Origin of the sequence: Aquabacterium sp. NJ1 (assembly GCF_000768065.1) — a bacterium.
GTDB lineage: Bacteria > Pseudomonadota > Gammaproteobacteria > Burkholderiales > Burkholderiaceae_C > Aquabacterium.
Map to the genome: position 1 here is coordinate 743210 of NZ_JRKM01000001.1, position 57671 is coordinate 800880.

Annotated in this window: 50 protein-coding genes (2 of these 50 running past the window's edge); 25 read left to right on the forward strand and 25 right to left on the reverse strand. The window is 61.2% G+C overall.

From position 1 onward, the window contains the following. The 9 genes from pheT to aceA all read right to left on the reverse strand — a co-directional run. Positions 1-768: the start of a phenylalanine--tRNA ligase subunit beta gene (gene pheT, locus JY96_RS03180; RefSeq protein WP_035034883.1), read on the reverse strand. The gene continues 1665 nt to the left of window position 1, outside the view; the window shows 768 of its 2433 coding nt (coding positions 1-768); the start codon lies at positions 766-768; the stop codon falls past the left edge of the window. Positions 769-819: 51 nt separating this feature from the next. After that, positions 820-1875 carry an NAD(P)-dependent alcohol dehydrogenase gene (locus tag JY96_RS03185; RefSeq protein WP_035034885.1) on the reverse strand — a complete coding sequence of 352 codons (1056 nt, stop codon included), beginning with the start codon at positions 1873-1875 and terminating at the stop codon, positions 820-822. A gap of 79 nt (positions 1876-1954) precedes the next feature. Then, on the reverse strand, positions 1955-3004 hold the full coding sequence (gene pheS, locus JY96_RS03190; RefSeq protein WP_035034887.1) for a phenylalanine--tRNA ligase subunit alpha: 1050 nt from the start codon (positions 3002-3004) through the stop codon (positions 1955-1957). 90 nt (positions 3005-3094) lie between these two features. Continuing rightward, entirely contained in the window at positions 3095-3454 is a 360-nt protein-coding gene (gene rplT, locus JY96_RS03195; protein WP_035034889.1) for a 50S ribosomal protein L20, read from the reverse strand. Positions 3455-3518: 64 nt separating this feature from the next. After that, entirely contained in the window at positions 3519-3722 is a 204-nt protein-coding gene (gene rpmI / locus JY96_RS03200; RefSeq protein WP_009517525.1) for a 50S ribosomal protein L35, read from the reverse strand. A 214-nt stretch (positions 3723-3936) separates the two neighbouring features. Then, entirely contained in the window at positions 3937-4485 is a 549-nt protein-coding gene (gene infC, locus JY96_RS03205) for a translation initiation factor IF-3 (protein ID WP_035041004.1), read from the reverse strand. 124 nt (positions 4486-4609) lie between these two features. Continuing rightward, positions 4610-6529, reverse strand: a complete 1920-nt coding sequence (gene thrS, locus JY96_RS03210; protein WP_035034893.1) for a threonine--tRNA ligase — start codon at positions 6527-6529, stop codon at positions 4610-4612. 291 nt (positions 6530-6820) lie between these two features. Then, the gene (locus JY96_RS03215) at positions 6821-7540 is read right to left on the reverse strand and encodes a hypothetical protein (protein WP_152606343.1); all 720 of its coding nucleotides are present in this window, start codon (positions 7538-7540) and stop codon (positions 6821-6823) included. A 113-nt stretch (positions 7541-7653) separates the two neighbouring features. Then, entirely contained in the window at positions 7654-8970 is a 1317-nt protein-coding gene (gene aceA / locus JY96_RS03220) for an isocitrate lyase (protein ID WP_035034899.1), read from the reverse strand. Positions 8971-9277: 307 nt separating this feature from the next. Here aceA and JY96_RS03225 point away from each other — a divergent pair, with 307 nt between their 5' ends. Next, positions 9278-10585 (forward strand): aspartate aminotransferase family protein, encoded by a 1308-nt coding sequence (locus tag JY96_RS03225; protein ID WP_035034902.1) that lies wholly within the window; start codon positions 9278-9280, stop codon positions 10583-10585. Positions 10586-10681: 96 nt separating this feature from the next. Here JY96_RS03225 and ppa read toward each other — a convergent pair whose 3' ends face one another. Further along, entirely contained in the window at positions 10682-11215 is a 534-nt protein-coding gene (ppa, locus tag JY96_RS03230) for an inorganic diphosphatase (RefSeq protein WP_035034904.1), read from the reverse strand. A 257-nt stretch (positions 11216-11472) separates the two neighbouring features. Here ppa and phaP point away from each other — a divergent pair, with 257 nt between their 5' ends. The 3 genes from phaP (at position 11473) to JY96_RS03245 (ending at position 13782) form a co-directional block, all read left to right on the forward strand. After that, positions 11473-12030 (forward strand): TIGR01841 family phasin, encoded by a 558-nt coding sequence (phaP, locus tag JY96_RS03235; protein WP_035034906.1) that lies wholly within the window; start codon positions 11473-11475, stop codon positions 12028-12030. 249 nt (positions 12031-12279) lie between these two features. Beyond that, positions 12280-13017, forward strand: coding sequence for a leucyl/phenylalanyl-tRNA--protein transferase (aat, locus tag JY96_RS03240; RefSeq protein WP_035034907.1), 738 nt, complete (start codon positions 12280-12282; stop codon positions 13015-13017). Between the two features lie 6 nt (positions 13018-13023). Further along, entirely contained in the window at positions 13024-13782 is a 759-nt protein-coding gene (locus JY96_RS03245) for an arginyltransferase (RefSeq protein ID WP_035034909.1), read from the forward strand. Here the strand turns inward: JY96_RS03245 and JY96_RS03250 are convergent, their stop codons facing one another. Beyond that, on the reverse strand, positions 13783-14481 hold the full coding sequence (locus tag JY96_RS03250; RefSeq protein ID WP_152606344.1) for an SIMPL domain-containing protein: 699 nt from the start codon (positions 14479-14481) through the stop codon (positions 13783-13785). A gap of 233 nt (positions 14482-14714) precedes the next feature. Here JY96_RS03250 and ompR point away from each other — a divergent pair, with 233 nt between their 5' ends. Together ompR and JY96_RS03260 are read left to right on the forward strand one after the other, a co-directional pair. Then, positions 14715-15452 carry a two-component system response regulator OmpR gene (gene ompR / locus JY96_RS03255; RefSeq protein WP_035034913.1) on the forward strand — a complete coding sequence of 246 codons (738 nt, stop codon included), beginning with the start codon at positions 14715-14717 and terminating at the stop codon, positions 15450-15452. 3 nt (positions 15453-15455) lie between these two features. Continuing rightward, the gene (locus JY96_RS03260; protein ID WP_035034915.1) at positions 15456-16784 is read left to right on the forward strand and encodes a sensor histidine kinase; all 1329 of its coding nucleotides are present in this window, start codon (positions 15456-15458) and stop codon (positions 16782-16784) included. Positions 16785-16807: 23 nt separating this feature from the next. On the opposite strand, the gene ispF is transcribed toward JY96_RS03260, so the two are convergent. Beyond that, positions 16808-17299 carry a 2-C-methyl-D-erythritol 2,4-cyclodiphosphate synthase gene (ispF, locus tag JY96_RS03265; protein ID WP_035034916.1) on the reverse strand — a complete coding sequence of 164 codons (492 nt, stop codon included), beginning with the start codon at positions 17297-17299 and terminating at the stop codon, positions 16808-16810. A 315-nt stretch (positions 17300-17614) separates the two neighbouring features. On the opposite strand from ispF, the gene JY96_RS03270 reads away from it, so the two are divergent. The 3 genes from JY96_RS03270 to JY96_RS03280 all read left to right on the forward strand — a co-directional run bounded on the left by JY96_RS03270 (position 17615) and on the right by JY96_RS03280 (position 20248). Then, entirely contained in the window at positions 17615-18817 is a 1203-nt protein-coding gene (locus JY96_RS03270; protein ID WP_035034918.1) for an ammonium transporter, read from the forward strand. A 157-nt stretch (positions 18818-18974) separates the two neighbouring features. Further along, positions 18975-19340 carry a type II toxin-antitoxin system Phd/YefM family antitoxin gene (locus JY96_RS03275; RefSeq protein WP_035034919.1) on the forward strand — a complete coding sequence of 122 codons (366 nt, stop codon included), beginning with the start codon at positions 18975-18977 and terminating at the stop codon, positions 19338-19340. Positions 19341-19480: 140 nt separating this feature from the next. Further along, the gene (locus JY96_RS03280; protein WP_081960999.1) at positions 19481-20248 is read left to right on the forward strand and encodes a zeta toxin family protein; all 768 of its coding nucleotides are present in this window, start codon (positions 19481-19483) and stop codon (positions 20246-20248) included. Here JY96_RS03280 and ispD read toward each other — a convergent pair. After that, a complete protein-coding gene (ispD, locus tag JY96_RS03285) occupies positions 20193-20945 on the reverse strand; it encodes a 2-C-methyl-D-erythritol 4-phosphate cytidylyltransferase (RefSeq protein WP_035034922.1) in 753 nt (250 codons plus the stop codon). The genes JY96_RS03280 and ispD overlap by 56 nt on opposite strands. A 102-nt stretch (positions 20946-21047) precedes the next feature. Here ispD and mfd point away from each other — a divergent pair, with 102 nt between their 5' ends. Then, a complete protein-coding gene (mfd, locus tag JY96_RS03290; RefSeq protein WP_235334018.1) occupies positions 21048-24563 on the forward strand; it encodes a transcription-repair coupling factor in 3516 nt (1171 codons plus the stop codon). On the opposite strand, the gene JY96_RS03295 is transcribed toward mfd, so the two are convergent. Beyond that, positions 24545-26248, reverse strand: a complete 1704-nt coding sequence (locus JY96_RS03295; RefSeq protein WP_035034926.1) for an NAD(P)/FAD-dependent oxidoreductase — start codon at positions 26246-26248, stop codon at positions 24545-24547. The genes mfd and JY96_RS03295 overlap by 19 nt on opposite strands. Before the next feature lie 42 nt (positions 26249-26290). Further along, positions 26291-27025 carry a TfoX/Sxy family DNA transformation protein gene (locus tag JY96_RS21900; RefSeq protein WP_052162083.1) on the reverse strand — a complete coding sequence of 245 codons (735 nt, stop codon included), beginning with the start codon at positions 27023-27025 and terminating at the stop codon, positions 26291-26293. 71 nt (positions 27026-27096) lie between these two features. On the opposite strand from JY96_RS21900, the gene serB reads away from it, so the two are divergent. Then, a complete protein-coding gene (gene serB, locus JY96_RS03305; RefSeq protein ID WP_035034931.1) occupies positions 27097-27795 on the forward strand; it encodes a phosphoserine phosphatase SerB in 699 nt (232 codons plus the stop codon). On the opposite strand, the gene JY96_RS03310 is transcribed toward serB, so the two are convergent. Beyond that, a complete protein-coding gene (locus JY96_RS03310) occupies positions 27796-29157 on the reverse strand; it encodes an aminotransferase class I/II-fold pyridoxal phosphate-dependent enzyme (protein WP_052162084.1) in 1362 nt (453 codons plus the stop codon). Positions 29158-29201: 44 nt separating this feature from the next. Next, a complete protein-coding gene (gene rraA / locus JY96_RS03315; protein ID WP_035041014.1) occupies positions 29202-29699 on the reverse strand; it encodes a ribonuclease E activity regulator RraA in 498 nt (165 codons plus the stop codon). Positions 29700-29842: 143 nt separating this feature from the next. Between rraA and JY96_RS03320 the strand changes: the two genes are divergently transcribed. Both JY96_RS03320 and JY96_RS03325 read left to right on the forward strand, forming a co-directional pair. After that, the gene (locus JY96_RS03320; protein ID WP_035034932.1) at positions 29843-30967 is read left to right on the forward strand and encodes an acyltransferase; all 1125 of its coding nucleotides are present in this window, start codon (positions 29843-29845) and stop codon (positions 30965-30967) included. A gap of 98 nt (positions 30968-31065) precedes the next feature. Then, positions 31066-32199, forward strand: coding sequence for a glycosyltransferase (locus JY96_RS03325; protein WP_161784231.1), 1134 nt, complete (start codon positions 31066-31068; stop codon positions 32197-32199). A gap of 27 nt (positions 32200-32226) precedes the next feature. Here JY96_RS03325 and JY96_RS03330 read toward each other — a convergent pair whose 3' ends face one another. The 3 genes from JY96_RS03330 to JY96_RS23055 all read right to left on the reverse strand — a co-directional run bounded on the left by JY96_RS03330 (position 32227) and on the right by JY96_RS23055 (position 35313). Further along, entirely contained in the window at positions 32227-33237 is a 1011-nt protein-coding gene (locus JY96_RS03330) for an NAD(P)-dependent oxidoreductase (protein WP_035034935.1), read from the reverse strand. Then, entirely contained in the window at positions 33234-34304 is a 1071-nt protein-coding gene (locus JY96_RS03335) for a Gfo/Idh/MocA family protein (protein ID WP_035034936.1), read from the reverse strand. Before JY96_RS03335 ends, JY96_RS03330 begins: the two co-directional genes overlap by 4 nt. 790 nt (positions 34305-35094) lie before the next feature. Beyond that, positions 35095-35313 carry a hypothetical protein gene (locus tag JY96_RS23055; protein ID WP_035034938.1) on the reverse strand — a complete coding sequence of 73 codons (219 nt, stop codon included), beginning with the start codon at positions 35311-35313 and terminating at the stop codon, positions 35095-35097. A gap of 11 nt (positions 35314-35324) precedes the next feature. On the opposite strand from JY96_RS23055, the gene JY96_RS03345 reads away from it, so the two are divergent. Next, complete coding sequence (locus JY96_RS03345; RefSeq protein ID WP_035034941.1) at positions 35325-36806, forward strand: right-handed parallel beta-helix repeat-containing protein; 1482 nt, start codon at positions 35325-35327, stop codon at positions 36804-36806. Positions 36807-37018: 212 nt separating this feature from the next. Further along, on the forward strand, positions 37019-38362 hold the full coding sequence (locus JY96_RS03350; protein WP_152606346.1) for a hypothetical protein: 1344 nt from the start codon (positions 37019-37021) through the stop codon (positions 38360-38362). A gap of 59 nt (positions 38363-38421) precedes the next feature. Here JY96_RS03350 and JY96_RS03355 read toward each other — a convergent pair whose 3' ends face one another. The 5 genes from JY96_RS03355 to JY96_RS03375 all read right to left on the reverse strand — a co-directional run bounded on the left by JY96_RS03355 (position 38422) and on the right by JY96_RS03375 (position 44552). After that, on the reverse strand, positions 38422-39621 hold the full coding sequence (locus tag JY96_RS03355; protein ID WP_035034944.1) for a glycosyltransferase family 4 protein: 1200 nt from the start codon (positions 39619-39621) through the stop codon (positions 38422-38424). Positions 39622-39667: 46 nt separating this feature from the next. Continuing rightward, positions 39668-40852 carry a glycosyltransferase family 2 protein gene (locus tag JY96_RS03360; protein ID WP_081961002.1) on the reverse strand — a complete coding sequence of 395 codons (1185 nt, stop codon included), beginning with the start codon at positions 40850-40852 and terminating at the stop codon, positions 39668-39670. After that, positions 40852-42087 carry a hypothetical protein gene (locus tag JY96_RS03365; protein WP_200883425.1) on the reverse strand — a complete coding sequence of 412 codons (1236 nt, stop codon included), beginning with the start codon at positions 42085-42087 and terminating at the stop codon, positions 40852-40854. The genes JY96_RS03360 and JY96_RS03365 overlap by 1 nt, the downstream gene beginning before the upstream one ends. Positions 42088-42163: 76 nt before the next feature. After that, on the reverse strand, positions 42164-43408 hold the full coding sequence (locus JY96_RS03370) for an O-antigen ligase (protein WP_152606347.1): 1245 nt from the start codon (positions 43406-43408) through the stop codon (positions 42164-42166). 118 nt (positions 43409-43526) lie between these two features. Continuing rightward, positions 43527-44552 carry an acyltransferase gene (locus tag JY96_RS03375; RefSeq protein WP_035034950.1) on the reverse strand — a complete coding sequence of 342 codons (1026 nt, stop codon included), beginning with the start codon at positions 44550-44552 and terminating at the stop codon, positions 43527-43529. Positions 44553-44692: 140 nt separating this feature from the next. On the opposite strand from JY96_RS03375, the gene JY96_RS03380 reads away from it, so the two are divergent. From JY96_RS03380 to JY96_RS03425, 10 genes are all read left to right on the forward strand, one after another. Then, a complete protein-coding gene (locus JY96_RS03380; protein WP_035034953.1) occupies positions 44693-46207 on the forward strand; it encodes an oligosaccharide flippase family protein in 1515 nt (504 codons plus the stop codon). Between the two features lie 213 nt (positions 46208-46420). Then, the gene (locus JY96_RS03385) at positions 46421-47053 is read left to right on the forward strand and encodes an XrtA/PEP-CTERM system exopolysaccharide export protein (RefSeq protein ID WP_035034956.1); all 633 of its coding nucleotides are present in this window, start codon (positions 46421-46423) and stop codon (positions 47051-47053) included. A 17-nt stretch (positions 47054-47070) separates the two neighbouring features. Then, positions 47071-48621: an XrtA system polysaccharide chain length determinant gene (locus JY96_RS03390; RefSeq protein WP_035034958.1), complete on the forward strand. Its 1551-nt coding sequence runs from the start codon at positions 47071-47073 to the stop codon at positions 48619-48621. Positions 48622-48629: 8 nt separating this feature from the next. After that, complete coding sequence (locus tag JY96_RS03395) at positions 48630-49562, forward strand: XrtA-associated tyrosine autokinase (RefSeq protein WP_035034960.1); 933 nt, start codon at positions 48630-48632, stop codon at positions 49560-49562. After that, complete coding sequence (locus JY96_RS03400; RefSeq protein ID WP_152606348.1) at positions 49543-51030, forward strand: TIGR03016 family PEP-CTERM system-associated outer membrane protein; 1488 nt, start codon at positions 49543-49545, stop codon at positions 51028-51030. The genes JY96_RS03395 and JY96_RS03400 overlap by 20 nt, the downstream gene beginning before the upstream one ends. Positions 51031-51043: 13 nt before the next feature. Beyond that, positions 51044-53182 (forward strand): XrtA/PEP-CTERM system-associated ATPase, encoded by a 2139-nt coding sequence (locus JY96_RS23505; protein WP_035034965.1) that lies wholly within the window; start codon positions 51044-51046, stop codon positions 53180-53182. A gap of 56 nt (positions 53183-53238) precedes the next feature. Next, positions 53239-54324, forward strand: a complete 1086-nt coding sequence (locus tag JY96_RS03410) for a glycosyltransferase family 4 protein (protein WP_035034968.1) — start codon at positions 53239-53241, stop codon at positions 54322-54324. A gap of 281 nt (positions 54325-54605) precedes the next feature. Continuing rightward, on the forward strand, positions 54606-56015 hold the full coding sequence (locus JY96_RS03415) for a TIGR03013 family XrtA/PEP-CTERM system glycosyltransferase (protein ID WP_035034970.1): 1410 nt from the start codon (positions 54606-54608) through the stop codon (positions 56013-56015). 127 nt (positions 56016-56142) lie between these two features. Continuing rightward, a complete protein-coding gene (locus JY96_RS03420) occupies positions 56143-57198 on the forward strand; it encodes a lysylphosphatidylglycerol synthase transmembrane domain-containing protein (protein WP_081961004.1) in 1056 nt (351 codons plus the stop codon). 34 nt (positions 57199-57232) lie between these two features. Then, positions 57233-57671 carry the beginning of a glycosyltransferase family 2 protein gene (locus JY96_RS03425; protein ID WP_052162089.1) on the forward strand. Its footprint extends 593 nt past the window's final position, so only the first 439 of its 1032 coding nucleotides appear in the window; it begins with the start codon at positions 57233-57235; the stop codon falls past the right edge of the window.

Sequence of the window (57671 nt, forward strand, 5' to 3'; positions counted from 1 at the left end):
GTCCACCAGCGCCGACACCGAACGCTGGCCACAACGCGCCAGCCGCTCGACCATCCAGTCCGGCGTCTTGGCCTGCGGGTTCACGCCCTGAATGACACGGCCACCAAAACGGCCGCACAGGTCTGCAGCCTCCACAGTGACCTTCAAGCGCGCATCGATTTCGGGCTTGACGGGAGCGATCTCCGGGTCAATCAGGGGCGAGCCGGTCAAGGCAGCCACTTCACGGGCGATGCCATACACGCTCAGGCAATGCGCCAGGTTGGGCGTGAGCTTGAGCGTGAACAGCGTGTCATCCAGCTTGAGGTGTTCACGGATGTTCTGCCCCAGCGGTGCGTCTTCAGCCAGGATGTGCAGGCCGTTCGACTCCTCGGACACACCCAGCTCGCGCGCCGAGCACAACATGCCCTGGCTTTCCACGCCACGCAGCTTGCCCAGCTTGATCTTGAAGGGCTTGCCATCGGCACCCGGAGGCAGCTCGGCACCCACCGTGGCGCACGGTACCTTGATGCCCGGGCGCACATTGGGCGCGCCACACACGATCTGCAGCACGCTGCCGGTACCGGCATCCACCTTGCACACGTTCAGGCGATCAGCATCGGGGTGCTTGGCCACTTCCAGCACCTGGGCCACGACCACGCCAGTGAACGGCGGCGCCACGGGTTGCAGCTCTTCCACTTCCAGGCCAGCCATGGTGAGCAAGTCGGCCAGTTGCTGCGTGGTCAGGTCGGGGTTGCAGAAGCTGCGCAGCCAGGACTCGGGAAATTGCATGTCAGTGATCCTCGGGAATCGGTATCTATTCGGTTTGACCGTGAGCAGGCATCAGGCAGCGCGTGGCGCAGACGGGAAGTCCGCATCCAGCACCACGCGATAGCGGGCCTTGCCGGCACGCAGGTGCTCCAGCGCATCGTTGATGCGGCTCATCGGGAAATGTTCGGTTTGCGGCTCGATGCCATGGCGTGCGGCGAATTCGAGCATGGTGTCAATGTCCTGGCGCGAGCCGGTGGGCGACCCCGACACGCTGCGCTGGCCACCAATCAAAGGGAAGGCTTCCACTTCCATCGGCTGAGGCAGGATGCCGACCAGATGCAGGCGGCCATTGGGCGCCAGCGTGCTCATCAGCGCCCTCCAGTTCAACATGACGTTGACGGTGACCAGCACCATGTCCAGGCGGCCAGCGATCTGCTTCATGGACTTGGCATCCACACTGGACACCACGTTGTGCGCCCCCAGCTGCAAGGCCTCTTCGCGCTTGGACTCGCTGGACGTGAAGGCCGTGACCTCACAGCCCCAGGCGCGCGCAAACTTCAAGGCCAGGTGCCCCAGCCCACCAATACCGACCACGCCCACACGGTGCGTCGGCTTGATGCCAAAGTTCAGGAAAGGCGAAAACACGGTGATGCCACCGCACAGCAGCGGGCCCGCCTTGGATGGATCCAGCTTTTCAGGGATGGGGCAAGTCCACAACCAATGAGCGCGCACGCGTTCGGCAAAACCACCGTGATGCCCCACGATGGTCGGCACACCGGCACGGCACAACTGCGGCTCGCCGCCCAGGCAGCTCTTGCAGGACATGCAGCTGCCCGCCATCCAGCCGATGCCCACGCGCTGCCCCAGCTTGAGCCCCTTGGTGTTCGAGCCCAAGGCCACCACGGTCCCGACCACCTCGTGCCCCCCAACGATCGGATACGCCGAAAAGCCCCATTCGTTGTCGATCAGGGACAGGTCGGAATGGCACAGGCCGCAGTGCTCGACGCGGACCTCAACCTCTTCAGAACCAAGCGGGCCGGCGTCGTACTCGAAACGCTGCAGAGGCTTGGAGGCCTCCTGCGCAGCCCAGGCATGAACAGTGGTAGGCGAGTTGGTCGATGTGGTCATGACGGGCAATCCTTCTCAATGGCTGATACGGGCGCAAGGCATCACACAGGGCTCACTGGCGTGGGGGCCAGCCAGCACCTTACTGGAACTGCTGCAAAAAGCGCAGATCGCCTTCGTAGAACAGGCGCAAATCATTCACGCCATAACGCAGCATGGTCAGGCGATCCGGCCCCAGGCCAAAGGCAAAACCGATGTACTGCTCGGGGTCCAGGCCGAAATTGCGCACCACGTTAGGGTGCACCTGCCCCGCCCCGCCGACTTCCAGCCAACGCCCCTTGAGCGGGCCCGACGAGAAGGCGATGTCGACCTCGGCCGAGGGCTCGGTAAACGGGAAGAAGGACGGGCGGAAGCGGATGTCCAGCTCGTCCGTTTCGAAGAAGGTGCTGAAGAAATCGCCCAGCACGGCCTTCAGGTCGGTGAAGCTGACCGACTCGCCGATCCACAGGCCTTCGCACTGGTGGAACATGGGCGAGTGCGTGGCATCGCTGTCCACGCGGTAGGTGCGGCCCGGCGCAATGACGCGGATCTCGGGCATGCGCTCACCCTTCGCAATCAGCTCAGCATGGCGCTTGACGTGCTGCACGGCATAACGCACCTGCATCGGGCTGGTGTGCGTGCGCAGCAGGTGACCGCCTTCCACGTAGAAGGTGTCGTGCATGGAGCGCGCAGGATGGTCTTCCGGCGTGTTCAAGGCCGTGAAATTGAACCAGTCGGCTTCGATTTCCGGGCCATCGGCCACGGCAAAACCCATCGAACCGAAAATGCCTTCGATGCGCTCGATGCTGAGCGACACGGGGTGCAGACCACCCTCACCACGACGGCGCCCCGGCAGGGTCACATCCAGGCTTTCTGCCTGCAATTGCGCGGCCAGCTCGGCATCGGCCAAGGCCTGACGGCGTGCATTCAAGGCGGCCTCGACCTGTTGCTTGGCCTGGTTGATGGCCGCGCCACGGGTCTTCTTCTCTTCGGGGCTGAGCGCCCCCATGCCCTTGAGCAACTCGGTCACGCTGCCGGACTTGCCCAGGAAACGCGCCTTGGCGTTTTCAAGGTCGGCGGGGGTGGACGTAGCTGCAAACGCCTCTTGGGCGGAAAGCACCAGGGCCTGAAGATCGCTGTTGGGGTCGGTCATGATCTTTTGTCGAAAAAAAAGGCCAACACGATGTTGGCCTTTAGTTCACCGGCCGTGAAGCCGGCGCAGCATCTTGCTGTCTGCTCTTTATCAAGCAGCCAGTTGAGCCTTGGCCTTTTCAACGATGCTGGCAAAAGCAGCGGGGTCGTTGACAGCCATGTCAGCCAGCACCTTGCGATCGATTTCGATCGAAGCCTTCTTGATACCAGCAATGAACTTGCTGTAGGTCAGGCCCAGTGCGCGGCTACCGGCGTTGATACGTGCGATCCACAGACGGCGGAACTCACGCTTCTTGGCACGGCGGTCACGGTAGGCATATTGACCTGCCTTCATGACGGCTTGCTTGGCGATGCGGAACACGTTCTTGCGGCGACCACGGAAACCCTTGGCCAGGGCGAGAACTTTCTTATGACGAGCGCGGGCTGTTACACCACGTTTGACGCGAGGCATGGATTACTCCTTCGGCGTGAAAACTAAAACCAGATCGAGACTTGCTTGCTTTGTCGACAGCCGATTACAGGCCAGCGAAAGGCAGCATCTGAGCCATGTGGCCCATGTTGGTCTCGTGCACGTTCACAGCACCACGCAGGTGACGCTTGTTCTTCGTGGTCTTCTTGGTCAGGATGTGACGCTTGAAGGCTTGACCGCGCTTGACGGTACCACCCGGGCGAACGCGAAAACGCTTCTTCGCACTGCTCTTGGTCTTCATTTTGGGCATGTTCTGCTCCTTTTAAGTTGTTCCCGCCAGGCGCCGCGAATACCACTTTCGCGTCTTGATGGCCTGCAGGCACTTTGAATCGGGAAACGGCGACCAAACCGCAACCCGTTGCTGACACAGCGGGCTCACACCCACGCATCAGTCTTTTTGACGCCCCACGCCTCACAGCGAAGGGCGAAACTCAGCATTGTAGAAGAAATTTCAGCCCTTTGGCTTATTTCTTCTTTTTCGGGCCCAGCACCATGATCATCTGGCGGCCTTCCAGCTTGGGCATGTTCTCGACCACCGAACAATCGGTCAGGTCATCACGAACACGCTCCAGCAGCCGCATCCCCAGCTCCTGGTGGGTGATTTCACGACCACGGAAACGCAGGGTCACCTTGCCCTTGTCGCCGTCTTCCAGGAAGCGTCGCAGGTTGCGCAGCTTGATCTGGTAGTCGCCTTCATCCGTACCTGGGCGGAATTTGACTTCCTTGACTTCGATGACCTTCTGCTTGAGCTTGGCATCGTGAGCCTTCTTCTGCTCCTGGTACTTGAACTTGCCGTAGTCCATCAGGCGGCAGACAGGCGGATCCGCCGTGGCAGCCACTTCCACCAGATCCACGTCCGCTTCGCCGGCAAGGCGCAGCGCTTCCTGGATGCTGACGATACCAAGGGGTTCGTTCTCCACGCCGTTCAGACGGACTTCGGGAGCCATGATTTCACGATTCAGCCGGTGCTTGCGCTCGTCATTGCGCGTACGGCGGTCAAAGAAGTTAGCGATGTCGAATTCCTTTTGGCAACGGGCTGTTTCGCTCAACCCGCACCGGTTAACCTTGATTCACGCCCTGACAAACCTGCTGGCGCGTGCTTGACCCTTAACGACTGGGGAAAAGCACGCTCCCGCCTCAGGCCTTGCTGGCGATGTCTTGAGAGATCTTCTGGGAGAAGTCATCGAGTGACATCACACCGAGGTTCTGGTTGCCCCGGGCGCGCACGGCGACGGTGCCATCAGCCTTCTCCTTGTCACCGACAACGATGAAGTACGGCACCTTCTGCAACGAATGCTCGCGGATTTTATACGTGATTTTTTCGTTTCGCAAATCCAACTGGACCCTAAGTCCTTGTTTCTGCAGCGATTTGGCGATCTCTTGAGCGTAATCAGCCTGCGCGTCGGTGATATTGAGGACCACCGCCTGCACCGGCGACAGCCAGACCGGCAGAGAACCCGCGTGCTGCTCGATCAGGATGCCGATGAAACGCTCCAGCGAACCCAGGATCGCACGGTGCAGCATCACGGGGTGCTTGCGCTCGCTGGTGTCGGCCACGTACTCCGCATTCAGACGCTGGGGCATGGAGAAATCGACCTGGATGGTGCCGCACTGCCAATGGCGGCCGAGCGCATCCTTCAGCGTGTACTCGATCTTCGGGCCATAGAAGGCGCCATCACCGGCTGCAATGGTGAACTCGCTGCCCGTGGCGCGCAGGCTCTCCATCAAGGCGCTCTCAGCCTTGTCCCACACCTCGTCAGAGCCAATGCGCGCCGCGGGGCGTGTGGCCACCTTGTAAATGATGTCGGTGAAGCCAAAGTCCTTGTAGACGTTTTGCAGCAAGGCCGTGAAAGCCACGCACTCCGGCAGGATCTGGTCTTCGGTACAGAAGACGTGGCCGTCGTCCTGCGTGAAGCCTCGCACACGCATGATGCCGTGCAGACCACCCGAGGGCTCATTGCGATGGCACTGGCCGAACTCACCGTAACGCACCGGCAGATCGCGGTAGCTCTTTATGCCTTGATTGAAGATCAGGATGTGACCAGGGCAGTTCATCGGCTTGAGCGCGTAGTCGCGCTTTTCCGACTCGGTGGTGAACATGTGGTCGCGGTACTTGTCCCAGTGGCCGGTCTTCTCCCACAGCGTCTTGTCGATGATCTGCGGGCCCTTGACCTCCTGGTAGCCGTTGTCGCGGTAGATCTGGCGCATGTACTGCTCCACCGCCTGCCACACCGTCCAGCCCTTGGGGTGCCAGAAGACCACGCCCGGCGCGTGATCGTCGATGTGGAACAGGTCCAACTCACGACCCAGCTTGCGGTGGTCGCGCTTCTCGGCCTCTTCCAGGCGAGTCAGGTAGAGCTGCAGGTCGTCCTTGGTGGTCCAGGCCGTGCCATAAACGCGCTGCAATTGCTCGTTGCGGTGGTCACCGCGCCAATAGGCGCCCGCCACCTTCATCAGCTTGAAGTGCTTGAGCTTGCCGGTGCTGGGCACGTGCGGGCCGCGACACAGGTCGGTGAAGGCGCCTTCGGCATACAACGACACATCCTGGTCAGCCGGAATGCTCTCGATGATCTCGGCCTTGTAGTGCTCACCGAGGCTCTTGAAGTAGGCCACGGCCTCATCGCGCGGCAACACGCGGCGCTCGACCTTCTCGTCCTTCTTGGCTAGCTCACCCATCTTCTTTTCGATGGCCTCAAGATCCTCCGGCGTGAAGGGACGCTTGTAGGCGAAGTCGTAGTAGAAGCCGTCCTCGATGGTCGGGCCGATGGTCACCTGCGCATCAGGGAACAGCTCTTTGACGGCATAGGCCAACAAGTGGGCCGTGGAGTGGCGAATGATGTCCAGGCCATCCGCGTCCTTCTCGGTGATGATGGCCAGCTGGGTATCCGCCTCAATGCGGTAGCTGGTATCCACCAGGCGGGCAGCATCGCCCTGCCCCACACGGCCCGCCAGCGCGGCCTTGGCCAGGCCAGCACCGATGGACCCGGCCACCTCGGCAACCGTCACCGGCCCGGGGAATTCACGCCTGGAACCATCGGGCAATTGAATCGAAATCATGATGCTCTCTCAGCTTGTCTATGTGGATGCCCGCCACCAACTGGCAAAAGCAGGCAACAAAAAAGCGCGGTGGTTGCCGCGCTTTCTGGTGTCAGTGCAAAAACAATTACATGGGCGAAAGCAGCGGCCAGCCGACTAGACCTCGGTCGAGGTGAAAGTGGTGGTCGTCGTTCGCGGTGTCATAACCGTTGATGCCTTTCCCGATTCTTACCAATTGTCTGCACGGAAGTCGCCTGCCTCAACAGGCGTGTTCTTCGCATTGTAGCCAGCAATCGTGACAACACCAGCCACTCAACAACCCGCCGCCCTCTTGCGGGACTGGGTATCACGAACGCGCGCGGCCAGCACATCCATGTGCGCCGCATCGCCTCCTGTGCGCTGGGCCTGATTCAACTCACTCAGTTCAGTTGCCAGGGTAGAGCACGTGGTAGCCTTGGTAGCCGCCTTTCTGGCCGCGACATCCTCCACTTGAGGCTGCGCGCCCGCAGATGCCACACCAACACCACCCGACGGCACCTGATTGCCAATGCCCCCGGCAGCGCTGGGCTGCTGCACCTTGCTGGCAGCCTTCAGCAGCGCCGCAGCCTCATTGGCCTGATCCATCTCCTTGACGCAATCTGCCTCGATCGCACGGCGTACATCCAGCGAAGAGCCCCTGCGTCCGTACACATTGCGGGCCAGACCGACGTCTGCCCCCGGCTTGGTCAATTGCTCATCCAGCGTGCGACCCGACTCTTTTTCCCACATCAGCTTCTGCGCCGCCGTGCCACGAGCCGCACACACAGGATCAATCGACGCCGCGCCCACGCTTTGCCCTGCGGCCTGCCGGACATGACTCCCGACAGGCTTGCTCTCCACCCCAGCGCAAGGCCGATCCTGGTAGGTTGCTCCGCAGCGATACATGGTTTGCGCCTGAGCCGAGGCCGAAACCAGCAGGCCCGCCAGAGTCACCACCGCAAAACGCGACACCGAAAATGAATCAAACATGAGCACTCCCATCATGAATATCAAGCCATTCTAGGAATGCCCCAAGGCGCCAATCGCAAAAAAAACGGCGCCCGAAGGCGCCGTCTTGATGTGCTGACTCAGCAAACAGGCTCGTTCGAAAACGAGGCCTGCCGCGATCAGTGGAACTGTTCTTCTTCGGTCGAGCCGGTCAGGGCCTTCACGGAAGACGAACCACCTTGGATCACGGTGGTCACGTCGTCGAAGTAGCCAGCGCCCACTTCTTGCTGGTGCGACACGAAGGTGTAACCCTTTTCGCGAGCAGCGAATTCGGGCTCTTGCACCATGTTGGTGTAGTGCTTCATGCCTTCGCCGCGAGCGTAAGCGTGGGCGAACTGGAACGTGTTGAACCAGTTGATGTGGATACCAGCCAGCGTGATGAACTGGTACTTGTAGCCCAGGGCCGACAGGTCTTCCTGGAAGGAAGCGATCTGCTTGTCGTCCAGGTTCTTCTTCCAGTTGAAGGAAGGCGAGCAGTTGTACGACAGCAGCTTGCCAGGGCAAGCGGCGTGCACGGCTTGGGCGAATTCGCGGGCGAAGCCGATGTCAGGCACGCCAGTTTCACACCAGACCAGGTCAGCGTAAGGAGCGTAAGCAACGCCACGGCTGATGGATTGCTCCAGGCCGTTCTTCACGCGGTAGAAGCCTTCTTGAGTGCGTTCGCCAGTCAGGAAAGGCTTGTCGTTTTCGTCGTAGTCGCTGGTCAGCAGGTTGGCGGCTTCAGCGTCGGTACGAGCCAGAACGATGGTGGGCACGCCCATCACGTCAGCAGCGAAACGAGCAGCGATCAGCTTTTCGATGGCTTCGCGGGTAGGAACCAGCACCTTGCCACCCATGTGACCGCACTTCTTCACAGCGGCCAGCTGGTCTTCGAAGTGAACGCCAGCAGCACCTGCGGCGATCATGTTCTTCATCAGTTCGAAAGCGTTCAGAACACCACCGAAACCGGCTTCAGCGTCAGCAACGATCGGCAGGAAGTAGTCAACGAAACCTTCGTCGCCGGGGTTGATGCCACGCGACCATTGGATTTCGTCAGCACGCTTGAACGTGTTATTGATACGACGAACCATCGTGGGGACGGAGTCGTAGGCGTACAGCGACTGGTCGGGGTACATGGTTTCGGAGGTGTTGCCGTCAGCGGCAACTTGCCAACCCGACAGGTACACAGCTTCCAGGCCAGCCTTGGCCTGTTGCATGGCTTGACCAGCGGTGATCGCGCCGAAAGCGTTCACGTAGCCCTTCTTGGCTTCGCCGTTCACCTTCGCCCACAGCTTTTCAGCGCCGTTCTTGGCCAGGGTGTACTCGGGCTGCAGGCTGCCGCGCAGGCGCACGACGTCAGCAGCGGAGTAGCCGCGCTTGACAAGCTTCCAACGGGGGTTTTCGGCCCAGTCTTTTTCCAGGGCGGCGATTTGCTGTTCGCGGGTGAGTTTCGTCATGACGAGATCTCCGGGGGTTGGTAGGGAAGTACTTGAAAACCCGCGATTCTACGTTGCTTTGGCCGACTTGGCAAAGACTTATGTCTTATATAAGACCCAACCCTTCATACGCGGGGTGAGTTCATGCCAAAAAGTTTGACGCAAAAAGGCAACAAGCCCGTAGGACCGCATCAAAAGACCGGTTTGCACCCTGTTGCGCAAGGGCTAGCCCCGAGTCGATTTGTCATTTTTTACGCGCAAAGTGAGCAGCGCAACGCCCCAAAAGCGTACAAACATAAAGCCAACGAACCGCGACAAGGAGAAGAACATGGATCTGAATCTCGACGCCTTCTGGATGCCCTTCACGGCCAACCGGGACTACAAGCAAGCCCCTCGCCTGCTCGCCAAGGCCAAGGACATGCACTACTGGACACCAGAAGGTCGACAGATCCTGGACGGCACAGCAGGCTTGTGGTGCGTCAACGCTGGCCACTCGCGCCCCCGCATCGTCGAGGCCATCGCGCGCCAGGCCGCCGAGATGGACTTTGCTCCGCCCTTCCAGATGGGCCACCCGCTGGCCTTCGAACTGGCTGATCGCCTGACCAGGTACACACCTGCAGGCCTGAACCGGGTGTTCTTCACCAATTCAGGCTCGGAGTCGGTTGAAAGCGCCCTGAAGATCGCCCTGGCCTATCACCGGTTGCGCGGCGAATCGCACCGTACCCGCCTGATCGGGCGCGAGCGCGGCTATCACGGGGTCAACTTTGCCGGCACAGCGCTGGGTGGCATGGGACCGAACCGCAAGATGTTCGGCAGCAGCCTGTCCGGCGTGGACCACATGCGCCATACGCACGACCTGGCACGCAACGCCTTCACAAAAGGCCAACCAGAGCATGGCGCCGAACTCGCGGACGATCTGGAACGCCTGGTCACGCTGCATGACGCCTCCACCATCGCCGCCGTGATCATGGAGCCGATGGCGGGCTCGACGGGTGTGCTGCTGCCGCCCAAGGGCTATCTGCAGCGCCTGCGGGACATCTGCGACAAGCATGGCATCTTGCTGATTTTCGACGAGGTCATCACGGGTTTCGGCCGCCTGGGCTCGCCATTCGCCGCACAGCATTACGGCGTGACGCCCGACATGATCACCGCAGCCAAGGGCGTGACCAACGGCACCATCCCCATGGGCGTCGTGTTCGTCAAGCAGGCCATCCACGACACCTTCATGCAGGCGCCTCCTGGCATCGAGTTACCCCACGGCTACACCTACTCGGGCCACCCCATGGCCTGCGCCGCGGCACTGGCCACGCTGGACACCTATGACGAAGAAGGCCTGCTCACACGCGGCCAGCAGATGCACGCCAAGATGGAAGCCGCCGTGCACAGCCTCAAGGGCTTGCCCAATGTGGTGGACATCCGCAATACCGGCATGGTGGGCGCCATCGAATTCGCGCCGCGTGCAGGCGCTGCACCGGGCCGCCGTGCTTTCGAGGTCTTCCTGGGCTGCTGGGAAGAAGGCGTGCTGCTGCGTGCCGCGGGTGACAACATCGCCATCTCCCCGCCTTTGATCGCCACCGACAGCCACCTGGACCAGATCGCGTCGACCCTTGAAAAGGTGATCAAGCGCGTCGCCTGATCTCGCCCGCACCAAAGAAAAAGCCGCCCTGCTTTCGCTGGCGGCTTTTTTCATGCGCAAGGCACCTCGCAAGGCGCCCTGCCCGATCCATTCAGATCAATGCTGCTTGGCAAACGCAGCCAGACCGGTGGTCACTTCAGCCTTGGCGGCGTCGATGCCATCCCAGCCGGTGACCTTCACCCACTTGCCGGGCTCCAGATCCTTGTAGTGCTCGAAGAAGTGCTTGATCTGCGACACCAGCAGCACGGGCAGGTCTTCCAGCTTCTGGATGTCCTTGTACATGGCGCAGATCTTCTCGGTGGGCACGGCCACGAGCTTGGAGTCGCCGCCGGCTTCGTCTTCCATCTTCAGGATGCCCAGAGGGCGGCAAGGGATGACCACGCCAGGCTGCAGGGGGAACGGCGTCACGACCAGCACGTCAACGGGGTCGCCGTCGGCTGCGATGGTTTGAGGCACGTAGCCGTAGTTGCAGGGGTAGTGCATGGCCGTACCCATGAAACGGTCGACGAACACCGCGCCGGTTTCGTGGTCGATCTCGTACTTGATCGGATCGGCGTTGGCGGGGATTTCGATGATGACGTTGAACACGTCGGGCGCCTTGGCGCCGGCAGGAACGTTGAGCAGGCTCATGATGGATTGATCACAAGTTAGGTAATTTGGGCGACGGCAAGTGTAGGCGATGCCGGCCCTCCCTGGGCAGCGGGAAACATCAAGAGGCTCAAAGTCAAGTTTTTGACATTCGCGCGACGACTTTGCTGCACCGCACAAAAAGTACTTGCAAAGAATTTGCGGATGCCTATACTAAGCATCATGTTGCAGCGCAACAAAGGCCCGAAAGGCCAAAGCCAACTGCAATACAACCCATCAACACGTACGGAGATCCCCTCATGCTGACCGCTGAACAACTGCTGGCCACCCAGAAAGCCAACCTCGCAACCCTGTTCGATCTGGGCCAAAAGGCTTTCGAAGGCGTTGAAAAGGTGATGGAGCTGAACCTGCAAGTCGCCAAGGCCACGCTGGATGAGGCCGCCGAGCACACCAAGGCTGTGCTGGCTGTGAAGGACGCTCAAGAACTGTTGGCCCTGCAAGCCAGCCTGCTGCAGCCCTCCGCTGAGAAGGCCGCTGCTTACAGCCGCCACCTGTACGACATCGCTTCGACCACCAGCGCCGAAGTGAGCAAGCTGGCCGAGACCCAACTGGCCGAAGCCCAGAAGAAGTTCGTGTCCGTGGTGGACAACGCCGTGAAGAACGCACCTGCCGGCACTGAAAACGCCGTCGTGCTGGTCAAGTCGGCTGTGGCCGCTGCCAACAACGCTTTCGACAGCGTGCAGAAGGCTGCCAAGCAAGCCGCTGACGTGGCCGAAGCCAACTTCCAGGCCATCACCAACACCGCTGTGAAGGCCACGCAAGCTGCTTCGACCAAGTCGTCGCGCAAGGCTGCCTGAGCACCCTTTGCCCGGGCACGGTTCGAGCCCGTTCACAAAACTTTGCAGCTTTGTGAGCGCCAACAGCTTGAACTTTGGCCCGGCAGCCGAATCTGAGAGACGTCGCTCTGGACAAGCGACACTCCCTGAAAGGTTGTCTCCTCGGTACCTCCTGAACCTTTTCTAAGGTACCTTTCAAGCCCGATGGTTCGCCATCGGGCTTTTTTTCTGGCCATCTGATTTCTGCCTGTCGGCTTCTATCATTGCGCCATGATCCCCTGGCTGGAACCCGACACGCCCTTCCCCGACACCGCGCTGGCACTGGGCCCGGAAACGGACGCGCCCGGACTGCTTGCGGCTGGTGCCGACCTCAGGCCACAACGCCTCGAAGCGGCCTATCGCCGGGGCATCTTCCCCTGGTTCAGTCAGGGCCAGCCTGTGCTGTGGTGGACAACCGACCCGCGCATGGTGCTGCCCGTCAGGGAGTTCAAGGTGCACCGTTCGCTCCGCAAGGTGCTGTCGAAATTCCAGCGCACAACCGGCTGCGAAATCCGCATCAATTCAGCCTTCGAGCAAGTGGCTGCGGCATGCGCCAACACGCCACGCGATGGGCAAAACGGCACCTGGATCCTGCCGGACATGCAGGCCGCGTACAGCCGATGGCACCGCCTGGGGCGCGTGCACTCGTTCGAAACCTGGGTGGATGGAGAACTGGCTGGCGGGTTGTACGGCGTCAACCTCGGGCGCATGTTTTACGGCGAATCGATGTTTGCCTGGCGCACGGACGCATCCAAGATTGCCCTGGCGGCCCTGGTCTGTTTCTGCCGCGCCAACGGCATCGAACTGATCGACTGCCAGCAGCAAACCAGACACCTGGCCTCGCTGGGTGCCCGGCCCATTTCACGTGGTGATTTCGAGGCCCATTTACGGGGGGTGGTCGATCAAAGTCCACCCGAAATTTGGGCCTATGATGATGTTTTGTGGTCTCAACTCGAGCACAGCGCCTGACACCAAGTGACGCACCTCAAAGATCTTCCGCTGGCATCGTTGCAGTTCTATGCAACAGCGCCCTACCCGTGCAGCTACCTTGACAACAAGGCCGCTCGCTCGCAGGTCGCCACGCCCAGCCACATGATCAACGCGGATGTGTATTCGGGCCTGGTGAGCAACGGCTTTCGCCGCAGCGGCATGTTCACCTACCGGCCGTACTGTGATGGCTGCCGCGCCTGCGTGCCTTTGCGCATACCGGCTGACCGCTATGTGCCCACACGCAGCCAGAAGCGCGCCTGGAAGGCCCACCAACATCTGGAAGCGCGCGTTCTGCGCTTGTGCTTCACGCCGGAGCACTACCAGCTCTACCTGCGCTACCAGGCCGGGCGGCACAAGGGCGGCGGCATGGACCACGACTCGGTGGACCAGTACACCCAGTTCCTGCTGCAAAGCCGTGTGAACTCGCGGCTGGTCGAGTTCCGCGAGCCGCCCCTGCCGGGGCAGACGCAAGGCACGCTGAAGATGGTGTCGATCCTGGACATCCTCAACGATGGCTTGTCAGCGGTCTACACCTTCTATGAGCCTGAGCCGCATACGAGCTACGGCACCTACAACATCATGTGGCAGATCCAGCAGACCCATGACCTGGGCCTGTCCTACCTGTACCTGGGCTACTGGATCGCCGAGAGCCAGAAGATGGCCTACAAGTCGCAGTTCCTGCCCCATCAGGTGCTGGTTGGCGGCCACTGGCGCGAGCAGATCCGCCTTGCAGCACCCAAGTGATCAGGGCGTCAGGTTCACCTGACCATTGACGGTCACCGACAGCACGCCCTTGCCAGGCTCCACGGGCAGCGGCGCGTCAGCCGCTTCGGCGCGCATGGCCATGGCCTTGGCCAGATAGGGGCGAGGCTCGAACCCCGGGTCGGTGGACGACACCGCGACCTCACCCAGCGTGAACCCCTTCATGCCGAAATCCGATGCGATCTGCGACGCGCGGGTCTTGAAGCGGGCAATGGCCTGGCTGGTCAACGAGGACTCATATTGCTCGCGCAGCGCGCGTGACAAGCCATAGTTGACGTTGATGACATTGAGCTGGTTGAGCCTACCCGTGGCCTGGGTGATGCGGGCGATGTCCGTGCCCTCCAGAATCAGCTGGGCAAAGCCTTGCCAACCGTTGATGCGGCCCGTGCTGTTGTAGCGAGGCTGCACGGAGAAGGCCCCGGTGCGCACCTCCATGCCCTGCGCCTGGGCCGTTTTGCGGGCCTCCGCCAACGCGGCCTCCATGACTTGCTTCAACCCTGCCTGCACTTCGGCCGCCTGGCTGCCCTCGCGCGTGGCCTGCAGGGTGATGCTCAGCAGATCCTGAGTGACTTCTTGCGTGGCGCTGGTCGAGAAACGCACGACATTCTGCGGTGGCGCTGTGTCCGCGTGGCTTGCGGTGGCGGTCAGCGCCAATGTCGCGGCCAGCAATGCCCCTGTCATGGCTCGGGCCAGCATCGGGCGTGAAGTAAAACCAGTTTGCATCGATAACCCCTGAATGGAGAAGGAACACCCGCACCTTAACGCAACGCCCCGCCTCCAAGAAGACAAGGCTCAAAGGGGCTTGACGCCACGTTCATCCAGCCGCAATATTTGTAACATCTGGTCAGCGCACCCATTTTCCCGCGCGTAAACTGCGCACAATCCGCCTCTGTTACAAATGCCGAGGAAAGCAGATGACCTCTCAGACTCCCAACCAGCGTCCCGACCGCGTTCTCGTGGTCGATGACGATGCCCGCATCCGCGATTTGCTGCGCCGCTACCTGAGTCAGGAGGGTTTCGAAGTCCTGCTGGCCGAAGACGCGAAGGCGCTCAACCGCCTGCTGACCCGCGAAACGGTCGACCTGATCGTGCTGGACCTGATGCTGCCCGGCGAAGACGGCCTGTCGATCTGCCGCCGCCTGCGTGCTGCGAATGACGTCACCCCCATCATCATGCTGACCGCCAAGGTCGAGGACGTGGATCGCATCGTGGGCCTGGAAGTGGGTGCGGACGACTACCTGCCCAAGCCCTTCAACCCACGTGAGCTGCTGGCCCGCATCCACGCCGTGTTGCGCCGCCGCCCGGCCCAGGAAGCGCCTGGCGCCCCCGCCAAGGAAGCGCAAACCGTTCAGTTCGGCCCCTTCGAGTTCGACCTGGCCCTGCGCCGCCTGAGCAAGGAAGGCGAACCCATTTCGCTGACCACCGGCGAGTTCTCGATGCTCAAGGCGCTGGTTCGCCACCCGCGTCAACCGCTGTCGCGTGACAAGCTGGCCCAGCTGGCCCGCGGCCGCGAGTTCGAGCCCTTTGACCGCAGCCTGGACGTGCAGATCTCGCGTCTGCGCAAGATGATCGAGCCCGATCCCGCACAACCGCGCTACATCCAGACCGTCTGGGGTGTTGGCTACGTGTTCGTGCCGGATGGTGGGGCTTGATGCATGCCTAGAAAGCGTTTCGCCCTCAGTCTGTTCTGGCGTACGTTCATTCTTCTGGGCCTGCTGCTGACCGCCGGCATCTTTGCCTGGGTTCAGACCTTCAAGGCCCTGGAGTTCGAGCCTCGCTCAGTGCAAGCCGCGCAGCAGATCGCCAGCCTGGTGAACCTGTCGCGTGCAGCCCTGCGTTATGCCGACAGCATCAACCGCGTCACCCTGATCAAGACCTTGTTCGATCAGGAATCGATCGCGCTCAAGCCGCATGAGCCGTCTGACCGCTTCGAGCCTTTTGAAGTCAGCCGCTTCACGCAGGCCATCGGCAAGGAGCTGCGTTCGCGCCTGGGGCCCACCACCGTGGTGGCCAGCAGCGTGAATGGCGTGCCGGGCCTGTGGGTGGGCTTTCAGATCGAGAAGGACAACTACTGGCTGCAGGCAGATGGCAGCCGGGTGGAACCCATGACGGGGCGAACCTGGTTCATCTGGGTGGGCATTGCCCTGGTGGCCACGATGCTGGGTTCTGCCGTGATTGCGCGCCTGATCAACCAGCCACTCAAGGAGTTGTCTTTCGCGGCGAGCCGCATACGCGAGGGCGAGTACGACTCCGTGCTGGATGAATCCATGATCACCCGCGAGATCCGCGAGGTGAACCAGGGCTTCAACCGCATGGCGCGCGAGCTCGCCAAGGTCGATGAAGACCGCGCCGTGATGCTGGCCGGCATCTCACACGACCTGCGCACGCCACTGGCCCGCCTGCGCCTGGAGGCGGAAATGAGCGTGGTCGATGAGGAAGCCAAGCGCAACATCGCCGCCGACATCGACCAACTCGACGCCATCATCGACAAGTTCATGGACTATGCCCGCCCCGGCAATGTCGAGCTGATGCCGGTGCATGTGTCGTCGGTGGTGGACAAGTCGATCAGCCAGTTCCGCGACACCAAGCGCATCCGGATCACGGCCAAGTTGCCCATCGACACCAAGGTCATGGCCGACGAGACCGAACTGGGGCGTGTGCTGACCAACCTGTTCGAGAACGCGCGTCGCTATGGCCGCAACACCTACACGGGTGTGACCAATGTGGACGTGAGCTACACGCGCTCGGGCTCCTGGGTGATCCTGAGCGTGCGGGACCACGGGCCCGGCGTGGCGCCCGAAAAGCTGTCGCAGCTGACAACCCCCTTCTTCCGGGGCGATGCGGCGCGCACGGCGGCCACGGGTGCCGGCCTGGGCTTGGCCATTGTGGAAAAGGCCTTGCAGCGCATGGGTGGTGGCTTCGAGATCGCCAACGCCCCTGGCGGCGGCCTGGTGGCCCACATCAAGCTGAAGCGGGCGCCCTGATCAACAGCCGGGGGGCAGCCTGATCAGGCCTGCTTGAACAACAGGCAGACGGCCCGGGTCTCGATGGCCCGGCCCTCGCCCACCGGCCCCATCTTCTCTGCAGTCTTGGCCTTGACGTTGACGGCGTCGGGGGCCAGATCCAGCGCCTGGGCGATGCGTTCGCGCATCAGGCTGATGTGCGGCGCCATCTTGGGTGCCTGCGCCACGATGGTCGAATCCACATTGCCGATCTGCCAGCCTTCGGCCATCACGCGCCTGGCCGCCTCCTTGAGCAACACGATCGAATCCGCTCCTTTGAACTGCGGGTCGGTGTCCGGGAAGTGCCGACCGATGTCGCCCATGCCCGCAGCGCCCAGCAAGGCATCGGTGATGGCGTGCAGCAAGGCATCGGCGTCCGAATGCCCCAGCAGGCCGTGGCTGTGGGGAATGGTGACGCCGCCAAGAATCAGTGGGCGGCCCGTGACCAGGGCATGGGTGTCCCACCCCTCTCCAACCCGAATGACTGGCATGGCCATGTTGATGTCGCAGACTTGAATGACAGGGCCTGCATTGTCGCGCGGAACGCTTGCCAGCTCATCAGGCCGCGTCGTGAAAAGGGGTGGCCTGCAGCGCAGGCCTGATCGACAATGCACCACGTTGGTTCACTGCGCATGCGCAGACCATCCTGCGGCACCAAGTTTGCGCACCACAACAGCCTTTTGATGCACTCAAAGCGGATTTAATGCCCCAAACACAGGCACACATATTGCTTTCTTATGGTGCGTAGTGACCCAAGATGCGGCAATCGATTCATTTCGGTGCGGCGTCATGTTCTTTTTGAAAGTCAAAGAATGGACCAACTCAAACAAGGCGCGGATGCGCTGTTTATCCTGCTGGGCGCCGTCATGGTGCTGGCGATGCACGCGGGCTTTGCCTTCCTGGAACTCGGCACCGTGCGCGGCAAGAACCAGGTCAATGCCCTGGTCAAGATCCTGGTGGACTTCTGTGTTTCGACCATCGTCTATTTCTTCGTGGGCTACACGATTGCCTACGGCGTGGACTTCTTTGCAGGCGCCGGCACGCTGGCCCAGAACAACGGCTATGCGCTGGTCAAGTTCTTCTTCTTGCTGACCTTTGCCGCAGCCATCCCCGCCATCATCTCGGGCGGTATTGCTGAACGCGCCAAGTTCGGCCCCCAGCTGATCGCCACAGCGGTCATCGTGGGCGTGTTCTACCCGCTTTGTGAAGGTGCCGTCTGGAACAACAAGTTCGGCTTCGAAGACTGGCTGCAGAAGCTGACCGGCGGGCAGTTGCATGACTTCGCCGGCTCGGTGGTCGTGCACGCCTTTGGCGGCTGGATCGCGTTGCCGGCGGTGCTGATCCTGGGTGCGCGTCGCAACCGCTATCGCAAGGACGGCGCCATGTCGGCTCACCCGCCTTCGAGCATCCCCTTCCTGGCCCTGGGTTCGTGGATCCTGGCCGTGGGCTGGTTCGGCTTCAACGTGATGAGCGCGCAGACCATCGACAAGATTTCCGGCCTGGTGGCGGTGAACTCGCTGATGGCCCTGGTGGGCGGCACCCTGGTGGCCGTACTGATGGGCAAGAACGACCCCGGCTTTGCCTACAACGGCCCGCTGGCTGGCCTGGTGGCCGTCTGTGCGGGCTCGGACATCATGCACCCCGCGGGTGCCCTGGTCGTGGGCGCAAGCGCCGGCGCGATCTTCGTGGTGATGTTCACCCTGGTCCAGAACAAGTGGAAGATCGACGACGTGCTGGGCGTTTGGCCTCTACACGGCCTGTGCGGCACCTGGGGTGGCATCGCAGCCGGTATCTTTGGCCAGACCTCGCTGGGCGGTGTGGGTGGTGTCAACCTGGGCACGCAGGTCGTGGGCACGCTGTGCGTGCTGGCACTGGCGCTGGTCACGGGCGGGCTGGTCTACGGCATCCTCAACAAGGTATTGGGCCTGCGCCTGACGCACGAAGAGGAATACGAAGGCGCCGACCTGTCGCTGCACCGCATCAAGGCCACGCCGGAGCAGGAAGTCTCCTGGTAAGGCACGGCTTTCAGCCCTGAAGCGTGCCTCCAAGAAGGGCGCTTCACCATCAACCCGGCCCCGTGCCGGGTTTTTTCATGCTTGTTCGCCCGCTCACGAACTGGACATATTGGCCGAAATGGCTAAAATAGCTCCAAGCTCTGAACAAGGCACCATCATGACCGCCCTCACCCTGCGCAACGCCCGTGGCGAAGACATCCCGGTAACCGAGTTCTCGGCGACCGAGGCCAAAAACAGCTTTGGCCGCGTCCTGGATACGGCTTTCAGCCAGGGTATGGTCGCCATCACCAAACGTGACCGGCCTACTGCGGTGGTGCTCTCCCTGGACGCTTACCAGGCTTTGCTGGGTGCGCAGTCCAAACCGCTGGACACGCTGAGCCATGAGTTTGATGCACTGCTTCAACGCATGCAGGCGCCCGCAGCCCGTGACGCCATGATGGATGCTTTCGATGCCAGCCCTGAAGAGTTGGGGCAAGCCGCATTGACCGCTGCCCAAGCCAGCCTGGCTGTGCGCCAAGGCTGAACAGCCTCACCAGGTACGAAGCGCGGCGATCGGCTTCAGGCAAATCGCACCCAACTGGGCTCATGATGTGCCCTTCAGGTCAATGTGCCACCCTCGTGGGCGGCATGTGATCCCCTATTCAAAATTCAGAGAGACACGCCGTGGCCAAACCTGCCCACGTTCCCCGACTTTTTGTGCTGGCCGGCACCAACGGTGCTGGCAAGAGCAGCATCGGCGGCGCCACGATCCGCCTGCGCGGTGCCGAGTACTTCAACCCGGACGAAGCCGCGGCACGCATCCGCGCCGCGCAGCCACATCTCAGCGCGACGCAAGCCAACAGTGCCGCCTGGCATGAAGGCAAGCGCCTGCTGCAACACGCCATCGCGCACGGTCAGGACTACAACTTCGAGACGACACTGGGCGGCAAGAGCTTTGCAGCCTTGCTCAAGGAAGCCTCAGCCAAGGGCTTTGAGGTTCGGATCTGGTACGTGGGCCTGGCCAGCCCGGAGCACCACCTGGCGCGGGTGAAGGCGCGCGTCAAAAAGGGTGGGCATGACATCCCCGAGGCCGATATCCGCCGCCGTTTTGACCAGAGCCGGCTGCAGCTCATCGAGTTGTTGCCGCACCTGAGCGAACTGCGCGTCTATGACAACAGCGAAGATGCTGATCCGCACAAGGGCAAGGCCCCGAAACCACGCCTGCTGCTGCATTGGCGGCAAGCTGGTCAGCCAGGCACGCCCGCGCATCAGGCTGATGTGCTGGTGCCCGCCACGGCGCAGGAGCTGATGAACACGCCAGACTGGGCCAAGCCCGTGGTGATGGCCGCGCTCAAGCTGCAATCGGACTTGCAGACCGTGCCGGCATCGGCAGATCTCAAGGACGCGTCGCCAGCAGACGCTCGGCCAAAGCGAAATCGCCCGGCCAAGTGACCTTGAAGTTGTCGTAGGCGCCTTGCACCAGTCGAGGCTGGTGCCCCAGCGCCTCGATGGCACTGGCCTCGTCCGTGATGGCTGCGGCGGTTTCCGGATCGGCCAGTGCGGACAGCAAGGCCGGGCGCAACAGGCCAAGTCGGAACATCTGTGGCGTCTGGGCGGCCCACTTGCCAGCGCGGTCCACCGTGGCCTGCACGCGGGCTTCGCCTTGCGAGCCCACCACAGCCGCCTTCAAGGTGTCGGCCAGCGGCAAGGCCAGCAAGCCGCCCACCTCGTCGTCTTCGCAGGCATCGATCAGGCGCTCGACCCAATCCGGCTGGATCAGACAGCGTGCAGCGTCATGCACCAGCACCCAGTCGTGTGGCTGGGCACCGCGGGCCAGCAATTCGCCCAGGCCGTTGGCCACGCTCTCCGCGCGAGAGGCGCCGCCCACGCGCGCCACCCAGCCATGCTCGCCTTCGAAGCCAGGCACATGCTGCTCGAACTGGGTATCGCCCGGCGACAGCACGACCAGCGTGGCAGCCAGCCTGGGCACCGCAGCGAGTGCCGCCAGCGTGTGGGCGACAACGGCCTTGCCCGCAATCGGGTGGTACTGCTTGGGCCCGCCCACGCCTGCCCGCTCACCCACGCCAGCGCAGGGGACCAGGGCAAACGCACGGGGTTTGAACTCGTGTGAGGCAATCGTCAAAGACATGGGGGGATTGTCCCCCACCTAAAATGCGCTCTGGATAGAGTTTGAATTCGCCACACACGCCCGGCCACCCTTGTGACCGGGCTATTGTCATTTCCGCACGCCATGCTGCCCGCCCTGCCCCTGCCCTCAATCGCCCCTGGCAAACGCTTCACCGTGCCGCGCCCTGCGGGCTCGGGTGACGCCCTGCTGCTGGCCCACTTCGCGCAAAGCCGCAAGGCGCAGGGCCAGCTCACCGCCGTCATGACCGCCGACCCGGCCGATGCCCAGCGTCTGCTCGACGAAATGGCCTTCTTCGTGCCGGACCTGCGCTGCGCCGTCTTCCCGGACTGGGAAACGCTGCCCTACGACACCTTCTCGCCCCACCAGGACCTGATCTCGGAGCGCCTGGCCACGCTGTGGCGCATCCAGCAGGGCGTGAAGTCGGACACCGGCGTGGACGTGGTGCTGCTGCCGGCCACCACGGGTCTCACGCGCCTGGCGCCGCCCTCCTTCCTGGCCGCCTACACCTTCCACTTCAAGCAAAAGCAGAAGCTCGATGAAGCGGCCCTGAAATCGCAGCTGACACTGGCCGGCTACACGCACGTCAGCCAGGTGGTGTCGCCGGGTGAATACGCCGTGCGCGGCGGCCTGATCGACCTCTACCCCATGGGCTCGCCGGTGCCCTATCGCGTGGACCTGTTCGGCGATGAGATCGACTCCATCCGCACCTTCGACCCGGACTCGCAACGCAGCCTTTACCCCGTGCCCGAAGTGCGCCTGCTGCCCGGCCGCGAATTCCCGATGGACGAAGCCGCACGTGGCGCCTTCCGCAAGCGCTGGCGCGAGCGCATCGAAGGCGACCCCACCAAATCCCGCATCTACAAGGACATCGGCACGGGCGTGGCAACCGCGGGCATCGAGTACTACCTGCCCCTGTTCTTCGACGAGACCTCGACGCTGTTCCAGCACCTGGGCGAGCAGGCAGCGTTGGTGCTGCATGGCGACATCGACGGAGCGCTGCGCCGCTTCTGGACCGAGACCAAGGAGCGCCACCGCTTCCTGCAGCATGACCCTGAACGCCCGCTGCTGCCTCCTGAGGACATTTTCCTCAAGGTGGACGACTTCTTCACGTTGGCGAACGTGCACGCGCAACTGGTGGTGCGCGGCACCGAGCCCACCGAGCCTGGGCAGGCGCCATCTCAAGCTGGCGCGTGGGCTCGCCCCCTGCCCGACCTGAGCGTCGAGCGCGGCGGCCAGGACCCGTTGCGCAAGCTCGAACAGCACATCGACAAGACCGACAAGGCCGGGCAACGCGTGCTGGTGGTGGCCGAAAGCGCCGGCCGCCGTGAAAGCCTGATGGAGCTGCTGCGCGACCACCGCATCAACCTGCCCAGCATCGACACGCTGCAGGCCTTTGTCGACAGCGACCACCGCCACGCGATCACGGCCGCACCGCTCGCCGCCGGCTTCATCTGGAACGACCTGGCGAACGCGAAAGCCGGCATCCAGTTCGTGACCGAAACCGAACTGTTCGACGCCACGCCCACCACGCGCCGGCGCCGCAAGTCCGAGCAGGTCACCGATCTGGACTCGCTCATCAAGGACCTGAGCGAGCTGAATGTGGGCGACCCGGTGGTGCACAGCAACCACGGCATCGGCCGCTACCAGGGCCTGATCAACCTGGACCTGGGTGATGGCCCTTCCGAGTTCCTGCACCTGGAGTACGCCGACAAGGCCACGCTGTATGTGCCCGTGTCGCAGCTGCACCTGATCAGCCGCTACACCGGCGTGAGCGCCGAAGAAGCGCCGCTGCACAAGCTGGGCTCGCCGCAATGGGACAAGGCCAAGCGCAAGGCAGCCGAGCAGGTGCGCGACACCGCCGCCGAGTTGCTCAACCTGTATGCCCGCCGTGCAGCCCGCGAAGGCTTTGCCTTCAGGTTCAGCGCCCAGGACTACGAGGCCTTTGCGGCCAGCTTCGGCTTTGAAGAAACAGCCGACCAGCGCGCGGCCATCCACGCCGTCATCCAGGACATGATCAGCCCGCGGCCCATGGACCGCCTGGTCTGCGGCGACGTGGGTTTCGGCAAGACCGAGGTGGCCCTGCGCGCGGCTTTCGTGGCGGTGACAGGCGGCAAGCAGGTCGTGCTGCTGGCGCCCACCACCTTGCTGGCTGAACAGCACTACCAGAACATCTCGGACCGTTTCTCGCAATGGCCTGTGAAGGTGGCGGAGATGTCGCGCTTCCGCTCTGCCAAGGAAATCAAGGCCGCCATGCAAGGCCTGGAAGACGGCAGCATCGACATCGTGATCGGCACGCACAAGCTGCTGAGCGACTCGGTCAAGTTCAAGCGCCTGGGCCTCTTGATCATCGACGAAGAACACCGCTTCGGGGTGCGCCACAAGGAGGCCATCAAGGCCATGCGCGCCGACATCGACGTGCTCACACTGACCGCCACACCCATCCCGCGTACGCTGGGCATGGCCATGGAAGGCCTGCGTGATCTTTCCGTCATCGCCACCGCACCGCAACGCCGCCTCGCCATCAAGACCTTCGTTCGATCAGAGAGCAGCAACACCATCCGCGAAGCCGTGCTGCGCGAGCTCAAGCGCGGTGGCCAGGTCTACTTCCTGCACAACGAGGTGGAGACCATCGAGAACCGGCGCGACAAGCTCACCGAGCTCATCCCCGAAGCCCGCATCGCCATTGCGCACGGCCAGATGCCCGAGCGCGAACTGGAGCGGGTGATGCGCGACTTCGTGGCCCAACGCCACAACGTGCTGCTGTGCTCGACCATCATCGAAACCGGCATCGACGTGCCCTCGGCCAACACCATCGTGATCAGCCGCGCCGACAAGTTCGGCCTGGCCCAGCTGCACCAGTTGCGTGGCCGCGTAGGCCGCTCGCACCACCAGGCCTACGCCTATCTGCTGGTGCCCGATGTGGAAGGCCTGACCAAGCAGGCCGCCCAACGCCTGGATGCCATCCAGAACATGGAGGAGCTGGGCTCGGGCTTCTACCTGGCCATGCACGACCTGGAGATCCGCGGTGCCGGCGAGGTGCTGGGCGACAACCAGAGCGGCAACATGATGGAAGTGGGCTTCCAGCTGTACAACGAGATGCTGGGCGAAGCTGTGCGTTCCCTGAAGGCCGGCAAGGAGCCCGACCTGCTCTCACCGTTGGGCATGTTCGGCAGCAACACCGACGTGAACCTGCATGCCCCGGCCCTGCTGCCCGACGCCTACTGCGGCGACGTGCATGTGCGCCTGAGCCTGTACAAGCGCCTGGCCACGGCCGACTCGCTCGACAAGATCGAGACCATGCTCGAAGAAATCGTGGACCGCTTCGGCAAGCTGCCACCGCAGGCGCAGGCCCTGTTCGACACGCACAAGCTGCGCGTGCAGTCCAAGCCTTATGGCGTGGTCAAGATCGATGCCGCACCGGGCATCATCAACATCACCTTCCGCCCCAACCCGCCGGTGGAGCCCATGCGCATCATCGAGCTCGTCCAGAAGAACAAGCACATCAAGCTGGCCGGCAACGACAAGCTGCGCATCGAGAAGGCCTTGTCAGACCCGAAGGACCGCGCCCAGTACGTGCGCGATCTGCTGCGGCAACTGGGTCAGCCCATCAAGGCCTGACCGGGCCTGGCGCCGTTCTTCGTGGCAGGCGCCTCGACACCCAGGATCGAGGCCCCCACGGCCTCGGCCACCTCGATGCCATCGACCCCTGCGGACATGATGCCGCCGGCATAACCAGCGCCCTCACCCGCCGGGTACAGACCCTTGACGTTGAGGCTCTGGTAATCGCGACCACGCGTGATGCGCAGTGGTGACGAGGTGCGCGTTTCCACGCCGGTCAGCATCGCGTCCGGCATGGAGAAGCCCTTGATCTGCTTCTCGAACGCGGGCAGGGCCTCGCGAATGGCGGCCAGCGCGTAGTCAGGCAAGCTGCCATTGCCCTTCTGTGCCAGATCCGTCAGCGTGACGCCGGGCTTGTAGGACGGCATCACATTGCCCAGCACCTTGCTGCGCTGCCCCTTGATGAAGTCCCCCACCAGCTGACCCGGGGCCATGTAGTTGCCCTCACCCAACTCGTAGGCGCGCGACTCCCAGAATCGCTGGAAAGCGATCCCGTCCAGTGGGTTCACCGGCCCCTCATGCAACCCGTCTTGCCGGTAGTCCTGCGGCGAGATGCCCACCACGATGCCGGCATTCGCATTGCGCTCGTTGCGCGAGTACTGGCTCATGCCATTGGTGACCACGCGGTTGGGCTCGGACGTGGCCGCCACCACCGTGCCACCCGGGCACATGCAGAAGCTGTAAACCGCGCGGCCATTCTTGGCATGGTGGACCAGCTTGTAATCGGCCGCACCCAGGATCTCGTTGCCCGCATTGGGGCCAAAGCGCGCCTTGTCGATGATGCTTTGCGGGTGCTCCACACGGTAGCCGATCGAGAAGGGCTTGGCTTCCATGTAGACACCACGCTCGTGCAGCATCTTGAAGGTGTCGCGGGCGCTGTGACCCAGGGCGATGATCACGTGGTCTGCCTCGATCTGCTGACCGCTTTCGAGCACCACGCCACGGATGCGACCCTGGTCGATCATCACGTCGGTCACATGCTGCTGGAAGCGGATCTCGCCGCCCAGCGCCTCGATGTCCGCACGCATCTTCTCGATCATGCTGACCAGGCGGAAGGTGCCGATGTGCGGCTTGCTCACGTAGATGATCTCTTCAGGCGCGCCGGCCTTGACGAATTCGGTCAGCACCTTGCGTGTGAGGTGGCGCGGGTCGCTGATCTGGCTGTAGAGCTTGCCATCCGAAAACGTGCCCGCCCCGCCTTCGCCGAACTGCACGTTCGACTCCGGGTTGAGCACGCTCTGGCGCCACAGGCCCCAGGTGTCCTTGGTGCGTTCGCGCACCTGCTTGCCGCGCTCCAGCACGATGGGCCGCAAGCCCATCTGCGCCAGGATCAAGGCGGCAAACAGACCGCAGGGCCCGAAGCCGATCACCATGGGGCGTTTCTCTTGCTGGAAATCTGCCGGCGCATGGCCCACGAACTTGTAGCCGGTATCGGGTGTGGGGCGAATGTGGTTGTCGCCAGACCACTGCTTGGCCACGCGTTGCTCGACCTCTTCGTTCACGAACGCGCAATCGACCGTGTAGATCAGGACGATGGCCGACTTCTTGCGCGCGTCGTAAGCACGACGGAAAACGGTGAAGTCCTGGAGTTCCTTGTCCTGGATGCCCAATCGGGCCACGATGGCGGGGCGCAAGTCGCCCTCGGCATGGTTCAGGGGAAGGCGCAGTTCGGTGATTCGCAGCATAGGCCGGGATTATCTCAAAGGGGACGTCACCCCGCGCCGGCCTCACCGCGCCCTTTTGCTCACCAGGTGGTGCTGCACGTCTTCCAGCGCCATGAGCAGGCTGGCGCGGTCTGTCTCGGCCACCACCTTCCAGTCCCGGCCCGTGAGAGCACCCTCCAGCGCCCACAACAGGTTCAGGCTAGCTTTGGGGCAGACCGCCTTGGTGCGGGCATAAGCCATCACGGCCCCCAGTCGCTGCAGATCGTCCGCCGAATGGATCCCCGCCTTGGCCAGCATCTCCAGGCTCTTGGGGCCCAGGTTCCTCAAGTCCGCCACGGTGGCGTGAACCTCATTGACCTCATCAGCCTCGTCACCCTCGGCAGCCGCGACGGGCGCCCCGCCCCGCGCCTTGGCGCCAAGCCTGGATTTGCTCGCCCTGGCCGGCTTCTTCTGCTGACGCACCGCACACTCATAGGCCAGACGCGTCCACTCCGCCATGTGCTCACGCTCGTCGTACACCTCAGGCGGTGCTTCGCAGTAACGCAAGGAGGCGGTGCGCCCGCCCTTGGACTCGTACTGAAAACGGGGCAAGCCACGCTGCACAAAACGCGGCTCACTGACATCGTCCACCTTGAAGTACAGCTTGTCTTCAATGATGATGGCCAGCATCAGGCCCTGATGGAACATGCCGAAGCCACCAAACATGCGCCTGGCCTGCACGGGCGCAAAGCCGGCCATCAACTCCACGACGAAGTTGGCAAACGCCTGCTTTTGACTGGCTGATGCGGGGGCGGTCATGCCGCAAGCATACGCGGGCCGGCCAAGGCCGGGGATAATCACGCCTTTCCCGTGCCGCCCAGACCAGATCCATGTCCGCTCAAGAATTTGCCCCAGGCCTCGTCATCCAGCGCTTCACGCCCACCCTGACGCTCTCGTCGTTCAAGGCCATTGCCTTCGACATGGACTCCACGCTGATCAGCATCGAGTGCATCGACGAGATCGCGGACGCCGTGGGCAAGAAGGCCGAAGTCGCCGCGATCACCGAGGCGGCCATGCGCGGCGAGATCACCGACTTCAAGGACAGCCTGCGTCGCCGTGTGGCGCTGCTCAAGGGCGTGCCCGCCGAGGCCCTTCAGGAGGTGTACACGCAGCGCCTGAAGATCAACCCTGGCGCACCCGAACTGATCAACGCCGCCAAGGCAGCCGGCCTGCAGACCCTGCTGGTCTCCGGCGGCTTCACCTTCTTTGCAGACCGTGTGAAAGAGCGCCTGGGCATGCACGAGGCGCACTCCAACACGCTCGAAATCGAGGGCGGCCTGCTGACAGGCCATGTGCTGGGCGACATCGTGGACGGCGAGGCCAAGAAACAGCACCTGCTGAACCTGTGCACCCGCATCGGCTGTGACCCGAAAGCATCCATCGCCGTGGGTGATGGCGCCAACGACCTGCTGATGATGGGCGTGTCGGGCCTGAGCGTGGCCTACCACGCCAAGCCCAAGGTGCGCGAGCAGGCCATGATCGCCATCAATGAAGGCGGCCTGGACCGCGTGCTCGAAGTCGTGCGCTGATCAAACCAGCTGGGACTGCGGGCCCCGGCCCGCGTTGATGTCGCTCAGCATGCCATCGGCCTGATCGATGGCCGTGCCCAAGGCCTCGGCACAGGCCTGAAGATGCTCGGGCTCATGCGTGGCCATCAGTTGCAGACGCAAGCGACTCGTGTTGCGTGCCACGGCCGGGTGCTCCACCAGGTTGACCAGCACACCTTGCTCGACCATGAAGCGCGCGGTCAGCCTGGAGCGCGCCACGCCGCCCATGAGCACCGGCACGATGGCACTGGGCTGCCCCAGCACCTGCAAACCCATGCCCGTGAGCGTCTGCCGCAAGGCCGTTGCGCGCTCGGCGATGCGCTGACGACAGGCCAGGCCCTCACTGGACTGGACGATCTCCAGCCCCTTGAGCGCCACCGACGTCTGAATCGGTGACGGCGCCGTCGAAAAGGTGTTGGGGCCTGAGCCAAAACGCATGGCCAGCTTCAAACCCGGGTGATTGCTGGCCACGAAACCGCAATTGGCGGCAAAGGCCTTGGAGAAACTGCCCACCACCAGGTCGATCTGCCCCAGCAGGCCCTGCACCTCCAAGGCACCCAGGCCATGTGCTCGCCCCAGGACACCCAGGTCATGCGCCACATCCACCAGCAAATTGGCGCCATAACGATGGGCCAGTTCCTGGTGCGCCCTCAGATCCGGCACATCCGAATCCATCGAATAGAGCGACTCGGTCACCACCAGGATGCCACCGCTCGGGTCCTGGGCTCGCAGGCGCTTCAAGCGGCGCTCCAGGCTGTTCACACACAGATGGCGAAAGGCGTAGACGCTGCTGGTTGCCGCCCGGGCACCTTCCTGCAGGCTGGCGTGCGCCAATTCGTCCAGCACCACGTGATCCGTACGCCGGACCAGCGCTTTCACCGCGCCGAAACAGGCACCCCAGCCGGTCGGGAACAACACACACTCGGCCATGCCCAGCCATTGCGACATGGCCCGCTCCAGCGACACGGAGGGCACTGAATTGCCCACCAGCGCAGGGCTGCCCGCAGCGTGCACACCATAGGTTTCGATGGCGTCAATGGCCGCCTGGCGGATGGCGGGGTGGTAGGACAAGGCCAGGTAGTCCTGGGTGGCGAAGTTGAGGCATTGCCCAAGCGGACGGCCACGCCGGTCACTGGCCGCAACTTTCGTCAAAAGCGGCCCTTGAATCTGCTTGGAAAACGTGTCGACCTTGAACAGGTCCAGCATCTGATCCCACAGCACAGGCAACTGCCTGAAGCGCTCGACAAGCGAGCCATGGGCGTGCTGGCCGCCATCCTGGCGGGCATCCAGGGTAGCGACAAAGTCAGCCAGCGTTCCCTGAAGCACCAGTTTGCATTCGTCCATGGAGCCAGTATAAAGCCCCATGGATGATATTTCGCACTACAAAATTATGCAGCAGGCTGGCTCATGATGACCATGCCGTCTTCATCGGCGTATAACCAGTCGCCGGGCCGCACCCAGACACCCTGAATCTGCACCGCGATGTCCTTCTGGCCTTCGTTGCGCTTTTCGGTCGGTAGCGGCATCAGGCCCAGGGCGCGGATACCCACATCGCACTCGGCCAGCTCGGCGGAGTCGCGCACACAGCCATCGACCACCACACCCGCCCAACCATTCCTGGCAGCGGCCTTGCCCAGATTACCGCCCACCAGCGCACGACGCACGGAAGCCCCGCCGTCCACGACCAGCACGCGCCCCAGGCCCGGAGAATCCACCGCGGCCTTGACCAGGGTGTTGTCTTCAAAACACTTCACCGTGGCGACCTGCCCCGAAAACCGGATGCGCTTGCCGTAGTCCTTGAATACGGGCGGCAAGACACGGAAATCACCATCTGTGTCGTTTTTGTGCTCATCACATAAATCGCAGGTCGCAAAATGCGTGCTCATCTTCATTTCTCCGTGGGGATACAAGTCAGCGAGAATTGTCGCTCACACTGAAATGACACAGCCCCCGGGGCTGAGCGATTGACCCACGTCGGAATTACCCGCTATCGTTTCACCCTTTTCAAGCTGGCTGAGGGCCGCAGTTCATGGATGGTTCCAAGCCAGTCACCGTCGATATCGCACAAACAGGTTCGCTGACGCGGGCCCTGGCCACCAACCGCATCCCCGGCCTTGATTTCCTGCGGGCTCTGGCGGTATTTTCCGTATTGGTAGACCACTCCGGTGCGTTCATCGGTGGTGGTCCCGGCTTGTTCTATGGTGCCACTGGCGTTCAGATGTTTTTCGTGCTGAGCGGCTTCCTGATCACCTGGATGCTGCTGGACGAAACCCAACGCAAGGGCCGCATCAATCTGCGTGCCTTCTACCTGCGCCGATTCGCGCGCCTGATGCCGGTTTTTTATGCCTATGTGCTGGTCGGCACGGGCATGCTGCTGCTGGCGCATAAAGTCATCCCATGGGGTGCGTTGGCCGCATCGCTGGTGTATGGGCTCAACTATTACCAAGCCCTGAACGGCGCCCCCGCACACTTCCTGTCGCATTGCTGGTCCCTGGCCGTTGAAGAACAGTTCTACTTCATCTGGCCACTCACGCTGGCGTTCATGCTGCGCGCAGGCATGCGACTGGACAAGGGCATCGCCGCCCTCTTGCTGAGCGTCTGGGTTTACCGCGCCGGCGCGCAACTGCTGGGCCTGGCCAGCGACGAGTACCTCTACCGCGCCCTGGAGATGCGTGCCGACCATCTGTTGATTGGTTGCCTGCTTGCTGTGCTGCTCAAACAAGCCCATGTCAGATCATGGTTCGAGCAAATCCAGGCGAGGTATCCCTGGCTGCTGCTCGCGCTGTTCGCCGTCCTACCCATATCCGGTGCATTCAACGGCAACTTGAATTATCGATACAGCGTGGGCTACATCATCGAGCCCATTGCCACCACACTGCTGCTGCCACTGCTGATCATTTGTGCACAGAACAATGGGGGCCCTTTCGCGCGGTTCGTCAATTCGTCGCTGGTCGTGAAAGTGGGGCAGGCCTCCTATGGCATCTACCTGTTCCATCAACTGCTGCTCTACTCGATGCTAACCCGCCTGGCTGCGTGGACGCATTCACCTCTGGTCGGTTTCCTGATCGCCGTGACCATCCTGTCGATCCTGGCCCATTTGTCGTACACGTACTTTGAAATGCCGATCCGGCGGCGACTCCACCCCCGAACCTGATCTTTCCCGCCCAGGGGCTCCGGCCATCCAGCCGGCCTGATAGGGCGCACCCAGCACTGCACAGCCTTCACATGACACGCATCGCGCTCGTGACCCCCATGCTTCCGGTCCCTCATGACCAAACCAGAGGGCGCTACATCCACGAAACGGCGCGCGCCTTGTCCAAGCTGGCCACGGTCAAGGTGTTCTTCCAGCAATCGCGCTATCCCAAGCTGCCCTTCGTAGCGCCACGCAGCTTTCTGGATGGCCAGGTCGGGCCGGACTACCGCATCGACGGCATCGACGTGGAAACCTTCACCTACCCCGTCTTTCCCCTGATATCGCGTGCCATCAATGGCCATGTGAGCAGCCACCTGCTGACGCCGCGCGTAGCCGCTTTCAAGCCAGATGTGGTGCTCGCCTACTGGGTCTACCCCGACGGCTATGCCGCCTTGAGAACGGCACGCAAGCTGGGTGTGCCCTGCGTCGTGGGGGCGCTGGGCTCTGATATCCACGTGCGCTCTGGCATCAATGAGCACATGACACGCCACACGATTGCCGGCGTGGACGCCTTGCTGACCGTCAGTGAAGCCATGCGCCAGACGGCCATTCATGAGTTCGGCGCCCCTGCCGAACAGGTGCATACCATCGTCAACGGCTTCAACACCAGCGTGTTCCACCCACGCGACCAGCAAGCCATCCGCCAGCGCCTGGGCATCCCGCTGGACGAGCAGGTGATCATCTACGTTGGTCGTTTCGTAGAAGCCAAAGGCATGCGGGAACTGATCCAGGCCTTCCAGGCCATGGCCCGCACAAACAGCAAACTGAGCCTGGCCCTCATCGGTGATGGCGTGATGAAGGCCGAGCTGCACAGCTTGATCGAACAAGCTGGCCTGCAAGGTCGCGTGCGCGTTCCCGGCGGGCAGCCACCCGAGCAGGTAGCCGAATGGATCTGTGCCGCTGATGTACTGACCCTGCCAAGCTGGTCAGAGGGCTACCCGAATGTGGTGGTCGAAGGGCTGGCTTGCGGCAGACCGGTTGTGGCCACCGATGTAGGCGGCACCCGGGAGATTCTCAATGAACACAACGGCATTCTGATCCCACCCAAGCAGGCAGACATTCTCCAGAACGCATTGGAAAAAGCCTTGCGCACACATTGGGATCGGGCAGCCATTGCCCAGGCCATGCAAAGAACCTGGGATGACGTCGCCCAGGAAACACTCAAGGTCTGCCAGGACGTTGCAAGGCTTTGAGCAAGCCCTTGCAAGCCGCCCGCGTGATCATTTCTTGAGCTGTGCCCGCCAATGCTGAAATGACTGCTTGATGCCGTCTTCCGTACTGACACGTTGCGTCCAGCCAATCGCTTTCAAGGCGGCGTTGCTGTAGCGAAGCGGGCGATACATCGAGTCAACCACATAGGGCGTGAAAATGGCAGGCAACTGCCCTTTCGAGCGCTTGTGATACGACACCAGCATCCTGGCACCCAGGCGGAAGGCCCAGAACGGCACAGGCACCACACGCATGGACTCCACCTCACGACGATAGAGCTTCAAGTAGGTGCTGCAGCTGGGCAGATCATCATCCACCACGCTGAACGAACTGCCGGCTGGCGCGCTCAACGCGGCCTTGGCGACCGCATCGGCACAGTTGTCCACATAGGTCAGGGGCAGCAGGGCACCGCCCCCCAGGGAGAAGAAGAAACCCATGGCCCGAATACCCACGCGCGATGAGAACGCGCCGCTGCCAGGCCCGTAAATCACACCAGGGCGCAGGATCACGGACTCAAAGCCATGCTCACGCTGAAACTCATTGAACATGTGCTCCTGACGCGTCTTCGCGTAGCCATACGGCCCGCGCTCGACCCCCACGCGCTCAATGGGGGTCGCTTCCGTCAGCACCTGCCCGCTCTTGAGTGACGCCGCCTCGTAAACCGAAAACGAGCTGATCAGCACGATGCGCCGAACCTTCTGCGCGCACGCGGCCTCCAGCAGGTTGCGCGACGTCAGCACGGTGTTTGCGAACATGTCCGCTGCCGCACCTTTCATCCCTGCAGCGGCATGGATCACACAATCCACGCCCTGCACCAGGGGCTCCAAGGCCCCGCGGGACAACAGATTGGCCTGCGCCACTTCGATCGTCGCCTTGGGGTACCTGGCGCGCAGATCTTCCATCATCCCCGCCGGCGGCGATTGCCTGACGTGCACGCGCACCTGCTCCACCCCCTGGCGCAACAGGCTGTCCACAATGCGACGTCCCAGAAAGCCCCCTGCCCCCGTTACCAGCACCTTCATGGCTGAACCTCCATACCGGCAACCAGTCGGTCGATCACATGACACACACGCAAGATGTGCTCCGGCGGTATGGGGTCCTTGTCATTGTTTTCCACTGCGTCATAGAACCTGTTGAGCAATACGCGCATGCACTGAAAGTAGTGGTATTCGTGTCGGCGGAACAGCCCGACATTGCGCCAGCCATTACGCCAGAAGGCCCTTGCCTGCACAAATGCAGGGAACAGACGCCCCAGGGCACTAGGCTGCGACCAGTTGGCAGCCTTGACCAGCGTGCGCGCGGTGTAATCGAGCTCAACCGTGTCTTTTGTGCCCACCACCCGCAAGGCATGCGCGACCGGGCGACCGTGTGCACTGATCAAGCCCGTGACCGTGGTGCCTCCACTGCGCAAGACGAAGCGCAACTCGTCAGAAAGCGCATCCAGCACCTGATTGCCTGAGGCAGGCCGACGGCGGAAGGCCATCACCCTGACGTCAATGTCATCCCCGATATGGGCAACCACTTTGGCAAGCACATGGTCCAGCACATTGTGGAAAAGCTTCCCGGGCAAACGGTGCACCCAATGCCCTGGGTCGGACATCACGGCAAGGCCGTAGTCGCCGTTCAGGTTGTAGCCATAAAGCGTGTCGAGGTGAACAATGTCACCCAAGGCACCCTTGGCCACGATGCCCTCCAACTCCAAACCAGGAGGCTCGAAGTTGTAGAGGTAATTGACGCTGACTTTCTTGCCCAGTCGTTGTGCCAAGTCCAGGATGACCCGCGCGTCTTCGGCGGTCAAGGCAAACGGTTTTTCAACAAACACATGGCAACCCGCATTGAGTGCCATGCATGCCAGGGCAACATGAGACTCAGGCGGCGTCGCAATGTGCACGACATCAGGCTGACAGACACGCAACATTTCCTGCGCATCAACAAAGCGGCCAGGAATACCCATGCGGACAGCCAATTGTTCGACCATCAATGGCTCTCGGTCGCAGACTGCCACCACCTCGCCGCGCCCAATGGCTCGTATTTGCTCGACGTGACCATCAGCAATCTTGCCGCAGCCAATAATTGCAACCTTCAGCACGGGCCTCCCATGGAATTCATACGATGACTTCTGATTCATTTTAGCTTGCCGCCCCATGCGCTCACAGCCCCAACTCCCGGGGGCACGTCGCAATACACGATCGAGATGGACACGCACGACACAAACAATCTACGCATGAACTCGTCGACGGATTCCGAAAAAAGGCAGTTGTAAAATAGCGGACAAATTCACGCCGCATAATGCGTGGCCAAAAATTCCCCAGAACATGCAAGCCTCCCACTGTGGACCACCACACCACCGTGCGCGCCAACCTCCCGCGACAGACCCGGCAAGCTCATCGCACAACACATGACGGGCGAGACAACTTCGTGAGCGTTTCCAAAGCAACAGGAAATTGAATCAAGTTGCGTCCGCCAGCCCAGACAACAAGGCAGCCAGGCAAACACCGTATTGCGAAATTTGTCAAGCCCCGACTCATCGGACTGTGCACGATTTCGCAGACCACACCTCGGCCCCGAGTTCATACCTTTCGAAAGCATCGGGTTAACCCCCCAGAAATCTCAATTGCCAGATGCGCCCCTGAAACTTCTTCATACAAATGCAGCGCTGAAGAACGCCATTTATTGAATACGCTTCTCCCATCTGCTCCACGCGACCCGACCACAGAGGCTCATCTTGAAACTGAAGTCCGCCACCACCGCAGCTGAACTCGCTCAGCGCAGTCAACGCCTGAACTTCCTCAACTGCTGCATCGCCGTGATCAGCGTGAGCGCCGCGATCTCAGGCTGCGGCGGCGGCGGCGCCGATACACCGACCGATACATCGGCAGTCAACAATCTGACTGCCGCGGGCACCCCCATTGCGGCGCCCGTTGAAGCCACAGCACCTGCACCTGCTCCTGCTCCTGCTCCTGCACCTGCACCTGCACCTGCTCCTGCACCTGCACCTGCTCCTGCTCCTGCTCCTGCTCCTGCTCCTGCTCCTGCTCCTGCTCCTGCTCCTGCTCCTGCTCCTGCTCCTGCTCCTGCACCTGCTCCTGCCCCCGCAACCGACGCCACCGTGTCCGTTGCTGATGCTTGCGTCGCGTCCGGCAAAGGCACGGACTACCAGGTTGGCCCAGGCACCGGGCAACTCGCATCGCTGAATCTGGTTCCCTGGGAAAAACTGACGGCAGGTGACACCGTTCGCATCTTCTATTCGACCAACCCCTATCGTGGCCACATCCTGCTGGCAGCCAAGGGCACCGCAGCCGCACCCGTTCGCGTCTGTGGCGTCAAGGGCCCCAACGGCGAACGCCCCATCATTGACGGTCAGAATGCCGTGGCACGCAAGGGCCTGAGCTATGTCGGCGCCAGCGCCGGCAACATCCAGGAAAAGCGCGCCATCGTCATGGTGGACCGCCTGGGCACCCAGGACTGGGGCACCGCTTACCCCACCTACATTCAGATCGATGGCCTGGAGATCCGTGCTGCGCATCCCTCCTACACCTTCACCAACTCGGCGGGTGTCGTGCAGGCTTACGACAGCTTTGGCGGCTGCATCTGGGTTGAACGCGGCAAGAACATCACGATTGCCGACAACGTGATCCACGATTGCACGAACGGCATCTACTCCCGCTCGGTAGAAGTTGGCGCAGGCACCTCCACCATCACGGAAAACCTCCGGATCGCCGGTAACTACATCTACGGCAACGGTATCGTCGGCGACGACCACGAGCACAACCTCTACATCCAGAGCGTGCACCCTGTCTACGAGTACAACCGCATTGGTGCCCAGCGCGCAGGCGCCAACGGCGGCGCCATCAAGGACCGCTCGGTAGGCTCCATCGTTCGCTACAACGACATCAGCGAAGGCTCGCGTTCTCTGGACTTCGTTGAGGCAGAAGACTTCCCCACCACGGCGATGAGCTATGCCGATTACCGCACCACCTATGTGTACGGCAACATCATCACCAAGAACGGCTCGACCGGTTCGGCCATCCACTACGGTGGTGACCACTACTACTCCACGCCAGGCTCCACCTGGGGTGAACCGATCTTCCGCAAGGGCACGCTCTATTTCTACAACAACACCGTGACGATCACGGGCACCCTGACGGCTCCGGTCATCTTCCAGTTGTCCACCACGGAAGAAAAAGCCGAGATCTGGAACAACGTGTTCAACTTCGCTTCCACGGTGACCTCACCTGCCCTGCGCGCCGCCTGGGATGACGTCAACACCGCCTACTGGACGGCTGGCGGCACCTTCAACCTGGGCAAGAACTGGGTACCGAGCGCCTTGACGGATGCTGCAGGTCGCGTCGTCCCCTCAACCCTGACCGGCTTCGCCAACCTGATCAAGGGCACGACATCTCCGACTGACAGCGCCACCCTCACCCCGCTGAGCGGCTCTGCCATCGTGGACACGGCTCAGGCACTGCCAGCCGCTGTCACCAACTACCCGGTGCAATACCAGTTCGACATGTCCACCCTCAAGGGCAAGACACGCACCACATTCGGCACGGCCAGCGACGTGGGCGCAGTGGAACGACCAAGTAAGTGACCGAGGCCGGCGCCAGACAGCCCGCATCCACAACCATGACAAGCCCGGCCTCTTGAGCCGGGCTTTTTCCTGATTGCAGCATAGCGTTCCGCTCGCATCGCGTTTGCAGCCAGCAAGGTCAATAGCGGTCGCACAAATCAAGCTCATGCGATGTTGAGCGAGCCTGCCACCTGCTCAAGGCACACTGCACCATGCCATAATCCAAGCGTATTTTGAACCGCCAAATCAGCGTGATTGGCGGTTGCTTCAATTCCAGCGATCCGACTCGGTTGATTAAACCGGAAATCCATTCGATGCAAGTCAATCACACCGCAGCTCGGCTGATACCTGTCTTGCTTGTGGCAGGTATCACCCTGATGACTTGGCAATATGGCGGGTACATGGGCGACGATAAAAATGCCCTTGCGCCTGTAGCCAGGCACTCCCTGATATTGGCGCTTCAGTATTTCTTGCGACCTTTTGAATATGGCATTGTCCAGACCGCCAATCTGACGAACCTTCAGTTGTGGCCATGGGCATCGCTGCTGATGGCGGTCTCGGCCTCAACCTTGCAAGTCAAGACCATTGAAGCCATTCTCCAAAAGGAATTTACGCCTGCGATCCGGATTGCCGCCACCGCCGCAAGCCCGCTTTGGTTCCAGCTGATCTCACAGGTGGATACCGTGAGCCAGTCCTTGTGCAACCTGACATTTTCGGCTGCAATTTATGTACTCTTGACTCAAGTGCTGCCCGACGGAAAAACGCGTGTCACTCCTTGGGCTGCGCTGGTCAACCTGCTGTGCTGTGTCCTGCTGTTCTCCAAGGAGTTGGCCGTGGCCGCCGCATTGCTCACTCCCCTGGTGACCGCCATCATCGTTTACCAAAAACGCGCACTGGATCGCCTCTATATCGCGTCAGTGCTGCTGGTTGCAGCAACCACGCCACTCTGGCTATACCTTAAATTATCCTTTAACTCGCTCATGCCTGGCGCGACAGGGCACTACAACACCGCGCTGTCAGCAAGTAAACTGGGCACCAACCTCATTTCGCTGGCCGGGTTCCCGTTGACGCCTGTACCAACCAGCTTTCTGTCGTTTGCAACATTGAAGCCGATCTGGATGGCTGCATCGTTGCTCATGATTTCCTTATTTTTCTGGTCGGTCTGGCGCCTTGCCAAACAAGGCCACAACAAATCCAATCTTTGGCTACTGGCCATCTTGTTGATTGGTGGTTGCGCCCCGCTTATCTACATTCACTCATCCGAGCTCTATGTATCCATGATCGGCGGTTACTTGACCACCCTGGTGATCGGAGTCGGGTTAAGCAATGTGGCGCTGAAACTTGCCTATGCAAGCGCACTGCTCGCATGCTCATATATCAACGCCTGGATTTATTACAAAGCTGAATTCCTGCCAAAGTGGGCCGCCGATCAGCGCATTGAGTACAGCTTGTACAACGGCCCAGATGGACGCTTTTATCGCGGCAAGCTCACAACGCCAATCTGCCCCATACTGGGCACCGACTCGGTATCCTGGATGGATGGTCGCGTGCAATGCGATCGGGCGCACCAGCGCTGATCCAGCACGACCAGTCATTGCCGCAACCACCCTGGCGCCAGAAGCACGGACCAATCACCTCAACGCCCGGAGAGCTTCATCACGAACTCAACCAGTTGGACCACGTTGTGACGCCATTGGCGTTCCGCGGCAATGTAAGCCCGAGCTGCAACCCCCACCTGGTGAAGCGCCTGGGTGTCCACACTCTTGGACAGCACCATGCTCACCGCCTCATCCAAACGGCCTGGCGTAAAGGTCCACCCCGTCACCCCCTCTTTTAAAACCTCCCGAATAGGCAGGAAATTAGGGGCCACTGGCGCGATACCGCACGCCATGAACTCAAACAGTTTCATGGGTGAGGTGTAGTCGCCAGCACTGGGCAAAATGGCCATATCCATGGCGGCCAGCAAGCCCGGCACATCGTCGTGTGCCACGCGCCCAGCCAGGATCACCTGATCCTGCAGCCCGCGCTTGCGCACAAACTCGCTCACCTCCGGGAATGTGGAGCCATCGCCAACCAGCAGCAAAACCAGATCGGGACGCGCCTTGAGTTGGTCCGCGATCTCAAAAACAAACTTGTCAATTGCATGCCAGGGCAGGAAGGCACCCAAGTAACCACAGACCACCTTGCCGTCAAGTTTCCACTTGGCGCGGGCAGCCGCGCGCTGTTCTGGCGTCGAAGTGAATTTGTCGATATTGGCCGCGTTGGGTGTGATGATGGCCGGCGCGATCGTGCCGTGTGCGGCCTGGATGCGGTCGCGGAACACGCTCGACACGAACACCAGACCGGCGGCATTGCGGAATGTCCAGCCTTCAATGGCTTTGGCCATGCGCAGGAAGTAAAGCGGCCTCACACGCTCGACCATGGCCGAATCGTTGACCTCCAGAATCATCGGAATCTTTTTCAGCTTAGCCAGCCAAACGACCGCAAACATGAACAGCGAGTAACGCTCATAGATGAAATCAACCCTGCCTTTGCTGGACAGGTGGCGCCATACGCGCCACGCCGCGACGGCGTTGTAGGCCAGCTCGGTAAGCTCGAAAAGCGGCTCCGGGAAACGCGCGACCAGCTTCATCAGCGGGGTAGCCTGCCGAGTTGGGGACATCGTTTTGGGCGAAGCATAAGGGTCAGCGCCCGGCAGAGAAATGATGTCCACCTCCACGCCGTCTGCACGCAAGGCGTCCGTGATCCCACGAATGTGCACCCCCTCAACCGCCTTACCCTGCGTACGGTGGTGATACAGCACCCGCTCCACCAGCTTGCTCAGTTTCTCATCCATGCTCGACACATCCCATGTTCTCAATCGATCTATTCGAAGCCAAAGCTCAGCGACTTGTACGACGCCACGAGCCGCTGTAGGAGCCCGACACATATCGCCACGAGGCGATGATGAAGGCGAAATTCAACGCAAAGAGAAAGGCCAGCAGGTTCAACACTGAAGGCAAACCCAACCCCTTCCCCTGCATCACATAGGCGACGACCGCCACAGCCAGCCCCAAGGTCTGCAGCAGCACCCACCACCACCAGACCGACGACAGACAGGCCAACCAGAAAGACGCCGCCATCGACAGCAGCAGCAAATGCGGGGCCAGCCACCTCAAGACCTTGTGCGACACATAGGCCCAGCGGGTGCCCCACGAAGTGCTCAAAAAGTACCGGGGGCTTCTGAACAAGGCCTGAAAGTTCCCGATGCCGATCCGGATACGTCGCTGGTACTCGTCGCCGATGGACTCAGGCATCTCCTCTTCCGCCCGAGCATTGGGGGTATACACGATGCGCCCCCCAAAAGCGGCCACATTCATGGCGATACAAAAATCGTCACAGATCGTATCCGGGGGAAGCTGCGTCCAGAACTTGCGACGAATGGCGTAAATCGCACCATTGGCCCCTAATGCACCGCCGATGCGGCTCTCGAAGAACTTCAGAAATTGCTCAACGCGCCAATAGAGCCCATCCTGGTTATTACCCCCCGAAGAAAGCAGGTGCAACTCCCCGCTGACACAGCCAACAGCCTCATCCTGAAAGGGCTGAATCAGATGCTTGAGCGCGTCGGTCGCGAAGAATGTGTTGGCGTCAGAAAAGACAATCAACTCTTCTCGCCCACGAGACACAAGATCGTTCAAGACATTGGCCTTGCCACGGTTCTCTTCGAACAAGAACACATGCAACCTCGGATCCGCGAACTGCTGAAGAATGGCTGCGGTGTCATCACGGCTGCCATCAGACCCGATGTATATACTCAAACAATCTGCGGGGTAATCCAGTGCCAGCAGATTGCGCACGCGCTGCGCGATGTGCTTTTGCTCGTTATACGCCGCGATCACCACGGCGACCTTCGGCCACGCCGTCTCACCACCAGGCCGGCGCTCCGACTTGGCCAACGCGAACGCCACATCGCGCCTGAACTGCACAATGCCCGCCACCATCGCCAGAAGCAATGGGTAAAGCAGGTAGGAGTACAGAAACAGGGCGACGCCCAGGAGCGCCAGGATGGCGAGCAATGTCAGCATCAGGCGCCTGCTTGGGGCACGAATGTGGGGCGCGGGATCAGGTAGTCGCGGTAATCGTTGGGATTGCCAGACTTGCCTGCCTCCGCGGCCTTGATGATGTTGTATGTCTCACGGGCGCTGACGTAATGCAGCTGCCAATTCACGCCATCGTTGTACCGGCGCTCAAGGTAGCTGAAGGCCTTGTCCATGGAGCTACCCAACAGCGTATCGATGTCGCGCTCCTGCGTGCCATGCGTATGCACCTTGACGAAGATCCACTCCGGACGCCCCTCGACGTGGATGCCGGTCTCGATCCAGGCATCAATCCGCTCGGGCGTTGCGGGACTGTTTGTCCGAACGTCCGCGTTCTCGATGCGCGGCAGAATGCCGAACTTGCGGTTCCCCATCATGAAGCCCAAAGGCCCCTGGATGATCATCAGATCACCCCAGGCACTACCCCCCACCTTCACACGCACCCCCTTGTCATGCGACTTGGGCTTGTGCGGGTCATCCTTGGCATAGTAGATCTTGTTGATCGTGCTGGTCTGACAGGGATCAGGTGCTGCCGGGAAAGTGTAGTCAGCGTAACAACCCTCTTCCCGCAGAACGATCAGTTCATTGTTGACGCCACAGCACACCCCGTCCGGGTGCGAGTTGTCCAGCGCCCAATTGCCGTGAATGAAGGACCAAAGTGGCTGCCCCTTGGCGTCGACAGGCAAGGCGCCATGATCCTTCACCAGCAAGCGCGTGAAGCGTTGCAACTTTTCGCGCAAACCGGCTTCAGTGTCGTTGTGGTGATGCAAGTGGATGTCAATCTCACCCAAGCCCAGACGACACAACTCGACCAGCGCGTTCATGTGCTCCGGTCGATATTCCTCTTCGGGATAAAAGAACGAGTGCACGGGCGGACGGCCATCAGCATCCCGGTGGCCGGCGCAAAGCTTGGGGTAGTCCTGCCGCCAGCGCGCAACGCGCTGCACTTCCACTTCGTAGGAGGGCTTGAGCCACTGCGGCTCGTAATGATCCACAAAACAGAACATCACATGCCGAGGCCCCTGAACCTCCTGGCTCGCGCGCCAATCTTGTTTTATATAGCTGCCGAGCCAGACCAGCAGATTTTTTTTACGGATCTCCCAATACAGCAAGGCAAAAAGCACCAGCGCCGCCAGCGATACGAGGCTTAAAAACATATGAAGGGGGGGGGCTGCGCACCAGCCGAGCAACTGGCCTCGCCCAAATATGGAGTGACTGGACAAGTCTATCAGGTCCCCCCAGGAGAAGACCACCCCCCGCCTACAGGGCCCCAAAACGCGTGCTGCGTACAAGGCAAGGTCAGAGATAGTGCATCAAAATAAAGCCGCGCACCGCCGCAAGGGACAGGACCACCATAAGGCAGGTGGTCTTGAAGAATTTCAAAGGCGCATGCAACTCCTTGATCCCCGCATAAGCTGGCGAGCGGCAGGCATTAATCCACACTGCCGTACACAAAGCCAGCAAACAATAAAGAACGGCCTGATAGGTACGGGAAAGGAACCAGGCACACACCAGATACCCAACGAGAGAAGACCGCAGCAAATGAGCCGCCCTGTTTTCGGGCGACCCAGGCGGCGTATATTGAACAACGCGCCCTGCCGCAACAAAGCCCAACACAATCAACGCCATCCAGAAGAAATAACCAAAAAGGCCCAACTCGGCAAACCCCAGCACAAAAGAATTGTGCGCAGTCAAGTAATAGGCATCCGTGAATCGGCCATATCCGACACCAAACAAGGGGGATCCTTTCAGCATATTGAAACCTTCAACCCAGGCCTCAATGCGCTCCTCCGCAGAACGCTCCTTGGAGGACATTTCACGCCCGCCTGCGGCCCCGATGACGATGGCACCAGCAGCTCCGGCCCCCATCAGCAAGATCGTCTTGAAATTACCAAGCTTGCTGCGCACACCAAAGAAAAGCAGACTCCCAATCCCCAACAAGGCGCCACGGGAATTGGTCAAGACCACGCAATACCCCATCACCAAACTGGGCATGATCACGAACAGCATATTCCGGATCCATGCCCCTTGACGAAAATACAGCCACAACATGGGAATGGCCATCACCAGAGCCTGACCAAAATCATTTGGATCATTGAGAAAGCCCACGCCACGAACCCGCCAAAGGAAGGCGCCCGACTTGTCTTGCGCCGGAATAGGCGGGCGAACCTTGGGAATCTCGACCGCCGGGTTATAGGTACCCTGCTGCATGACCAATTCTTCAGACATATAGCCTGTGTGGTATGCATTGATCCCTGCAACTGCAAGCATGAACAAGCTCACCAGAATCACCATGCAAGTCATGCGCACCCGGCTCATGCTTTGCAGATTGAAGCTCATGAAAACAAACAACAACAAGGCCGAACTGAACTCGGCTATGGCAGAAAATGCATAACCAAACAAACCCCGAACCGCCAGAGACAGAAAAACCGCAAACATCAAACCAAAGAGCAGCCAGTAGTGCCTGGGTGCAGCAGCAGCGTCCTTGTGAACCATCACATGTGTGATTGCCCCGCCAAACGCAAACAACCAGATGAACAGCATGGGGCGATAGTCCACCAACCACTGTGCAAACAACTCCACCGGCCGTAGATAGAGAAAGAAGAGGTATACCAAAAAAAGAAAAAACGCGAAGGATATGCCCTCCGTTCGCTTGCTCGCACTAACCACCCGCCACAACCTTTCTGATCAAGCCAGCAAGAGGGCGCTCAACACGGATGTGCACCTGATATGCCATCACCAGCACCCCGGAAAACACCACGACCACACATATCGCGGGCGCCACACCAAGCCCATGCAAACGCGACATGAGCACGTAGCCCATGTACTCATGCAGCACATAAACAGGATAGGTCAATGTTGCAGCCCAGTACAAAACAGATCCACCTGCCACCTCAAACTTCTGACGAGAAATCAACCAGAAAGCAACTGGGACAAGACTTCCGAGCAAAACAGCCGCGGCAACATCCCGGCCGGAAAAATCAGCCACCTGACCGGCACGACTGCGCACGTACATCAACACCAACACCGCCGCAAAAAGAAAAAGCAGATGCACGCCTTGCGTGCGATCCCCCTCGCGCATCAAATAAGCACATATTCCCACACAAAAAAACGGGGCCCACGATGCCTCAAAAAGGCTCTCAATCAGATACGACGATTGAAAATAATTGAAGAATGACACAAACAACCAAACCCACATGATGGATTTGATGTGTCGCAGCACATCAAATCTCAACAGCAACCAGACGAAAATATAAAAATGGAACTCCACTGCAAGTGACCAGTAGGCGCCATCAACCAAGTCGGCCCCCAACCACTGAGGCACCATGGTGAAATTGATCAGGACATCCCGCCACGGGACAAGAAGGCTGACGTCACCGCCCCAACGAACCACTGCCGTCGTCAAAATGATGGCCACCCAGAATGCGGGATAAAGTCGCGCAGCGCGGGAGGCAACAAACGTACGGGCATCACCTTTTTGCACAGACAGAAATATGACAAAGCCGCTGATGGCAAAGAAAAGCGGCACGCCCAGATACCCGAATTTCACAATCTGCCGCAAAGAATCCGGGCTGGCAAATGGCACCCAGCCCCCCTGATGCCCCCTGCAGAGATAGTGAAAAGCCACAACCATGACACACGCCACCGATCTGAGCAAATCGATCTGGTGATATCGGCGCTGCGCCATCCGCCCCCTCCTATACAATGCCAGCACTTCGGCAGCACCGATCCTACAACGAGCCACCTCTCTGTTGCAGCAAAAACTGCCGCTTCGGATCTCGCACCCCAAGCATGGCAACACCATCCAAGCCTACATCCAACCTCCGAGTGGCTGCACTGATTGCCACCTCGACCTACGTCACCACCGTTCTGGGCTTTGTTGTCAGCATCATCATTGCGCGAAGCCTGGGGCCGAATGACTATGGGCAGTATGCCTACCTCGTGTGGCTCTCCGGCCTGCTGGTCGTGATCGGCAATCACGGGTTGGGCGTCTCAGGCATCAGATTCATCTCCGAGTATGCAGGCCGGGGAGAACTGGAGGAAGCCAGAAATGTGCACCGATGGCTCAGAAAACAGCAAGTTTTCAGCGTCGCCATCGTACTGACCCTCTTCACCATTTCCACCCTATTTTTCAAACCTGCAGGCTGGGCAGGCAGCACGATCGTGCTGGTGGCCATCATCGCCGTCTGCGTGGCGTGCAAATCATTCTATATATTCAATATATCCATCGCCAAGGGCTACAGAAAATTCTCCGTCGAGTCGTGGTCCAACATGATCGCGACTGTGACCTACACAGTTGGCGCAGGGATACTCGGTTTAATCCACGCCTCACTGAACAGTTTCGCAATATTCTTCGCACTCATCAGCGCGTCCTATATGCTGATGGTGAAATACTTCACAACAAAGGAACAGATCCAACCCGGCAGCGTCGATTGTCGAACTGACACACTCGCCAGGCTCAAGCCCCACCTGAAGTGGACCATCGTGCTCGTGGTGGTCGCCACACTCAGCAACAAGACCATGGAAACCTTCCTGCTGAGCGCTCTGACCAGCCCAGCCGAGGTCGGCTACTTCTCCATCTCGACGGCATTGACTCGGGGCGGGGTTGACCTGCTTTCATCCGTGCTGACCACCATGCTGATGCCACTCATGAGCCACGCCTACGGCGAGGGCGGCATCCAGAGTGTGAACGCCGTCCTGAGCCGTGCGCTGCGCTACTTCACCTTCCTGGGCTTGCTGCTGGCCGGGGTCGGCATGCTCTGGTCGGAACCAGGCATCTTGCTGATGTACGGCCACAAATACGAGCCTGTGGTCAATATTTTGCGCGTCATGACGCTTATCGGCGGATTGACCCTGACCGAAGGTGCTTTCGGCGCACTACTCTCGACAACCGACAATCAGAAACTCTGGGCGCAGACATCCATGATGTCCATTGTGGTGAGCGTGGTGATGTCGGTATCGCTGGTTCCCCTATATGGCTTGACCGGCGCTGTCATGTCTCACGCCATCACGCGCATCACCATTCTCCTGCTGATGACGTGGCAAATTAAAAGGAACATGAATGCCATTCATGTTCCGATCAAAGCCCTCGGCAGCTTGTTTCTGGCCGCCATTTTTGCAATAGGCTGCATCTCGCCGCTGTTGCTGTGGCAGCACAACCCCATCATGGAGTTTGCGTGCGGCTTGATCTTCACCTTGATTTATGTGCCCGCCACCTTTGTCCTGGGCGCGTGGTCAAAAGAGGATTTGAAGGAATTGAACCCGCTTCTGGCTCGATTGCCTGCTCCCATACGGTCGGCCGTGCAGCGATTTCATGACAGCGCACCCCGACAGGGGACGTAAGCGCATACCGCATCGACCGTAAGTCCAGGCGTAACGACGAAAGCGCGTCAGCGAGCTTGAACCCAAGGGGGCAACACACGCCCGAATGGGGTGTCGCGCAAGGCATCAATTCCCGCCCGAAGTCGCTGAATTAGCCCTATGCTTACGGCTTGCACCCAAGCAAGCCAGAGGCTCTCGCATTCACAACAGGCTTGAAAACTGGAAGAACAATCCATGCAATCAACTGCCCACCCCTCCTTTGCCGCGCTTCGTATCGCCACTGTTGCTGCCCTGACCATGGGTTTGAGTGCGTGCGGCACCTTCGAACGCTATCCGGCGGCCCCTGTGAAGGCCGTCAGTCCTGATCATCTGTACAAAATCGGCGCACTGGACCAACTCAATATTGTGGTCTGGCGCAATCCTGACTTGTCCACCACGGTCACGGTGCGGCCCGATGGTCGAATCTCCTTGCCGCTGGTTGAAAATATTGTCGCCGCGGGCCGACAACCTGCTGACTTGTCTCGTGAAATCGAAACTGCGCTGGCCAAGTACATCCGTGAACCTGTGGTCACGGTCATGGTCAACAATTTCCAAGGCGTGAGCACCGAGCAGATCCGTATTGTGGGCGAGGCCGCCAAACCTCAGTCGGTTCCCTATCGCCAGAACATGACGCTGCTGGACGTGATGATCCAGGTTGGTGGCCTGACGGACTTCGCTGATGGCAACGGTGCTGTGCTGGTTCGTGGCGCAGAGTCGGGCAAGCAATACAGCATCAGGCTCAAGGATCTGCTCAAGCGTGGCGACATCTCGGCCAACGTCGACATCCGGCCAGGAGACATCATCATCGTTCCCCAAAGCTGGTTCTGAGGCCATCGACCAACTCTATGGACGACGTATTACGACAGTTTCACGGTGCCTTGTCCGCGATGGGGCGGTACCGGTGGATTGGCACAGCTGCGGCATGGGCCGTTGCCCTGTTGGGGGCGGCAGCTGTCTTTGTCATGCGGGATCGCTATGAAGCCTCTGCACGGGTGTTTGTAGACACCCAGACCGTGCTGAAACCGCTGATGACCGGCCTGGCCTTCCAGCCTGATGTGGACCAGCAAGTCAGCATGCTGGCCAAAACACTGATCAGTCGTCCCAATATGGAACGCCTGGTTTCCTCGCCGCGTATCGGTCTGCAAGGCCTGAGTGATGCTGACCGGGAAAAGGTGATCAGCCACTACACCAAAGACATCAAGGTGACACCCAGCGGCAATGCCAATCTGTTTTCCATCACCTACAAAGACATCAATGCCCAGCGAGCTCAACGGGTGGTGGAAGAACTTGTGTCGCTGTTCGTGACCTCTGGCATCGTGGACAAGCAACGTGACTCGGAGCAGGCGCGTCAATTCCTGGACAACCAGATCAAGGCGTATGAGGCCAAGCTCACCGAGTCGGAAAACCGGCTCAAGGATTTCAAGCTGCGCAACTTCGGTTTGACCGGCACCTCTGACAAGGACTATTTTGCCCGCATGTCGAGCACGACCGAGGAGCTCAACCGATTGAAGGTTGAGCTGCAGGCAGCAGAGCAGTCACGTGATGCCCTTCGAAGGGAGCTCGCCGGCGAAGATCCCACCATCCCGGTAGAGGCCTTGGGCCCGAACATGGGCATCCAGGCCACAGAAACCGAGACGCGACTCGATGCCCAGAAACGTTTGCTGGATGATCTGACCCGTCGCTACACCGACGAACACCCTGATGTGGTTGCCGTCAAGCGCAACATCCAGCAGCTGGAGAACCAACGCAAGTTGGAAGCCGATGCCAAACTCCGCGCCAGCGGGGGCAAGTTGCGCCCAGCCCCGACCAGCCCGGTTTTCCAGCGTATCCGCATGGCACTGGCCGAATCGGAAGCCAAGGTCGCCTCACTGCGCGGCCAGACCTCGGCACTGCAAGCTCAGCTCTCGGAGTCACGCTCACTTGCCTCACGCATGCCTGAGGTGGAGGCCGAACTGGCCCAGTTGAACCGTGACTACGATATTGTCCGCAAGAACTACGAGCAGTTGGTTTCCCGCAGAGAGTCCGCATCCCTGGGCGAAAAAATCGACCAGACCACCAAAGTTGCCGAGTTCCGGGTCGTCGAGCCACCGCGCGTATCCCCGAAGCCATCGCAACCCAGCCGCATCGTGGTGGCCTTTCTGACCCTCATCGCAGCAATAGGTGCAGGAGTCGGCTCAACATTGCTGATCAACCAACTCATGGGCACGGTCAACGACACCCGGCAACTCAAGGAGATCAGTGGCCGCCCCGTGCTGGGAAGCGTCTCGGTCGTCATCGGCCCAGCCGCGCGTGAGGCGGTCGACAGAGACAACAGACTCTTCATGATCAATGTGGCGGCGTTCTTGCTGTTGAACATCGTCTGGCTGGTGGTCGTCGGCCGGCAACTTCTTCCTTGAGGCTACAGATGAGCACCATTGAACGTGCCGCCAAACGGCTGGAAGAACTGCGCCGTGCCGGGGTAGACATTGCCGCCATCGCGTCAGAAGACAAGCCTGCGCCCACCGTAGAGAACACGGGCGACGAGGAACCCCTCCACACCGCGCAGCCCTCGGCCCAGCCCGCCCTCGATACAGCATCCGCCGCAGAGGAAACAAGCGCTGCGCGGGAGCGCCGCAGCCGTGAGGTCGAGCTGGATCTGCGCAAGATGTCGCGAGCCAACCTGCTGGTACCTGGGGACCCTCGCTCGCAGCTGGAAGAAGAATTCCGCATCATCAAGCGCCCGCTGCTGGAAAACGTACGGGGCCAGATCGCCGTGCGGCCGCATCGCGCCAATCTGATCATGGTGACGAGTGCCCTGCCGGGGGAGGGCAAAACCCAAACCGCCATCAACCTGGCCACCAGCATCGCCATGGAACTGGACCACACGGTGTTGCTGGTTGAAGCTGATGTGTTGCGGCCAGCGGTGCTGGAGCGCATGGGCGTGGCCGCACAAAAAGGTCTGTTGGATCTCCTGTCCAACAAAAGCCTGGCTCTGTCCGATGTGCTGCTCAAGACCAACATCCCGAAGCTGACGCTGTTGCCTGCAGGTACAGCCAGTTCGCGCTCGACAGAATTGCTGGCCAGCACGGCCATGGACGAGTTGCTGGAAGAACTCGCCAGCAAGTATGCGGACCGGGTCATCATTTTCGACACGCCACCGCTGCTTTCAACGACAGAGTCGCGCGTGCTTGCTTCCCATATGGGGCAAGTCGTGATGGTTGTAGAGTCGGGCAAGACCCCTACCAGCTCGGTACAACAGGCGTTCGCCACGGTGGAGAGCCATCCGGTGGTACTGAGCATGCTCAACAAGTACCGCGGCCCCAAGGGCAGGAACACCTATGGCTACTATGCACCGTGAGTCAGGTCCCTGCCTGATCCTGATGCTGGTCTTGCTGGCGGGTTGCGTGCCAGCCCAAGCCCAGAATCAAATACCCGCGCAGTCACCCAGGCAGATGCAGTTGCCGATGCAGCCTGAGCCTGCTCAGCAAGGGCCTCAACCCGAGCAAGTCATGCAACTCCAGCCCGTGGTGGACGTGATGCTCACGGCGACCAACAACGCCAACGGTACCGCTACCTATGGCCCACCCAGAAGCGACACCATTCTGAGTGCATCGGCCAGCGCCAACTTCAACGTCAAGGGCGCCCACTCGCGCGCGCAAGGGCAGTGGCGCCTCACGTCGGTCAAGTACGCACGAAACTCGCAACCCAGCCGGGTCCTGCCTTCCGGTCTGGTTGACCTGCACACAGACCTGTATCGCAAGGAGGCAGGCCTCGACGCATCCTTGTCTGCCGACCAGGTTTCCTCAACCGTTGGCACCTTCGCCGATGCCAACAACACGGCCAACACGACCACCAACACGCGGCTGAGCCTTAGCCCGTTCTACCTCAGGGAGTTTGACAGCGAATCCTCCCTGCTGGCCCGGCTCAGGCGCACCTGGATTCACTCATCTTCCAACGGATCGAGCGCGGTCGACGATCGAGGAATGGAGGACAACCACCAGATTCGCTGGGAGCGTCGCCCGGCCAGGCTGGGTTACGCGCTGGACGCAACCTACAGCAAGAGCCCGATCTTTGCGCCGGCAGGCTCTGGCGTGCCTGATTCTGCGCTAACGCGCAAAACGACCTCCGCCTCGCTGCTGTATGCGCTCGCGCCCGAGTTTGCCCTTGGCCCTATTCTGGGTCGTGAGTCCAGCCAGCTGGAAGGCCAGTCCATCAGCGGCGCCATTCGTGGTGCTCAGCTCAAATGGCAACCCAATGAACATACCCAACTCAACGCCACGCTCAAGCACAGCGTCTTTGGCAGAGAGTGGGAGCTGGACTTCAGTCGCAAGATGCCCTGGACCACCTTCGGGATCACCTCGACACGCAAAGCCGAGGCCACCCCGCCTGCGTCCGCCACGGCCCTCAACCTCGGCGCCGTGACACGCGAGACCACCGTCGGCCGCACGGTCTTCACTGGTCGTCGAGACAGCCTCAACCTGAGTGCGGGCCTGACCAGAACCACGCCGATCGAGCGCCTGACTCCGGTCACCGTCAATGGCTCGCCTATTCAGCGAACCAAGGAATACTTTTTCGACACCGAGGCCGTGCATAAACTGACCCCACTGAGCAACCTCACCGGAGGACTGCGGTGGACGCGCGGATCCACGATGACAACGGGCACGGTCACTGGTACCAGAGACTTCGTCGCGCGAATCGGGCTGAGCACCAGGCTCATGTCGGACACGACCGCCACAATGGGCTTCAAGCGACAACTCACCCACAACCCGTCGACCAACACCAGCAGCGAATCCGCCGTGTTTGTTGGCTTGGGGCATCGCTTCTAGGAAATGACCCAGGATGTATGAGTCCTACTTTGGCCTGACGGGCGCGCCATTCCTGCTCAACCCGGACCCCAGCTTCTTCTTTGACAGCCGGGGGCACAGCAGCGCCCTGTCCTATCTGAAGTTTGGCCTGTACCAGGCTGAGGGCTTCATCGTGGTCACCGGCGACATCGGCGCTGGCAAGACCACGCTGGTGCGCACGCTGCTCGATGACATCGACAACGACAAGGTCGTGGCTGCCCAATTGGTGAGCACCCAGCTGGAAGCGGGTGACCTGCTGCGCTCGGCCATCACGGCATTCGGCATCCCGCCCAGAGGGCAGACCAAGGCTGAGCTCATCGCCACGCTGGAGGCTTACCTCACCCTGCTGGCCACGCAAAACAAGCGCGCCGTGCTGATCGTCGACGAAGCGCAAAACCTCAGCCGCGACGCCATCGAAGAGTTGCGCATGCTGTCGAACTTCCAGTTCGGCAACCAGGCGCTGCTGCAAAGCTTCCTGATCGGTCAACCTGAGTTGCGCGACATGCTGCTGTCGCGCAGCCTGGAGCAGTTGCGCCAGCGCGTGATCGCGTCCTACCACCTCGGCCCGATGGACCGGGACGAAACGCGCCGCTACATCGAGCACCGGCTCAAGAAGGTCGGCTGGCAGGACCACCCGCATTTCGATGACGACGCGTTCGACGAGATCTACCAGTGGACGTCGGGCATCCCGCGTCGCATCAACCTGCTGTGCAACCGCCTGCTGCTGGCCACCTTCCTCGCGGAAGGCAACACCATCACGTCAACGGATGTGGCCCGCATTGCCATGGAAATCCGCGCCGAGATTGGTGAACCCACCACATCGCGCACGGCTGACCCCACGCCCAGCGCCACGCCGGCCGTGCAGGAACCGCTGCGGCCCGTGATGGTGCCCACGCTCACCGACAGCGTGAGCCAGCAAGCCGATGCGCCGCGCTTCACCAACGAGCTGCTGCAGCCTCGTGCCACGCGTGGCCCCAAGACACACGCCTTCCTGCTGGTCGTCGGCTCACGCACAGGCTGCGTCCGTGCTGCTGCCCTGCAGAAGGCCTTTGCCACGCGCAGCGATCTGCCTGCCTTGAAAATGCTGCTGCTGAGCGCGCCCGGCCAGTTTGAGCTGACGGCGGACTGGCAGGAGCACCTGGGCATCCGCGAACCGGACTACACCCTGCGCATGCCGCCCGGCTCCACCGTGGGGCAGTTTGCCGACGCCTTGCGCCAGCTCGACAACCTGCTGTCCGAGGTGAACCCGGCCGCCGTGATCGTGCAGGGCGGGGATGACGCCGCGCTCGCCGCCTCACTGGCCTCACACCGCCAGGGCTTGCCCATCATCCACCTGGAAGCGGGGCTGCGCAGTTTCGACCGCACCCGCACGCAGGAAATCAACGCCATGATGTGCGACCACATGGCCGATCTCCTGCTGACGTCTGAATGGGTCGCGCACGACAACCTGGCCAGGGAAGGCATCCCGGCCGACCGCGTGCAGTTCGTGGGCAACCTCGTGATGGACAGCATCCGGGCCATGCTGCCGCAGGCCTCGCCGCCGAAATACACCCTCAGGCAGTTCGGCCAGTCCCCGGACATCCTCAAGCACAAGCACGGCTACGGCCTGGTCAACCTGACCGCATCCGGCATCGGCAGCCAGTTGCTGCCATTGACCGACCTGGTGGCCATCCTGAAATCGATCTGCAGAGACCTGCCCTTGATCTGGGTGGCCAGCGAGACCACACACCAGTTGATCACGCAGAACAATCTGCTGGCAGGCGTCGACGCCAGCCATCTCGCCTTGCTGCCCGTTGTGCCTTATTACAAGATGATCGGCCTGGTGGGCACGGCGGCCTGCATCCTCACGGATTCATCCACCGTCCAGGAAGAGGCGACCATCATGGGCGTGCCCTGCCTGACGCTGCACAATTACACCGAGCGGCGCATCACGGTGGAACAAGGCACGAACATCGCCGTGGGCTGCAACAGCAGCCTGATTCACCGTGCCATTGCCGAAATCCTGCGCGGGGGCGGCAAGAAGGGCCGCTTGCCCAAGTTCTGGGATGGCATGACGGCCAATCGCGTGGCCGAGCACATGGCCGCCTGGTGGAAGCTGCGCGCACCTCGGGAATCTCTGGTCACCACCGTCTGAGTGCCACCACCCAGCCTGCCAGCCTCCCCGTTTTCCCGCTTCCAGCCTCTCGCCTCATGACTTCCAGAAGCCTGCGCATCATTCACACCGTCAGCAGCCTGCAGGGTGGCGGCATGGAGCAATTCGTTCTGCGGTTGGCCGAGTCACAGATCAAAGCCGGGCACGCCGCCTCCATCGTGTCGCTCAACGACGGCCCGCTGCTTGAAATTGCCGCCCAGAAGAACCTGTCTGTCACCTTGATCAACCACGGCCCGATGCTGGCGCGCATTGCACATTGCGCCATGCATTTCGCCTGGCAGGCGCCAGACATCGTGCACTGCCACAACCCGACCTCGCTGCGCTACGCCACCGTCGGCAAACTGGTGTCGGGTGGACGGCTGCTGTTTACCGACCACGCGCAAACCAAAGGGATCATCCGAAAAGGCAGCCCGTTTGAATGGAAGCGGGTGGACGCCTATGTGGCGGTGTCTGGAGAAACTGCCACACACGCAGGAGACATTGGCTACCAAGGCCCCACCGAGGTGATCCACAACGGTGTCGAATTTGCCGCCGCCGGCCGTTCGCGTGACGCGGTGCGCGCGGAGCTTGGATTGGGCAACCGCGCCGTGGTGGTCAACGTGGCCAGTTTCTACCCCGTCAAAGCACAGGACGTGCTGGTCAAAGCTGCGGCGGCCATGAAAAACAATGGTGTGCCTGTGACCACCCTGTTCCTGGGTGATGGTGCTGAACGCGCCCGGGTCGAGCAATTGGCCAGGGATTTGGGCCTGGGGCCACAAGACGTGCGTTTCCTGGGTTTCAGAAACGATGTGCCCGATATTCTGGCGGCCTCCGATATTTTCGCGCTGCCCTCGCGCGCAGAAGGCCTGCCGATGTCGATCCTGGAGGCCATGTCACACCGCCTGCCGGTGGTTTGCACCCCCGTGGGCGGCAACCCGGAACTGGTGCTGGACGGTGAGCACGGCAAACTGACCCCGGTGGACGACGCGGACGCCCTGGCCCAAGCCATCGCACAACTCGTATCGGATCCGGTTTTGAGGCAGCGCCAGGGTGAAGCGGGCTACAAACGGGTCACCCAGGACTTCTCGTTCGAGAGAACCAGCAGCCTGTATGAAGCCATTTATCGGCGCATCCTGAAAGATTGACCGAGCCCGCTCGTCAAACTGAAACAACCCGCAAGTTCACAAAGTCACATCAGTTACAAATAAATCAAAAGGTGTATCTGAAATCACCCAAAAGGGTGAATGGAAAGTGCGGCAAATTCACGGAATCCACGGTCTCCCCCCCAGTTCTAGGGTGCCCCCCCTTGAACGCAGGGTTATGCCGGAGCCGTGCTTTGATGACAATCCCCCCATTACAAAAACTTACCACTTTGGGTTGGGTTGTCGCACATGTTGCTGCGGCCTGGTCTCTAAGAGAGGCGATCATGCTCCGGGTTTTTCAGCATCACATCTCGATTGCGACATTGGCTGAACTGCTGGCAGACAGCCTGACCAGTTTCCTGGCCATCGTGTTGGGTTCTCTCACCATTGCTCACCTCTATGGCGACGCCAATCTGTCACTTGGCATCTCCAGCGCGCTGCGTTCGGGGCTGGGCTTTGCGCTCCTGATTCCGCTGCATTGCGGTCTGGTTGGCGTGTACCGCGAGGGCTCCGAGCGTAAAACCGCTCGCGCCAAGCTGGGCCGCGCCGTGCTGGGTTGCCTGCTGGGCGCCCCCATTGCCTACCAGTTGGCCGTCAAAACGGTGGTGGATGGCAACCAGGCTCAGCAACTGATGGGTTTTGCTGTCGCCTACCTGATGATCGGCCTGCTGATCGTGCGCGGCCTGCTGATGTCCGCCTGGCGCGGCTCGCTGGTTCAACAGCGCGTGCTGATCATCGGCACCGGCCAGGAAGCCCACGCTGTGGCCGCTGACCTGAAGTCCCGCCGTCTGCGCAGCCACTCCGTGATCGGTTTCTATCCCGCTGGCGAATCCGTTCTGCCCGCTGAGGACAAGCGTTTCAACATCTTCTCCCGCTCGACCTCGATCGACGACATCGTGCACAAGCACGACATCAACCAGATCATCGTGGCCGTCAAGGAGCAACGCGGCGGCAACGTGCCGATGGACCAATTGCTGACGGCCCGTATCCACGGCATTCCCGTGATGGACCTGGCCGCCTTTTACGAGCAGACGACGGGCGAAGTGCCTGTTGACAGCCTCAAGGCCAGCTTCCTGGTCTATGGCCGCGGCTTTGCCCAGGACCGCACCCGCATCATCGTCAAGCGTGCTTTTGACGTGGTGACGTCTTCGGTGCTGCTGTTGCTGGCCTCGCCGATCATGCTGCTGACCATGTTGGCCATCAAGCTGGAAAGCAACGGCCCGATCATCTACCGTCAGGAGCGTGTGGGCCTGGCTGGCAAGAGCTTCATGTGCCTGAAGTTTCGCAGCATGCGCACCGACGCCGAAAAGGATGGCGTGGCGGTGTGGGCCACCAAGAACGACTCGCGCATCACCCGCGTGGGCGCCTTCATCCGCAAGACCCGCATTGACGAGCTGCCTCAGTTGTTCAGCGTGCTGTCTGGCGAGATGAGCATGGTGGGCCCTCGCCCCGAGCGCCCCAGCTTCGTGGCACAGCTCAAGGAACAGATCCCGTTTTACGACATCCGCCACAGCGTCAAGCCTGGTGTGACGGGTTGGGCCCAGGTTCGTTATGCCTACGGTGCTTCAGTCGAAGACGCGCTGCACAAGCATCAGTACGACCTGTACTACGTGAAGAACAACTCCCTGTTCCTGGATTTGCTGGTGATCTTTGAGACTGTGAGCGTCGTGCTCTTCCGCGAAGGCGCTCACTGAGGCCACACTGCGGCGGCCCTCCCTCGGTGGCGCACCTCTGGTGCGCCACCGTCATTTCAGGGGGTGGTGTTTCAGACCTGCGTCAAGTTGCAGGACAATGCCAGGTTGCCCGCACTAGCACCGCCCTGTGACAGATCAACCCAGCGTACACACCACTGAAGCCAGCACGCCCCCCAGTTCAGCCCCCGGCGCCACGAGCGGTTCCTGGCTGAAAAAGGGGCTGGCATGGGCTTTGGGCCTGGGTTTGCTGACCTGGCTGCTGGCGCACACCCCTTTTGCTCAGGTTGCGGAGGCCTTTGAGCGCCCCGACTGGCTGACCTGGCTGCTCACGCTCACGGGTTTGCTGGTGAGCTATGTGCTGCGGGCGGCACGCCTGCAGGTGGTGCTGAACCTGGAAGGCCATCACAAGGCGCCTCACCGCTGGCTCGGTGTGCGTACCGATGCCTTGCGGGTCATCCTGATGCACAACGCGGCCATCAACCTGCTGCCCATGCGCGCAGGTGAACTCAGCTTCCCCTGGCTCGCGTCCCGTGAACTGGGCATGCCGGTGGCACGTGCCGTGGCCTGCCTGCTGTGGATGCGCGTGCAGGACGTGATCACCCTCGCCGTACTGGGGCTCTTGCTGTGGCCCGGCCTCCCGCTTTGGATGCGCCTCACCGGCTTTGCAGGCATGGCCGCTGGCTGGCTGGCCCTGGGGCACTGGTCGCGCCGCTGGTTCGCGCGCCACGCAGGCGAAACACAGGCGTCCGGCAAACTGGCGAGTCTCATGCTGAAGCTGAGGCAGGCTTTGCTCGAACCGGAACACCATCACCCTCTGGCCTGGCTGGCCACGCTGGCCAACTGGAGCCTCAAGCTGGCCGCTGGCGCCTGCCTGTTGTCGGCCGTCAGCACCGCCCCCTGGCTGACCTCGTGGGCAGGCGCTTTGGGTGGAGAATTGGCGGCCATCGTACCCTTGCAGGGCCCTGCCGGTTTCGGCACGTACGAAGCAGGCGTCTGGGCCGGCATGGCTGCCCATCTTCCCCCACAATCGACGGCCCTGGCCCATGCCGTGAGTGCGGCACTGGCCCTGCACGTCTGTTTCTTGCTGTGCGCTGTCCTGGCGGGCGCACTGGCATCTGTCTTGACCTGGGCCAACAAGCCTCGTCTGCGTCAGGGTACGCCCTCTGCTCGTCTGCCTGACTGAGCGGGGGCGGGTTTGTTTGCTAGAAAGTGAAGTCATGAATGTTGCCGCGACGGCCCAGCCCGTCTCTACCGATGCCGTGCCCAACCACCGCCTGTCCGTGGTGGTGCCGATGTACAACGAGGTCGATAACGTCGAGCCCTTTGTCACGGCCATGCACGAGGCGCTGGGCGACTACCCCTTCGACTGGGAGCTCATCATCGTCAACGATGGCAGCCGCGACGGCACCCAGAAGGTGCTTGATGAGCAAGCCCGTTTGCGCGGCCCCCATGTGCGGCCCATCCACCTGTGGCGCAACTTCCGGCAGACGGCCGCCATGCAAGCGGGCATCGACGCCGCACGCGGTGATGTGATCGTGACGCTGGACGGCGACCTGCAGAACGACCCCAAGGACATCCCCAAGCTGGTGGCACGCCTGCTGCGTGAAGACCTGGACCTGGTCGCCGGCTGGCGCCAGAACCGCCAGGACGGCCTGT

What these genes read in the sequence shown, in the direction of transcription:
- JY96_RS03185 (WP_035034885.1), bottom strand. Translation starts at nt 1,875, where the DNA reads ATGACCACATCGACCAACTCGCCTACCACTGTTCATGCCTGGGCTGCG.
- pheS (WP_035034887.1), bottom strand. Translation starts at nt 3,004, where the DNA reads ATGACCGACCCCAACAGCGATCTTCAGGCCCTGGTGCTTTCCGCCCAA.
- rplT (WP_035034889.1), bottom strand. Translation starts at nt 3,454, where the DNA reads ATGCCTCGCGTCAAACGTGGTGTAACAGCCCGCGCTCGTCATAAGAAA.
- rpmI (WP_009517525.1), bottom strand. Translation starts at nt 3,722, where the DNA reads ATGCCCAAAATGAAGACCAAGAGCAGTGCGAAGAAGCGTTTTCGCGTT.
- thrS (WP_035034893.1), bottom strand. Translation starts at nt 6,529, where the DNA reads ATGATTTCGATTCAATTGCCCGATGGTTCCAGGCGTGAATTCCCCGGG.
- aceA (WP_035034899.1), bottom strand. Translation starts at nt 8,970, where the DNA reads ATGACGAAACTCACCCGCGAACAGCAAATCGCCGCCCTGGAAAAAGAC.
- JY96_RS03225 (WP_035034902.1), top strand. Translation starts at nt 9,278, where the DNA reads ATGGATCTGAATCTCGACGCCTTCTGGATGCCCTTCACGGCCAACCGG.
- ppa (WP_035034904.1), bottom strand. Translation starts at nt 11,215, where the DNA reads ATGAGCCTGCTCAACGTTCCTGCCGGCGCCAAGGCGCCCGACGTGTTC.
- phaP (WP_035034906.1), top strand. Translation starts at nt 11,473, where the DNA reads ATGCTGACCGCTGAACAACTGCTGGCCACCCAGAAAGCCAACCTCGCA.
- aat (WP_035034907.1), top strand. Translation starts at nt 12,280, where the DNA reads ATGATCCCCTGGCTGGAACCCGACACGCCCTTCCCCGACACCGCGCTG.
- JY96_RS03250 (WP_152606344.1), bottom strand. Translation starts at nt 14,481, where the DNA reads ATGACAGGGGCATTGCTGGCCGCGACATTGGCGCTGACCGCCACCGCA.
- ompR (WP_035034913.1), top strand. Translation starts at nt 14,715, where the DNA reads ATGACCTCTCAGACTCCCAACCAGCGTCCCGACCGCGTTCTCGTGGTC.
- JY96_RS03260 (WP_035034915.1), top strand. Translation starts at nt 15,456, where the DNA reads ATGCCTAGAAAGCGTTTCGCCCTCAGTCTGTTCTGGCGTACGTTCATT.
- ispF (WP_035034916.1), bottom strand. Translation starts at nt 17,299, where the DNA reads ATGGCCATGCCAGTCATTCGGGTTGGAGAGGGGTGGGACACCCATGCC.
- JY96_RS03270 (WP_035034918.1), top strand. Translation starts at nt 17,615, where the DNA reads ATGGACCAACTCAAACAAGGCGCGGATGCGCTGTTTATCCTGCTGGGC.
- JY96_RS03275 (WP_035034919.1), top strand. Translation starts at nt 18,975, where the DNA reads ATGACCGCCCTCACCCTGCGCAACGCCCGTGGCGAAGACATCCCGGTA.
- ispD (WP_035034922.1), bottom strand. Translation starts at nt 20,945, where the DNA reads ATGTCTTTGACGATTGCCTCACACGAGTTCAAACCCCGTGCGTTTGCC.
- mfd (WP_235334018.1), top strand. Translation starts at nt 21,048, where the DNA reads ATGCTGCCCGCCCTGCCCCTGCCCTCAATCGCCCCTGGCAAACGCTTC.
- JY96_RS03295 (WP_035034926.1), bottom strand. Translation starts at nt 26,248, where the DNA reads ATGCTGCGAATCACCGAACTGCGCCTTCCCCTGAACCATGCCGAGGGC.
- JY96_RS21900 (WP_052162083.1), bottom strand. Translation starts at nt 27,025, where the DNA reads ATGACCGCCCCCGCATCAGCCAGTCAAAAGCAGGCGTTTGCCAACTTC.
- serB (WP_035034931.1), top strand. Translation starts at nt 27,097, where the DNA reads ATGTCCGCTCAAGAATTTGCCCCAGGCCTCGTCATCCAGCGCTTCACG.
- JY96_RS03310 (WP_052162084.1), bottom strand. Translation starts at nt 29,157, where the DNA reads ATGGACGAATGCAAACTGGTGCTTCAGGGAACGCTGGCTGACTTTGTC.
- rraA (WP_035041014.1), bottom strand. Translation starts at nt 29,699, where the DNA reads ATGAGCACGCATTTTGCGACCTGCGATTTATGTGATGAGCACAAAAAC.
- JY96_RS03320 (WP_035034932.1), top strand. Translation starts at nt 29,843, where the DNA reads ATGGATGGTTCCAAGCCAGTCACCGTCGATATCGCACAAACAGGTTCG.
- JY96_RS03325 (WP_161784231.1), top strand. Translation starts at nt 31,066, where the DNA reads ATGCTTCCGGTCCCTCATGACCAAACCAGAGGGCGCTACATCCACGAA.
- JY96_RS03330 (WP_035034935.1), bottom strand. Translation starts at nt 33,237, where the DNA reads ATGAAGGTGCTGGTAACGGGGGCAGGGGGCTTTCTGGGACGTCGCATT.
- JY96_RS03355 (WP_035034944.1), bottom strand. Translation starts at nt 39,621, where the DNA reads ATGGATGAGAAACTGAGCAAGCTGGTGGAGCGGGTGCTGTATCACCAC.
- JY96_RS03360 (WP_081961002.1), bottom strand. Translation starts at nt 40,852, where the DNA reads ATGCTGACATTGCTCGCCATCCTGGCGCTCCTGGGCGTCGCCCTGTTT.
- JY96_RS03370 (WP_152606347.1), bottom strand. Translation starts at nt 43,408, where the DNA reads ATGCTGTTCATCTGGTTGTTTGCGTTTGGCGGGGCAATCACACATGTG.
- JY96_RS03375 (WP_035034950.1), bottom strand. Translation starts at nt 44,552, where the DNA reads ATGGCGCAGCGCCGATATCACCAGATCGATTTGCTCAGATCGGTGGCG.
- JY96_RS03385 (WP_035034956.1), top strand. Translation starts at nt 46,421, where the DNA reads ATGCAATCAACTGCCCACCCCTCCTTTGCCGCGCTTCGTATCGCCACT.
- JY96_RS03390 (WP_035034958.1), top strand. Translation starts at nt 47,071, where the DNA reads ATGGACGACGTATTACGACAGTTTCACGGTGCCTTGTCCGCGATGGGG.
- JY96_RS03395 (WP_035034960.1), top strand. Translation starts at nt 48,630, where the DNA reads ATGAGCACCATTGAACGTGCCGCCAAACGGCTGGAAGAACTGCGCCGT.
- JY96_RS03400 (WP_152606348.1), top strand. Translation starts at nt 49,543, where the DNA reads ATGGCTACTATGCACCGTGAGTCAGGTCCCTGCCTGATCCTGATGCTG.
- JY96_RS23505 (WP_035034965.1), top strand. Translation starts at nt 51,044, where the DNA reads ATGTATGAGTCCTACTTTGGCCTGACGGGCGCGCCATTCCTGCTCAAC.
- JY96_RS03410 (WP_035034968.1), top strand. Translation starts at nt 53,239, where the DNA reads ATGACTTCCAGAAGCCTGCGCATCATTCACACCGTCAGCAGCCTGCAG.
- JY96_RS03415 (WP_035034970.1), top strand. Translation starts at nt 54,606, where the DNA reads ATGCTCCGGGTTTTTCAGCATCACATCTCGATTGCGACATTGGCTGAA.